A 57,671-nucleotide genomic window follows, 5' to 3' on the forward strand; every position below is an offset into this window, starting at 1 on the left:
AGTTTGGCGCCCAATCCGGTGAGCAAGCCGGTTCCGCCATCGGTATTGGCGGAACCGCCGACGCCCAAGATGATAGTGGTGGCGCCCAGATCGAGCGCTTCACCGATCAGTTGGCCGGTGCCGTGGCAGGTGGCGGTCAGTGGGGCCAGCACCCCACCGGGTAGCAGATCCAGCCCTGATGCGGTGGCTAGCTCTACGACCGCGGTGGCGGTGTCTGGGTTGTAGGCGAATTCCGCGTCAACGTCTTCGCCCGTGGGCCCAAGCACGGTTGCCCGGTGGCGTACAAACCCAGCTGAGACTGCGGCCTGTACGGTGCCTTCGCCACCATCGGCAACCGGTGCTTGGATGGAGCGTACAGCGACTGGGCTGTCAGCGGCGGCAAAGCCGTCAGCAAGTGCCGCGGCCACTTCGGCAGCGGTCAGCGAGCCTTTGAACTTATCCGGGCTGATCAGCACGGTGAGGGGAGGAACAGTCACTGTACGCTCCTTTCTTCTAGTAGTGAGTGATTAGTCCAGCAGCATGAGCGCGGTTGGCGCGTCATCTGCGGAAACGGCGAGGTCTTCGAACTCGTTGACGTTGTCCAGTTCGGTACCCATGGCGATGTTCGTGACACGCTCCAAGATGACCTCGACGACCACTGGGACCTGGTGCTCAGCGGCAATGCCCTGAGCTTCCTTCAGTGCACCTGCGATCTCTTCTGGGTCCTCCACGCGCAGTGCCTTACAGCCGAGGCCTTCAGCAACCTTCACGTGGTCAACGCCGTAACCCTTGGCAGCTGCGGAGACAGCTGGGTCGGTGTTGATGTTTTCGAACGCCAAGGAGACGTGGTAGTCCATCTCGAATGGGCGCTGGGACTGACGGATCAGGCCCAGGTAGGAGTTGTTCACAACAACGTGCACGTATGGCAGGTTGAACTGTGCACCAACGGCCAGCTCTTCAATCATGAACTGGAAGTCGTAGTCACCGGAGAGGGCAACAACGTTCTTCTCAGGCAGTGCACGCTTGACGCCCAAGGCGGCTGGACCGGTCCAACCCAATGGACCAGCCTGACCGGCGTTGATCCAGTGGCGTGGGTTGTAAGTGTGCAGCATCTGCGCACCGGCGATCTGGGACAGACCGATGGTGGTGACGTAGACGGTGTCGCGGTCGAAGACCTTGTTCATTTCCTGGTACACGCGCTGTGGCTTGATCGGCTTGTCCGGGAAGTTGGTCTTGCGCTGCAGCTGACCCTTGCGGGCGGCAGTGGTGCGGGTCCACTCGGAGTAGTCTGGCAGCTTGCCAGCTTCCTTGCGTTCCTTGGCAACCTCAACCAGGACTTCCAAAGCAGCCTTGGCGTCGGAGACCACGCCCAAGTCCGGTGCGAAGACGCGACCGATCTGGGTTGGCTCGATGTCGACGTGGACGAACTTGCGGCCTTCGGTGTACTTCTCGATGGAACCGGTGTGGCGGTTGGCCCAGCGGTTACCGATGCCCAACACGAAGTCGGACTCCAAGAAGTTGGCGTTGCCGTAGCGCTGGTGGGTCTGCAGACCAACCATGCCGGCCATCAGTGGGTGATCATCCGGGATTGCGCCCCAAGCCATCAGGGTTGGGTGAACCGGGACATCCAAGGTCTCGGCCAGTTCGACCAGCAGGTCGGAAGCGTCGGCGTTGATGATACCGCCGCCGGCGACGATGTTCGGCTTGGCAGCTGCGGTCAGCATGTCTAGGACCTTCTCGGCCTGAGCCTTAGTCATGGCTGGCTTGGCAACCGGCAGTGGCTCGTAGGCGTCGATGTCGAAGTCGATCTCGGCCAGCTGCACGTCGATCGGCAGGTCCAGCAGCACTGGGCCTGGGCGGCCGGTGCGCATTTCCTGGAACGCCTTCTGGAAGGCGCCTGGGACCTGAGCTGGTTCCAGAATGGTCATGGCCATCTTGCACAGTGGCTTGGCGATGGACTCGATGTCCACGGCCTGGAAGTCTTCCTTGTGCAGTTTGGACACTGGGGCCTGACCGGTGATGCACAGCATCGGGATCGAGTCAGCCTGGGCAGCGTACAGACCGGTGATCATGTCGGTGCCGGCTGGGCCGGAGGTACCGATGCAGACACCGATGTTGCCGGCTGCGGCACGGGAGTAGCCGTCAGCCATGTGGGAAGCACCTTCAACGTGGCGGGCCAGGGTGTGGTTGATGCCACCGTGCTTCTTCATTGCGGAGTAGAACGGGTTGATCGCGGCACCTGGCAGACCGAAGGCTTCAGTTGCGCCTTCCTTCTCCAGAATCAGCACCGCGGCGTCAACAGCGCGCATTTTTGCCATTGGTATATGTTCCTTTGAAAACGGTTGAGAGAATTTTACTTGTCGCGGCCGGAGAGCTGTTCAACAATCTTCAACAGGCCGGAGTGGTCGAGGCCGCCGTGCCCTTCTGCCACGGTAGCGGCAACGAGCTGGGCTGCAACGGCGCCGAGCGGGAGGATAACCCCGGCTTCGCGTGCAGCGGAGGTAACGATGCCCATGTCCTTGTGGTGCAGTTCCAAACGGAAACCTGGTTCGAAGGAGCGGTCGAGCATCTTCTGACCCTTTTGGTCCAAAACCTTGGAGCCGGCCAAGCCGCCACCGAGGACGTTCAGTGCGGCGTTGGTGTCCACACCGTAGGCTTCAAGGAAGACGATTGCTTCAGCCAGCAGCTGGATGTTGCCAGCAACGATGAGCTGGTTGGCAGCCTTCACGGTCTGACCGGAGCCGGCTGGGCCCACCAGAACGATGGTCTTGCCCATGGCTTCCAGAACTGGCTTCACAGCATCGAAGTCGGCCTGTTCGCCACCGCACATGATGGACAGCACGCCGTCGATGGCGCCTGGCTCGCCACCGGAGACCGGGGCGTCAACTGGGCGGATGCCGGCTTCGACGGCTTCCTTGGACAGTTCAGCGGTCACATCTGGGCGGATAGAGGAGTTGTCAACCCAGTAGGCGCCCTTCTTGGCGTTGGCGAAGACACCGTCTTCACCGCGGACCACACCGGCCACATCTGGGGAGTCCGGGACCATGGTGATGATGACGTCGGCATCCTTCACGGCATCTGCCACGGAGGTTGCACCATTACCGCCGGCTTCGACGAGCTCGTCGATCTTGCCCTGGGAGCGGTTGTAACCGGTGACGTTGAAACCGGCCTTCAGCAGGTTCTTGGCCATCGGCAGGCCCATGATGCCCAAGCCGATGAAAGCTACATTCTTGACTTCGTTAGCCATCTAAGTTCATTCCTTCCAAGATGAGTTCATCAATCAGACCGTGTTCGACGTTGTTCAGTGTCTGGGAGACGGTCAGCGATTCCTCAGTGGTTAAGTTTTCTTCTGTCATGTCCTACTTGGGTGGGACTAAAGGTGCTTAGGCGGAGACGTTGGCCGCGTTGAGCCAGCCAAATGCTTCGTCCTTCGGAGTCTTGTACTCCAGACCGATCACACCGTTGTAGCCCAGCTCGGTGGCGCGGTTCAGCCATTTCTCCAGCGGCAGCTCGCCGGTACCTGGGTAGCTGCGGCCTGGGGCGTCAGCAATCTGGATGTGCGCGAACTCGGCGGCGTGGTTCTCGATGACGGCATCCACGTCGTCACCGTTGACAGCCAAGTGGTAGAAGTCAGCCAGCAGGCCGATGTTGTTGGCGCCAGCTTCCTTGACCTTGGCGATGACAGCCAGAGCGTCGGCAGCGGTCTTCAGCGGGTAGGCTTCGGTGCCGGAGACTGGCTCCAGCAGCACGGTGCCACCAACGCGGGCGACGGAGTTAGCGGCTGCAACCAGGTTCTTGATGGCCAGCTCGTCCTGAGCCTCTGGGGTGTGCTCTGGCTGACGGTTGCCGTACAGCGCGTTGAAGCCCTTGCAACCGGTGGCTTCACCAATGGCGGCCACAACTTCAGCGTTTTCCTTGAATTCGGAGCAGCGGCCCTTCCAAGAAACCAGACCGCGGTCGCCACCTGGCATGTCGCCAGCCTGGAAGTTCAGGCCGGTCAGCTGCACGCCGGCATCCTTGATGGCGTTGACGAAAGCGTCAACATCCTTGTCGGCTGGGACCGACTCAGCGAATGGCCACCAGAACTCGACGTTGTCGAAACCCAATTCCTTCGCAGCGGCTGGGCGCTCGAGCAGGGGAAGTTCGGAAAGCAGGATGGAGCAGTTCAGCGTGTAACGCTTGCGGAACGCATCCGAAGTCAGGGACTGAGTCACGGGACCTCCTAGGTCTTCGCTTTTCACTGTGTGGAAATCTTTTCTTGATCTGTGAAAAGTCTACGGTGTGATAGTTGCCACCGTCAAGCCGTAAATGAAAAATAACTTTCACGATGTGAAAAAGTCTAGCGCGGTGCTGGATCCCGGGCGAACGGCCGGTTGCGGCAACGGAGTTAAGCGTCAGCGTGACTTGCGGGACCTGGACGTGATGCCTATCGCAAGAGAAGAAAAGTACCGATGCGGTTAAAGGTAGAGGGCCGATGAGCACTACCATCCTTGATTGCTGGTAGGCGCTCCCCCTATGTGCGTCTACCAGCGGATGGAACAGGCTCATCGGCCCTTAGTTCCTCTATTTTGCAGGACAACTGCGTTATCCTGTGTCACTTTCAGATCGATAACCGATGATTTTACCCCTGACTTAACCCGGAAGAAAAGCTTATAAGCTAGATGTGACAGACCAACGCCGTTCTGTCAGTACGGCCAAGACATAAGAGGGTGGGTTCATCCGCGATGAAATGCTGGGTGGCCTGTGGCAAGGTCGACGCGAATCTCAGGGCCTACGACCGCTTATTGACCGTTGGGGGCGGCATCCTGCCCTAGCTCGCTTCCATGCGAGCCGGGCTCAGGCGCAACGATTGTTGCTGATCAATGTGCCGCCAGGAGTTGGTAGAGAGCTGTTCGGCGCATCATGGTTGAGCGATTTTCCCGACGGCTACGTTCTTGACCTGTCCAGTTTGGGTCCTCACGATGAGCCAAACATCGAGGCCGTCGAAGCCTACCTTGCCGGCGATGCTAACCGTGGCGTCTGTGTGATCGCTGACGCGACCACGAAACTATCGCAGTGGCGCAGCAGCGCCAACCGTGTCACCGCAGAATTACCGGACCTGCTCCTGGAACAGCAGGAAGCTGAGCAGTTTTACGCCTCGTTGAGGCAATCGACAGCGCAGACAACATTCTCCGAGGCCTGGAATAACGTCGGCGGCTGGCTCTCCGGACTCTTTGCCGCGCACCGCTACGGCGTCGACACCGCCGGCGTGCTCGATGTGATGACGTGGGCGCTGCACAACGCCGATACATATACCGGTACGTTGCGTGATGACCGGCTGGCCGCGTTCCTGACTGACTACAGCGAGAACCTGCTCAAGGTCTACTACTCATCCTTAGTTCTGAACCCGCCGACGCTCGATTCTCTGAGCAAGTCCGGGCTGCTGGTCCACAACGGCAGCTCGTGGGTGATGCCGATCGCGATCCGTCAGGCACTGAAGCAGCACTTCTGGGACAGCGGGGGCGATGAAAGCGAGCTGATCGCCTTTCTGCTGCGTGCCATTGCCCGTACTAAAGATGTCGGTACTGCCCTCGAATACGGTGCTCGGCAAGGGGACTGGGACGCGGTCGGACAATTCTTGGATGAGTACTGGGTCGAGCTTTACACCAAAGAACCCGAAGCGCTGCTGGGCGTGGACGGGCCGTTTCCAGAGAAATTGGTTCAGCGTTTCGGCGACGGAAACCTCTCCCTGCGGATCCTCACCGGGGCCCTAGACGGTAACCCGGAGGCTTGGCGGGTCAATCCGATGCCGCACGATGAGAACCCGACCGTGCGCAGGCTCCGATATCTCGTCTCCCGCAGCCCAGAGCCGGCCACCGCTCAGACCCTGACCATGAATCTGTTGCTACTGACGTACCTGCGGTTCTCGCGCTACTACGCTGAAGCCGTCGTTCAGGCTTAGCGACTCCGCGATCTGACAACTATCAGCAATGATCATGAGCGGCTCAACCCGCTCATGGTGGTCTTCCTCGACCTGCACGTCGGCCTCAGCCTGCTCAAAGGACTGGACCTACCCGGCGCGGAGCTAGCTTTCACGGACAGCTACAACGCGGCCAAGAGCGAAGAGAACCACTTCATCGCGGCCGACGCGGCCGGCAAGCTTGCATTGCTGCTCATGCTTGACGGGCGCTTTACCGACGGGGTGTCTTGGTACAAGAGGTGCTTCGAGCACGCCTACGCAGCGCCGTGGGGTGCGGCGCTCATTCGCCGCTGCGGCAGCCTTGCCAAAGGGTTGTGGCAGCTGCAGCAGTTGAACTATTCAGGGCTCTCCGAGACACTGCGTGAGCTGAAAAGCCACCATCAAGACCTGCTCTGGGAGATCGAACTATATCTGTCCTCAGCGGTCGAAATGTTCTACTACATAGCCCCAAATTCGGTGACCACCGCCCGGCAGGCCCTTGAGCAGAGCGAGTATCAGTTCAGCCCGCTGGGCGAACTGTTCCTCAGCAACACGGTGGAGATGGCCCGGTTCGATCAGGGGCTCACCGGGGAGCTCGAGAGCAGACCAACCCTCACAACCATCTTGTTCGCGCTGCAGATCAACCACCCGGACGCTGCCGCCCGACTCTTGCATCTGATGCCGCAGCAGCATCCGCTGGGCATGTGGAACCGGATGCTGGAGGCCGTCAAAGCCTACCTGCGTGCCGACGACGACATCCCATTGCCCGAACTCGCGGCCCAATACCGACACTTGGGTATCGGCTCGGACTCCCTCTTGGAGGCCCTGCTGGTGAGTCAGTTCCCCGGCAGCCGAGAGGTCTATAAGCATCTAGGTCTGTCCGAGGCCGAATCGAGCCTGCTCACCCAGATCGGTGAGCAGTGGTCCGCGACACTGGAAGAAGCACCCCAGCTGACCCCACGCGAACAAGCCGTGCTGGACCTGCTGCGACAAGGCCTAAGCCGCACCGAGATCGCGGCCAAAACCTTCCGCTCTGAGAATACGGTCAAAGCCCAAATCAGGTCCCTCTACCGCAAACTCGACGCCAGTAACCGCGACCAAGCGTTGCGCCGGGCCCGCATCTTCGGCCTGTAACCGGCCAAGGCGAGCACACAAAAACCGCGATCACCCACACCATGCTTGAGTGATCGCGGTTAGCGCCGGCGGGAAGATTCAGGAGCACCCAACCCGCCGAATTACACGGTGAACCGACCGTGTCTTTGTAACCGGTGAGGGTTAGCCTATTGGTTGTTCCGCTCGTCTTCAGCCTTCTTGGTCTCAATCGGGTTGGAGAGGACCTTGCCCAACAACATCCCATCAAGCTTGGCCAACGAGTATTCCCAGCCCTGAGTCGAGTTCTCCACGTACTCCTCCGGCAACGGCTGCTGGGTGATAGTCATCTTGGTCTCGTTATCCCCGTGCTCGGCTAGCTCAACCCGCAGGTGCACCGGACCGGTTTCAAACGGGGACTCCTCCGACCACTCCAGCAAGCGGCCCTCTTCAATGGCATCCAGCGTCGAGGAGACCTGCGAGGTAATGGTGGGGTTGTCCTTCTGCACGAGGACGAACGAGTTCACCTCGCCCACCCGGGTGTCGATCGAGATGGTCTCCAACGGCACGTGCCACCCCTGCGGTCCAAACCACGTGGTGAAAAGTTCTGGCGTGGTCCAGGCGGCGAAAACCTCCTGCGGTGGGCGAGGGCTGACATGCTCTACTTTGAGTTCGGCCATGATGATCCTCCCAAGATCGATTCAAAATTCAATACGGTCTTCTTTCATCGTAGGGAGAGATACATCACGATGGAAGAGCGTCCTACGCATTGGTCACCGCCAACGCCAAAATAGTGAACGATCGGTCAGTTATTGGGCTTTTCGCCGGTGTTTGTTACGCATTCATGACGCCGGGCGACGACGGTGCCGGCCAACAGCTCACCCAGCGTAGGTGGCCCACAGCCGTTTTTGGGCATGAAAAAACCCGGGACGCGCGACAGTGTGGAGGATGGAAGAGCGCGCATCCCGGGCTTAGTTTTCAACGGAACCGATAGGTTCCTACCCGTTGGCTAAGCGTGTACCGCTTAGAGGGTGATCTGACGGTTGACGTCCTTGTACAGCAGGTAGCGGAAGTTGGACGGGCCACCGGCGTAGCAGGCCTGCGGGCAGAACGCGCGCAAGCTCATGTAGTCGCCGGCCTCAACTTCGACCCAGTCGTCGTTGAGGCGGTAAACGGCCTTGCCCTCGAGGACAAACAGGCCGTGTTCCATTACGTGGGTCTCGGCGAACGGGATGGAGGCACCCGGTTCGAACGTCACGATGTTCACGTGCATGTCGTACGCCAGATCCTCCGGATCCAGCATGCGGGTGGTGCGCCACTTGTTGTCGGTGTCCGGCATGGCGCCCGGCTCAAGGTCCTGCTCGTAGCCGACGACGACCTTCGGGGTGTGACCGGCCAGCGGCTGGTAGCGCTTGCGGATCCAGTGGAACAGCACGTTGCCTTCACCGATGTTCTCGAAGGACCAGTCGGTCCCGGCCGGGGCGTAGGCGAAGCCGCCCTCGCCCAGCTCGTGCGCTTCACCGTCGATGGTCACCTTCGCGGTGCCCTGGGTGATGAACAGGAAGCTCTGGACTTCCGGCTGCGGCTCTGGCTTGTCGGCCTTGCCGCCGGGGCCGACCTCGACCAGGTACTGGGCGAAGGTCTGGGCGCCGCCCGGCACTGGGGAGTTCAGGATCCACAGGCGGGTGTTGCTCCACTCGGGCAGCACCGAGGTGACGATATCCCGCAGCACACCCTTCGGGATGACGGTATACGCTTCGGTGACGATTGCTCGGTCGGTCAACAGATCGGTCTGTGGTGGGTGTCCACCCACGCCGCTGAAGTAGTCCGGAGCAGGATTCTTTGACGTGATAGTCATGTAATCCTCCTAGGGATTGAGATTGGAAGTGTTAGTTAGGCGTTCACTTTGGGCATGTAGCCGGTGCGTGCCAAGTGTGCGAGCTGGTCCAGGCTGACCCCGGCGTTTGCTTCGATTTCTTCGCCCGTGACGGCGCCACAGCTCAGGGCCCGCTGCAGGTAGGCGGCCAACGACTTTGCGGTAGCCGGCTCGTCCATGATCGCGCTGTCCTTCTGGTGGACGTAGTTATCCAAACGGGTGGCGGCAGCGGCAAAGCCCTTGCGGTAGAACGCGAAGGTGGCCAAGAACCGGGTTGGCAGCTGCGCGTAGTGCAGATCCCAGCCCTGGTAGATGCCCCGCTCCAAGTGGCGGGTCACCAGGCGGGCGTGCAACGCCCACGCGGCCCGGACCTGCTCTTCGTCGCCGATCGGCAGGATGTTGGTGGAGCCATCGGAGATGTGCACGCCGGTGCCGGCGATGGCGACCTGCATGACGTCCTTGGCAAAGTCCGCCACGTTGTGCTCCATGGACTGGTAGGCCGCTGCCACTCCGAGGGAGGCGGAGTAATCGTACGTGCCGTAGTGCAGGGAGGTGACACGGCCTTCGCCGGCCTTGATTACGTGGGAGACCTCGAAGGTGCCGTCCTGGGCGATGATGACCTGTGGGGTCTCCACCTGCACCTCGAACTTGATGGTGCCTTCGTCCAACCCGTAGGCCTGCTCGATCTCCTTGGCAGCGGCCACCATGACCTCAACCTGAGCCACCGTGGTGACCTTCGGCAGGGTCAGCACCAGCTCCTGTGGGATCTGGTAGCGGCCGGTAGCCTTCTTGTACTCATCCAGCAGCCCGTACAGGAACAGATCCAAGGTCGCCAGCGCCCGACGGCGGGTGTCCTGCTCAAAGCACTTGAACCGGATCCCAGCAAACGGGGTCGGGGAGACCTTCGGGGACTCCTGCGCGCCGGTCAACCAGGTCTGGGCGATGGCGCGGCCGGCCTTCTCAGCCCACTCGTCTTCCTCGGCGTCGGAGCGGTGCCCAAAACCGTCTTCGAAGTCCAAACGCAGGTCTTCGATCGGTTCGATGTTCAGCTTGGTGACGACGGCGTCGGCCACCTGCTGGCGCAGCTCGGCGTTCAGGCTGGAGCCCAACACGTCATCGGCCAGTCGGCGCATCCCGCCGTGCTTCTCCACCAGTTCCAGGGCCTGCTGACCGTACTGGTACGGCAGGTCCGGGGTGTACCGGTCGGCTGGCACATAAAGGGTGTGGATCGGCTGGCGGACCGGACGATCGCCCGGGTAGTAGGTGGCCAGCAGGTCATCGGTTTCTGCGAGGGCTTGATCGTACTTGGCCAGCAGGTTCTCATTGAGCGTACGCATTAAGCATCGCCCAGCTCGCGAGCAACCACGATGTCGTAGGCCGGCAGGGTCAGGAAGGTGTGGAAGTCCTTGTCCTCGCCGGTGATCATGGTGGACACGATCTTGGCGGCAGGCTCGTAGTACTTCTCGAAGCGCTCGGCGTCGTTAACTTCGCCGCGCAGGCGCTCGACCTCTTCGGCCAGCACCTTCTGCACGTGCTCGGCGGTGATCTTGGTGCCCTCGGCAGTGGTGGCACCGGAGTGGACCTGCTGCCACACTTGGGAGCGGGAGATCTCCGCGGTGGCAGCATCTTCCATCAGGTTGTGGATGGCGACCGCGCCGTTACCGGAGAGCCACACGGCCATGTAGGCCACTGCCACGTACAGGTTCAGGCGCAGACCCTCATCGGTGACGGAGCCTTCAGCGGAGGAGACGTTCAGCAGGTCTGCCGCGGTGACGTTGACGTCCGGGCGCTGCTTGTCCAGCTGGTTTGGCTTGTCCCCGAGGACGGAGTCGAAGACTTCCTGGCAGATCTCCACCAGATCCGGGTGGGCCACCCAGGAACCGTCAAAGCCGTCGTTGGCCTCGCGGGTCTTATCCGCGCGCACCTTCTCGAAGGCGTTCTTGGTGATTTCTGGTTCGCGGCGGTTCGGGATGAACGCGGCCATGCCACCCATGGCGAAAGCGCCACGCTTGTGACAGGTCTGCACCAGCAGTTCGGTGTAGGCGCGCATGAACGGAGCAGTCATGGAGACATCGGCGCGGTCCGGCAGGGCGAAGTCGCCGCCAGCGTCACGGAAGTGCTTGATAATGGAGAACAGGTAGTCCCAGCGGCCGGCGTTCAAGCCAGCGGCGTGGTCGCGCAGTTCGTAGAGGATTTCGTCCATCTGGAACGCGGCCGGGATGGTCTCAATCAGGACGGTGGCGCGCACGATGCCGTGCGGCAGACCCAGTTCCTTCTCGGCGAAGGTGAACACGTCGTCCCAGAGGCGAGCCTCCAGGTAGTGCTCCATCTTCGGCAGGTAGTAGAACGGGCCGTCACCGTTTTCATGCAGGTGAGCGGCGTTGTGGAAGAAGTGCAGACCAAAGTCCAGGAACGCACCGACGCCGTCTTCACCGTTGACGGTGATGTGCTTCTCTGGCAGGTGCCAGCCACGTGGGCGAACCACAACGGTGGCCAGCGGAGCGTCTTCACGCAGTTCGTAGTCCTTGCCATTGTTCGGATCGTGGAAGGACAGGTTCTTGCGGGCCGCGTTGTACAGGTTGGCCTGCGCGGTGATCTGGTTGGCCCAGTTCGGGGCAGCAGCATCTTCCAGGTCAGCCAGCCAGACCTTCGCGCCGGAGTTCAGCGCGTTGATGGCCATCTTGGCTGGGGTGGCCGGACCGGTGATCTCCACGCGGCGGTCGCGCAGTTTCTCCGGAGCCTCGGCAACCTTCCAGTCACCGGCGCGCACATCGGCGGTCTCGGGCAGGAAGTCGATGGTGCCGGCAGCGGCATCCTTCTTGCGGGTTTCCTCGCGGGCAGCCAGCAGCTCGTTGCGGCGGGCAGCGAAGTTGGTGTGCAGCTTCTCCACGAAGGCCAAGGCCTCATCGGTCAGGATCAGCCCGGCAGCTTCCTTGTACTCCGGGGCGTTTGCGGTTGCGGAGGCTGGCAGGTTGTTCAGATCTACCTTGATCTGGAGGGACATGGTGTTTCTCCTTGTCGTCTTGAGGTGGTCGGTTTGGTGTTAGCGCTGCGCGACGTCCGCCACGGCAGTGGCTACGGCCTCGGCAACAGTTGGGTCAAAGACGGATGGGATGATGAAGCCCGGGTTCAGCTGCTCCTCGGAGACGCGGGAGGCGATGGCCTCGGCGGCAGCCAGCAGCATTTCCTGGGTGATGTCGGAGGCGGAAGCATCCAGCAGGCCGCGGAAGAACCCTGGGAAGGCCAACACGTTGTTGATCTGGTTCGGGAAGTCCGAGCGGCCGGTGGCGACGACGGCGGCGTGCTTGGCCGCAGCGATCGGATCCACCTCAGGGACCGGGTTAGCCATAGCGAAGACGATGGCACCGTCGTTCATGGACTCGATGTCGGCCTCGTCCAGCACGTTCGGTGCGGAAACGCCGATGAAGACGTCGGAGCCGACCATGGCTTCCTTCAGGGAGCCGGAGAAGGCCTCTGGGTTGGTGTTCTCGGCCAACCATGCGCGGTGCGGGTCATCGTACTTCTCGCCGCGAACCAGGGCGCCGCCACGGGCAACTGGGATGATGTTCTTGGCGCCGGAAGCAACCAGCAGCTGAATGATCGCGTGGCCGGCCGCACCCACACCGGAGACGACGATGCGGACGTCTTCGATGTTCTTGTTCACCACGCGCAGTGCGTTCTGCAGTGCGGCAACGGTGACGATGGCGGTGCCGTGCTGGTCATCGTGGAAAATTGGAATGTCGAGCTCTTCGCGCAGGCGGTCTTCGATCTCGAAGCAGCGTGGCGCGGCGATATCTTCAAGGTTCACGCCACCGTAGACCGGGGCCAGTGCCTTAACAATGGAGATGATCTCTTCGGTGTCCTGGGTGTCCAGGCAGACCGGCCAAGCATCCACATCGGCGAACTGTTTGAACAGGGCGGCCTTACCTTCCATGACCGGCAGGGCGGCTTCTGGGCCGATGTTGCCCAAGCCCAGCACGGCGGAACCATCGGTGACCACGGCCACGGTGTTACGCTTGACAGTCAGGCGGCGAGCATCATCTTTGTTCTCGGCGATCGCCTGGCAAACACGGGCCACACCTGGGGTGTAGGCGCGGGAGAGGTCGTCACGGTTGCGCAGTGGGACCTTTGGCTCGATGGAGATCTTGCCGCCCAAGTGCATCAGGAAGGTGCGGTCGGAGACCTTCTGGACTTCAACATCGTCCAGTTTCTCCAGTGCTGCTTTGATTTCATCCAAGTGATCGGTGTTCGCGGCGTTGGCGGAGACATCGATGACCATGTGATCGTGGGAAGAGTTCACCACGTCCAGTGCGGTCACCTGAGCGCCGGTCTGTGCGACAGCTGCAGCCAGGTCACTGGTAGCAGTAAAGGTCGCCGGGGCCTGAACGCGAATCGTAATGGAATATCCGGGGCTTGGAGCTACCAAAGCATCCTCCTGAAGAAGTAGTAAGTGGCATGGTCCAAGCCGTTTTGCCTCGTGACATGAACCACGTGAAAGTTTCCGTACTTCGAATAATAGTATCTACGATGTGGAAAAAGCTAGTTAAAACGGCCAAACTTTTCCGAAAGGCGGAAAAGTCCTCCGTTTTTGGGTTACTCTTAGGAACCAGAACCTCTTACCCACACCAAGGATGTTGATGATCCATGAGCGCAACCAAGGGACCGGTCACTAAGTCCGGCGGCGTGCAATCAGTGGAGCGCGCCTTCGATCTGCTGCAGCACATCGCAGATTCTGGCGGCCAAACGACCCTCAGCGAGCTCTCGGAGCAGACTCCGCTGCCACTTCCAACCATTCACCGACTGTTACGTACTTTGTCGATGCTGGGCTACGTGCGCCAGCTGCCGAACCGTCGCTACTCGCTCGGTCCGGGCCTGATTCGCCTGGGCGAGGTCGCTTCCCGCCAGCTCGGCTCCGTCACGATGCCGTACCTGCGCCACTTGGTCTCCGAGCTGGGTGAAACCGCCAACGTCGCGGTGCTCGATGTGGACATGGTCGTCTACATCGCCCAGGTTCCATCGCCGCACTCCATGCGCATGTTCACTGAAGTCGGCCGCCGCGCGCACACCCACGACACCGGTGTGGGTAAAGCCATGCTGGCCACGCTGCCGAACGAGCAGGTTGAATCCATCGTGACCAGTGCCGGCATGCCGACGCCGACCCCGAAGTCGCTCGGCACCTACGAAAGCCTGGTTGAAGACCTAGAAGATATTCGCCAGCGCGGCTACTCCATCGACGAAGAAGAGCAGGAGCTGGGCGTGCGCTGCTTCGCGGTGGCCATCCCGGACGCGCCAACCGAAATGGCGATCTCCGTTTCCGGCCCCACCTCCCGTGTGGACGAGGACTTCGCGCAGCGCGCTGTGCCACTGCTCCTTGAAGCAGCGCGCGGTATTTCCGCCGATCTGGCCGCAGCCGGCAACGCCTAAGCTGCTGTTGTTGGCGAGGCAACCCTAAGAGGTTCACCTAGCCCTGCCAAGAAGTAGTGCGTAATCTGCTCGTCGGATGACAAGGCGCCGAGGCGCTCCGCAGTGAGATGTCCCGGCGCCTTTTGCGTGCCATCTCTACAATTTTTCCGGACTCAACCCCTTTACGGCAGCCCGCCGGGGGAGTACTGTAGTGAAACTCAGTTCTGCAGTTATTGTGAATCACTCATTTTCGTTTCCTGTAGAAAAGTTTCCCAAAACCCTTGACAGCCTAGGCTGACCCCCGCGTATAATTATTTCATCAAGTAAAAAGATGTTTCCACATCGCGGAAACTGAAGATTGAGACTTAGCGAAGGGGGCGGGAAGAGAACCCGCGAGCCGTAACTGAGAGGACACCATGACGAACAAAGAGACTCACACCAACGACCATTCAATTGACTTCTACTGGCCAATCAAGGATGCAGATCCAGACCTGATTGCCGGCCAGTCACAGCCACTGGTGTGCATGGTTCCAGGCCTTCGTTCCGTATTGAAGACCTGCCAGTAAACAACAGGCTTAGATCCAAAGCATTCATAGCAAAGGTCCGGTTCCGCCACCCGCGGGATCGGACCTTTTCTCATGCCCGACACCAATACCTAGTACGATGTGGCCATCGCACCAACACACTTCCCGCATGAGGCCACGTGAAACTCATCAAGCCCATCATCGCCCTGACCGCCGGCGCCCTCTTGCTGGCCGGCTGTGCTTCCCCAGACGTCGACGACGAAACAACCGCCGCGTCCGCCGAGAACCAAAGCCCTGTCGAGAGCATAGACACCGAGAGTCCAACGACTGAGACTCCGACAGAGGAAGAATCCTCACCGAGCCCGTCCGCCACGGCCTCGCCGACGGCGAAACCTTCACCGCTGCCGACCACCAAAGATGAAGTCGATGCCATCCTAGGCTCCGAGCCGCCCACTTACTCGGAACGCGGCACCCTGCCCAAGAAAATCGGACAACCCGGCGCAAAGGGTGAGGAAAACGGGGTCGTCTTCATGTCATTCCGGGTCTCCGACATCGACACCGATGTCACCTGCCAATCCAGTAGCAACAAGCCCGAAAACGGGCGCTTCGTCGCCGTGCACATGGACTTCCAAACCACAAAGGCGATGGCCGATGCAGGGTGGACCGAGCTCTCGCCCTATGACTGGGAGTTCCTCCAAGAAGACGGAACCATGTTCAACGGCTCGGTCTTCACCGAGACAGCACTCACCTGCCTGCCGGATGCAGAGACGTTGCCGGAAAACATTGGCCCCGCTCGCAAGGCCTCTGGAAAAGTCGTCCTCGATGTGACCGAGGATCCCGGCTTCATCGTCTTCGGACGCCAAGAGATCGACAACAACGGCTGGGAATACACCCTCCCGAAGTAACGTCATGATCGTGATGACAGCTGCCTGCACGCGGCAATGAAGTCTAAGATCCTGTTACAAGGGGTTCTCAACGCTCACACGCTCACGTGAGCACCATCAGCACGAAGGAGAAGCGGACATGAAGTCCTTCCGCGTCATCGCACTGTCAGCAGCGACCCTGCTGGCACTCACCGGTTGCTTCGCGCCGCCACAGCCTGTCCAGCCGCAGCCAGCCCCGCCGACTAATCCGGGACCGAGCACCCCCGTCGGGCAGCCCGCGCCGCCATCGCCTTCGGACACTCCTTCACCCAGCGTCTCGGAAACCCCGACGCCGACCCCTACACCGACGCCAACTCCGACTCCTACCCCTACGCCGAAGCCGAGTAAGTCAAAGAAGCCTAAGCCCAAGGCGTACCCGATGCCGAAGCCGTCGCCGCTTCCGACCAAAGTTTCCGAAGTCCGCCGGAACTACAAGCAAACAACCCCGAACTCTCGTGGCGCGTTGCCACGCAATGTGGGCGACTTGGGGGCCGTCGTTAAGACCGGCACTGAGGACACCCTGCTGTTGGTCTTCCGCATCAATCAGATCAAGTCGAATCCAACCTGCGTGTACACCGACTCAAAACCGCGCCACGGCAAACTCGTGGCCATCCACGGCGACTTCAAGGTGTACAAAGCCATCAACGACTCCGCAGGCAGCAAATACGTGACCCCGTGGGCCTGGACTGCACTCAACGCCTCAGGAGAGACCTTCAGCCCCAGCATCGTCACCCCCTCATCGCGGAACTGCCTGCGTGAAAAGGACATGCTGCCGGATCGGCTCGAGGCCGGCGACCAGCTCTCCGGCATGATCGTGCTGGATGTGCCAAAGGATACCACCATGCTGAACTACGGTTCACGGGGTGTCGTCGAAGGCGGTTGGGAATACAAACTCAAGTAAGTAGCCCGAGAAAAGCTTAAAGTCTCTTTTTCTCCACACGACCACTCGGTGTCGTTCACTTTCCACATTCACGTGCGCGAGCCCTGATTGGGCCCGTGTCTGCTTCGTTAGCGTGGTGGACACCTCGCCGAGCTGTTCCCTTTGCTCTCACCCATCCGCAGCTTGGCGGGTGCTGAAGAGGAAGGAGGCGGCGATGACGACGGCACAACCGCACAACGGCCATCACACTCATCCACACCTAGATGACCAGTTGCGCGATTCGCTCACCGCGGTCATCGCCGCCCGGGGCCAACAACCCCAGACCCCAAGGTGGAAGAACGAGCACAACGAGCTGCTACGCCGCTACCTCGCCGCTGCCCACTTCGAGGAGAGCTTCTTCGCCCTGCTGACCTTCGCGCAGCAGGACCGTCCCACACTCACCGCGGCAGAACTCAGTGCCGAGTTTTTCGTGCGCATCGACGAGGGCAAGATCTTACGCCGGGCCAGCGTCGAATACGCGCACGCCCATCGCATCGAACCGCAGCGGGCTAGGCACCTGCTCCTGCTGGCGGTCAATCTGCACCACTTCGGCCAGCAAATCCTGCACCAACTTCGTACCGGCCAGATCAGCGTGACCGCAGCCGAATTGGCCGCCAGCAAACTCAACTCCATCCCTGAACCCAGTCCTAAGAAGCAGCACAACGGAGAACCGTGGGACCCTGGGGCCTACGAGGACGCCCGGCAGAAGGCGCAAGAAGCTAAACGCAAACTCGGTGAGGGCCTTGCCGATCTGGCCGAGGCTACAACCTCCGAGGGCGACTACAAGACCAAAGCAAACCAGCTCCGGGACGAACACCACCCGGAACCCGCTCACATCCGGCACGCCAAAGCTGTCCAGAAGCGCTATGTGCGTACCCGTCCGGCCCCAGATGGGATGGCCCACCTCGAGGCCTACCTGCCGGCAGCCGACGTCATACTCATCGTCCGCACGCTCAAAGCGATTGCGGACCGGCACCGCGCCGAAGGCCTGGCCAAGAACCGTACCGGGCAGCAGCTCTTCGCCGATGTCGCCGTCGATCTGCTCTTGGCCGCTCGTGGACTCGCCGACGCCGGGAGTTCCGACGCAGCCTCCGCCGATCGGAACGGAATCGCCCATCCTGCAGGACCGGAACCACCGGTCTCTTCGGCAAGCCCACACACAGCCCAAGCGGGTTCTGCACGACACAGGCAAACCATCGCCCCGATCCAACCCAAACTGTTTCTCTCGGTCACCTTGGCCGAGTGGATCAACCTTGGCGGCTACCTCAACACTGAACGCATGGGCTACCTGAAACAGCATTACCCGCAGCTCTACAGCCAAGCCGAGCGAAACAGGATCCACTACACCACACCCGTCGCCCAACGAACCCGGAACTACCCCGAGGGCCTGCTTGAATCGGGCGCCCGCGCCCACGCCATCGGGTCCGGTCAACAACTGGACACAGCAGCCTCGGCCCAACTCACGGCACAGGCCGCCATGGTGAGCCTGCTGTTGACCGACCCGGCCACCGGCTACCCGCTCGGCACCGGCAAACGCGTCCACCGGGCCAGTGTCCAAGTGACCGAGCTGGTGACCGTCAGGGATCAAACCTGCCGCTACCCAGGCTGCCAGCAACCTGCCTTGGACTGCGAGCTGGACCATGTTGATGAGTTCTCTTCCGGGGGTCGCACCGGGTATGAAAACACGATCCGGCTCTGCCGCACCCACCACGGTGGCAAGAGTGCCGACTGGTGGAGCGTCATCCCGGCACCCGAGCGCGGCGACGGCGCACTCTGTTTCACCGACCCGGACACCGGTAACAAGCACTACTCCCAACCACCACTGCCACTGGATGAAAAAGCCTGGCGGCAGTACCGCACAGAACTCGATGCCGCGAACCCGCCGCCGTTCTAGCCTGTACCTGCAAAAGATCACATGGGAGATCAAAAGAACCCGTTAAACACCCGGTGGGGACCACAGTCGAAACTGTGATCCCCACCGGGTACGGCGTTTAGGTACTTACGAACCCTCTAGGTTTAGAGGTTCTGCCTTACGCTTTTGGGTCTTGCTCGTCAGTCTTGGCCTCGCGGGCTTCCTGTTGAGCCTCGTATTCGTCCATCGTGACGCAGCCATCCGGATCGTCAACCTTACAGATCATCACAATCTGGGAGGTATCGGTGATCTCACCGGCGTCGATCTTCTGGCGAACTTCGTCAACCTTGGAAGCTGGAACGATTGGAATTTCGTTACCTTCCTTATCAACCAGCTTGCCGTCGACGAAGGTGTCGCCTTCTTCCAGGGCGTGCAGGTTGTCAGGGGAGAGGAAGCGGATCGGACGTGCCGCGAACACGGACTGGTTCTCGGTGTTGCCAACCTTGATCTCGTTGAAGACGATGTTCAAGATCACGGCCATGATGGCTGCGGAGGAAATACCGGATTCGAAGATGGTGCCGAACCAGGCTGGGAAGTTGTCGTACACGGCCGGGATGACCACTGGCAGCATACCGAAGCCGACGGAGACCGCAACGATCACTAGGTTCATGTTGCCTTCGAACTTCACCTTGGCCAAGGAGCGGATACCGGAAGCGGCAACCGTACCGAACAGGACGATACCTGCACCACCCAGAACTGGGGATGGGATGGCCGCAACGATGGCGCCCAGGCCTGGCAGCAGACCCAGAACCAGCATGATCACGCCACCGGCGGTGACCACAAAGCGGGACTTGATGCCGGAGATCGCAACCAGACCAACGTTCTGCGCGAAAGCGGACTGGGTGAAGGAGTTGAACACCGGAGCCAGTGCGGAGGAGAGCATGTCGGCGCGCAGACCGTCAGCAATACGGCGGGAGTCGACTGGGGTGTCGATGATTTCGCCAACAGCAATGATGTCAGCGGTGGTTTCCGTCATGATGTCCAGCACAACGATGGTCATGGACAGGATGGCGGCGATGTCGAAGGTCGGCATGCCGAAGGCGAATGGGGTTGGGATCGCAACTGGTGCGGTGTCAGCCAAGTTCGGCATGGTGACCATGCCCATGAAGGCGGCGACGACGGTGCCGACGACGATACCCAGCAGGATGGACAGGCGGGAGATCGCGGCGGAGCCAACCTTGCTCAGGGCCATGATCAGGACCAGGGTGCCCAGTGCCAACAGGATGTTGGTGAGGGAGCCGTGGCCTTCTTCACCGGCCGGTGGGCCCATGATCCAGCGGCCAGCCACTGGGATGAGGGACAGACCGATACAGGTGATGATGGTACCGGTGACCACAGGTGGGAAGAAGCGAATGACCTTCGCGAAGAACGGTGCGGCCAAGAAGCCCAAGATCGATGCGCCAATGACAGCGCCGAAGACGGTGGACAGGTCCCCGCCGCCGTTGAGGATAGCCAACATGGTGGCTACGCCGGCGAAGGACACACCCTGAACGAGTGGAAGCTTAGCGCCCAGGAACGGTGCGCCCCAGGACTGCAGGATGGTGGCCAGACCACCGATGAACAGACCGGAGGTCACCAGCAGAGCAGTCTGCTCAGGTGCCAGGCCGGCTGCGTTACCGATGATGATAGGGACGGCGATGATGCCGCCGTACATGGTTAGAACGTGCTGGAGACCGAACGCTGCGGCCTTGCCGACAGGGAGGCGCTCGTCCTCAGGGCGAGTTGAGACCTTTGGCTCAACTACTGCTGCCTTGCTCATTGATCCTCTTTCCGCGTCAGCCCCTGCCCACCGTTTTCGGTGGGCTCTTGAGGGGCTAACGGCAGTGATTCGTGGTGCCGACGCATCACATGGTTTGAGAGTTTTTTCGGAGGTGATGAATAATCTGTGTTTTCACTATGTGGAAACTTTTTTTCATCGCTGCATTATGTAACTCACATCACACCACTCTCGTCAAGTGTTAATTGTGATTTAACTTACAGACCGTACTTTTCACGTGCCTGAGCAGGAACCGACGCGTCGATCTTGCCCTCTGCAGCCAACATTTCCAGTGCACGAACCGTCATGGACTCGGCGTCAATGCGGAAGAACCGGCGTGCGGCGGCACGGGTGTCGGAGAAGCCGAAGCCGTCCGCACCCAAGGTCGCCATTGGCGCGTTGATGTACTGGCGCAGCAGATCCGGCTGCGTGGACTCGAAGTCGCTGGTAGCGATGACTGGCGCCGGGTTTTCACCCAACACCTGCGTCACGTACGGCACGCGCTGGGTGGATGGGTCGCGGAAGCGCTCGGCTTCAGCGGCTAAACCGTCGCGGCGCAGCTCGGTCCAGGAGGTCACGGAGTAGACGTTGGCCGCCATATTCCAGTCCTCGGCCAGCTTCTGCTGCGCGTCCAGCGCCCATGGCACGCCAACACCGGAGGAAAGCAGGTTGACCTCTGGGCGGCCTTCTGTGCCCTCCAGCGGGCCAGCCAGCTTGTAGATGCCCTTCAGGATGCCTTCCACGTCCACGTCCTCGCCCTGCGCCGGGTGGCTGATGGGCTCGTTGTAGACGGTCAGGTAGTACATGACGTTGCGTTCTGACTCTGGCCGGTCGTCGTCGCCGTACATCTCTTCTAAGCCCGCACGCATGATGTGCGCGATTTCGTACCCGAATGCCGGGTCATAAATCTTCATGGCCGGGTTGGTGGCGGCGATGACGGTCGAGTGCCCGTCAGCGTGCTGCAGGCCTTCACCGGTCAGGGTGGTGCGGCCGGCGGTCGCGCCGATGATGAACCCGCGGGTCAGCTGGTCAGCTGCGGCCCAGAAGTTATCGCCGGTGCGCTGGAAGCCGAACATTGAGTAGAACACGTAGATCGGCACCATCGGCTCGCCGTGGGTGGCGTAGGAGGTGCCGGCTGCGGTCAGGGCGGCTACGGAGCCGGCCTCGTTGATGCCCGGGTGCAGCAGCTGGCCCTGCGGGGACTCCTTGTAGGCCAGCATGAGTTCGCGGTCTACCGCGGTGTAGTTTTGACCGGCAGGGTTGTAGATCTTGGCGGTCGGGAAGAACGCGTCCATACCGAAGGTGCGGGACTCATCCGGCACGATCGGCACAATGCGGTTACCGAACTTCTTGTCCCGCATCAGGTCCTTCAGCAGCCGGACAAACGCCATGGTGGTGGCGGCCTGCTGCTTGCCGGAGCCCTTCAACGCCTGCGCGTAGACCTTGTCGCCGGGCAGCTCCACCTGGGTGTGCTCGTGCCGGCGTTCGGGCAGGAATCCGCCCAGTTCCTTACGGCGCTGGAGCATGTACTTGATCTCCGGCGCATCTGGGCCCGGGTGGTAGTACGGGGTGTTGTACGGATCAGCTTCAATCTGCTCATCGGTCACCGGAACCTGCAGGCGATCGCGGAATGCCTTCACGTCATCGACGGTCAGCGACTTCATCTGGTGGGTCGCGTTGCGGCCTTCGAAGTTCGGGCCGAGGGCGTAACCCTTGACGGTCTGGGCCAGGATCACGGTTGGCTTACCGCGCATGCCCGCTGGCAGGTTGGTGGCCTTGTGGTAGGCGGCGTAGACCTTGCGGTAGTCGTGGCCACCGCGGCGCAGGTTCCAGATCTCGTCGTCGCTCATGCCCTCAACCATGGCCTTGGTGGCGGGGGAGCGGCCGAAGAAGTGGTTGCGGATGAAGCCGCCGGACTCAGCCTTGTAGGTCTGGTAGTCACCATCGAGGGTTTCGTTCATGATCCGGACCAAGTCGCCGGTCACGTCTTCTTCCAGCAGTGGGTCCCACTGGCGGCCCCACAGCACCTTGATGACGTTCCAGCCGGCGCCGGTGAAGAACGCCTCCAGCTCCTGAACGATCTTGCCGTTACCGCGGACCGGGCCGTCCAAGCGCTGCAGGTTACAGTTCACGACGAAGGTCAGGTTATCCAGGCCCTCGTTGGCGGCCAGCTGCAGGGCGCCACGTGATTCTGGTTCATCCATCTCACCATCGCCCAAAAACGCCCACACGTGTTGCTGCGAGGTGTCCTTGATGCCGCGGTTCTGCAGGTAGCGGTTGAACTGGGCCTGGTAGATCGCGTTCAGCGGGCCGATGCCCATGGACACGGTCGGGAACTGCCAGAATTCTGGCATCAACCGTGGGTGCGGGTAGGAGGACAGCGCGTGGCCTTCCTTGGACTTCTCCTGGCGGAAGCCGTCCAAGTCCTCCTCGGTCAGCCGGCCTTCCATGAAAGCGCGGGCGTACATGCCGGGGGAGGCGTGGCCCTGGAAGAAGACCTGGTCGCCGCCGCCTGGGTGGTCCTTGCCGCGGAAGAAGTGGTTGAACCCGACTTCGTACAGGGTGGAGGCACCAGCGTAGGTGGAGATGTGTCCGCCGACGCCGATCTCCGGGCGCTGTGCCCGGTGCACCAGCATGGCCGCGTTCCAGCGGATCCACGCGCGGTAGCGTTTCTCCAACGCCTCATCGCCCGGGTATTCCGGTTCCCGGTCGGCGGCGATGGTGTTCACGTAATCCGTGGTGGTCACCTTGGGGATCTGCACCGACTGGGATGCGGCGCGGGACCAGATGGTGTCAAAAATCTCGCTGGCGCGCTCGGTGCCGTGGGTGGCGACGAGGCCGTCCCAGGATTCGAGCCATTCCGCGGTCTCTTCAGGATCGCGGTCGAAGCGAGTTTGCGGTTCTAGGATGGACACCGGACGATACTCCTTTAGTGTGAAGGTAACTAACCAACCCCGTAGATATGAGGTCAATTATGAGAGTTGCGCTGATTACTGGTGCGGGCAGCGGGATCGGCCGCGCCGTTGCCCATCAGCTGCTGGCGGATGGCTGGACCGTGGTCCTGACCGGCCGCCGGGGGCAGGCTTTGGAACAAACCTTGGCGTCCGCGCCGACTGGTGCGGTAGCCACATCCGCCACCGCCACCGCTGTTGAGCACAGCAGTGTGGTGGCCGCGGATCTGACGACCGAACAGGGGATCGAAGCCGTCTTCGCGCACATCAAGGACCGTTACGGTCGGCTGGACCTGTTGTTCAACAACGCCGGCAGCTTTGGGCCGACGGCGCGCATCGATGAGTACCCGGTGGCGGAGTTCGACGCGGTGCTGGATGTGAACATCAAGGCCGCGTTCCGCTGCGCTCAAGAGGCGTTCGCGCTGATGTCTGCGCAGGAGCCTGCTGGCGGGCGGATCATCAACAACGGGTCCATCTCCGCGCAGATCCCACGCCCCCATTCGGTGGGGTATGCGGTCTCCAAGCACGCGATGACTGGTTTGACGAAAGCTATTGAATTAGATGGTCGGCCGTTGGGTATTACGGCCACCCAGATTGATATTGGGAACGCTGCGACCGAACTGCTGGCTGATACCGGTTCCACCACCGGTGCGCTCCAGGCCGATGGCCGGAAGGTGGTGGAGCCGATGTTCGACGTCGCCCACGCCGCAAAGCTCATCGCGGCGGTGGCCAACGCGGACGCCTCGGTCACCATCAATCACCTGACGGTCACGGCCCAAGGCATGCCATATGCGGGCCGGGGTTAACCTGACCCGCCGCTGAACGACCAGCCGTAGAAATGGTCTAGATATGCGGAAAAAGCTGGCCACGAACCCAAGAGCACGTGGCCAGCTTTTTACCGTTAATAGCTAAGTGTTAGCGTTCACCAGCCAGCCTTAGATGAAGGCTGCGATACCAACCCAAGCTTCTTCTTCAGAAGCGGCACCTTCGCGAGCGATGGTGGCTTCGATCAGACCGTATGGGCGATCTGCTGCGTAGAAGACCTCGTTCGGGTTCTCCAGGCCGCAGAAGGACAGGTCGGAGACGAAGTGGTGCTTGTTCGGGCAGGAGAACTTAATCTCATCGATCTCTGGCACTGCGGAGATGACGGCTTCACCGATCTGGTAAAGGGTCTGCTGCAGCGATGGGGAGTGACCTTCGGTGAAGGTGGTCAGGATGATTTCCTTCACCTTGTTGTAGGTCGCATCGAAGTCGATGTCGGTGGTGTTGTAGCGCCAGCGGGTAGCGATGTCGGTCGCCAAGATGCGATCGTCAGTCTCTTCCAGCGTGGTGTACTTATCCTTCGGGTAACCCTTGAACCCGGAGCCGGTGGACTTCATGACGGTCAGGTCGTAGAAGCCGGAGATCACGGTGTTCTTGTCGCCTTCGCGGACCAGCACAGCGGTGCGGATCTCTGGGGCGGCGCGGTAGAAGGTGTGATCGTGATCGTTAATGCGGGCCCAGCCGTATTCTTCGGCTGCCCAGCGGCCACCGGTCACCCAGTCAAAGTTCTTGGTGAAGTGGTCACCGAGGTTCAGCAGGAAGTTCTCTGGGGACTTCACGCCGTGTTCCTTGGCGAAGGCGAAGACGGTGTTCTTCTGGGTGTCGGTTGGGACGACGTGAGCGTTGTCGCCATCGGTGTGAGCGGCTTCGAAGTCGCCACGGAGCTGAGAGGTGACGTTCAGGTCGCGAATCTCGTGACGATCGGTGTCACGGTAGACGCGCACAACGCGGTTTTCAGCCTTACCGAACTGGTTCTTGGTCAGTACAACTTTGCTCTTAGTTTCCACGCTCATTGCGTTTCTCCTTTTCTGGGATCCTTTTTGTCCTTGCGGTTGCCGTCAATCGAAGATGATCGCGCGACTCCTGGGTCAGCTTCCGCGGTAGGTGGAGTAAGCGAACGGGCTCAGCAGCAGCGGGATGTGGTAGTGCTCTTGGCCGGCTTCAACCGTGAACTCGATGGTTGCACGTGGGTAGAAGCTTGCCTTCTGCTGGCCAGCGAAGTAATCGCCTACGCCAAAGGTGATCCGGTATTCTCCGGCTTCCAGGGTCTGTGGGCCCAGTTCGGGCACGCGGCCATCCTCGTTGGTGACCGCACGGGCGATTTCCTCGCCCTTGGCATCTGCCAGTACAACTTCTACACCGGTGGCAGGCTTGCCAATGGTGGAGTCCAATACGTGGGCAGTGATAAAGCTCTTGTGGCTCATGAGAAAAGTCCTTCTAGTCGTACGACGGCGATTTGGCGGAGCTGGTCAGCGCATTCTGCTGACTCTTCCTCGGCAGTGTTGTTCATGCGGCGCTCAAGTTCGGACAGCACTTCTTCTTTGCTGCGGCCAGCGGCACGAATCAAGAAGACCTGATCGAACTTCTCCTCGTAGGCGGCGTTGCCCTTGGCGAGCTTCTCGGCGGTGTCACCGCTGAGGTCGCCGAGGCCGGACTGCTCGGCACGGGAGAGTGTAGCTTCTTTGTGTTCACCCTCGGCGCGTTCGCCGATGCGTGGGTGGTGGGAAAGCGCCTGGTCAACTTCGGCGGGAGTGAGTGGGTTGGCGGCACGGTTGGCGGCGGCGACCAGATCGTCCATCGAGTTGAATGGACGGGCGGCGGCCAGCTCGGCGCACCAGCGCTCGATGTCGAGGCATGGCTTCAATGCGGCGATGGCGTCTGCCTCGCTGGCTGCATTAAAGTCGGAGAGCTGCACTTGTCGATCCTTTGTTTCTAAGTTTCATATGGTGGAATATGTTTTCCACTTACATACAAGTGAACTGTCTCACAGCGGAAATGTCAACCCCCAAATGTTCACATTCTGGAAACTTTGGGACTCTTTCTCTCAAAACCCTTGAAATCATGGTGGAGTCGCTGGTGAAAAATTTTCCGCACAGCTGGCCTACTCGATGTTCATTAAGGGCTAGTGGCTGTTCTGTTTATCTTTTCAAGCGTTCTCCCGCTGTGCTAGGGACTCTCGCAAGCGACTCGGCGCGCTTGCTGGCGGGGGTAATGGTTTAGCGCTCGGCGGATTGGAGGGCCTGCCCGGTTGACCCGCACCCAAGAGCGTTAAAGAGTGGAAGTATGACTTTGCGCAATAAAAACATCGTGATCCTCACCTCTGACCTCTTCGAAGAGTCCGAGGTCCTCTACCCGCAGATCCGACTCAAGGGCGAAGGCGCTGACGTGAAAGTCCTTAGCCCCACCGGCGACAGTGTCAAAGGCAAGAACGGTTTCGCTGCCCTTCCCGTCGATGGGGCCATCAAGGATGTGTCCATTGAAGATGTCGACGCCGTCGTGGTTCCGGGCGGCTTCGCCCCGGATAAGGTCCGCCAAGACGAGGCCGCCATCGAGCTGGTCAAGGCCGCCGATGCGGCGGGCAAGCCGGTGGCGTTCATTTGCCACGGCCTCTGGGTCGGCGTGACCGCCGACATCCTGCAGGGCCGCACCGCAACCGCCGTCGGCGTCATCCGTCCAGAGGTCGAAGGCGCCGGTGCGACCTGGTCTGATGATCACGTGGTGGTGGACAAGAACTTGGTCACCGCCCAGATCCCACGGGACCTTGAGGAGTGGATGAAGAAGTTCATTGACGTCGCCAAGGCCTAGCGCTTAGCGAGGTTCGATTCCATAGTTTTTCGCCGGACAGGAGACGTGCGGGTTACGCGATTATGAACGAAGTGCTTCATAACTGCGGATAAAACCCCACATCTGTCCGGCGAAACTTCTGTGATGCCGGTTACTGGGTTACGCTCAAGTCATGGTTGCATTCTTTCTGCTGATCGGGATCCTGCTGCTGGTTTTCGGGATCGGCTTCGCCTACTTGACGGGGCCATGGGCCTTCGTCGTCCTCGGGGTCATCGTCGTCGGATTGCTCGGGGTGCTGATCTACGACCTCACGCAGCGCAAACACGCGATTCTGCGGAACTATCCGATCATCGGGCACATCCGCTACATGCTGGAATCGATTCGGCCGGAGATGCAGCAGTACTTCATTGAGCGCAACTACGACGGCCGGCCGTTTGACCGGGACACCCGGTCGATGGTGTACGCCCGCGCCAAGGGCCAGGACGACCACAAGGCGTTCGGTACCGAGCGGGACATTCGAGCGCTCGGCTACGAGTACTTCCTGCAGTCTGCCGCGCCGGTCGCGCCACCGGAGAACCCGCCGAAGGTCACCATCGGTGGCCCGGATTGTCGCCAACCGTACAAGATTTCCCTGCTCAACATCTCTTCCATGAGCTTCGGCGCCCTGTCCGACAATGCGGTGCTTGCGATGAACAAGGGTGCCGCGATGGGCGGTTTCGTGCACGAGACCGGCGAGGGTGGCATTACCAAGTACCACTTGGAATACGGGGCGGACCTGTTCTGGGAGATCGGCTCGGGCTACTTTGGCTGCCGCAATGACGATGGCACCTTCAGCCCGGAACGTTTTGCCGAGAAGGCCCAGTGGCCGCAGGTCAAGGGCATCCTGATCAAGGTTTCTCAGGGTGCCAAACCGGGACTGGGTGGCGTGCTGCCCGGCGCCAAGGTGACCCCGGCGATCGCCGAGGCGCGTGAGGTGCCGGTGGGGGAGGACTGCATTTCCCCGGCCTCGCACTCCGCCTTCACTACCCCGCGCGAGCTGATGGAATTCGTGGCCCAGCTGCGCGAGCTGTCCAACGGTAAACCGGTCGGCTACAAGTTCTGTGTTGGCTCCCGCGTGGATGTGCTGGCCATGTGTAAGGCCATGCTGGAAACCGGCATCACACCGGACTTCATCATCATCGATGGCGCCGAGGGTGGCACCGGTGCGGCCCCGCTGGAGTACGAAGACACCGTGGGCGCCCCGCTGACCGAAGGGCTGATGGTGGTGCACAACGCGCTAGTGGGTGCCGGACTGCGCTCGCGGATCAAACTGGGGGTCGCCGGCAAGATCGCCCTCGGCTCCGACATCGTCAAACGGCTGATTCAGGGCGCGGATTTCGCCATGAGCGCCCGCGCGATGATGATGGCCACCGGCTGTATCCAAGCCCAGAAGTGCCACACCAACGAATGCCCGGTGGGTGTTGCGACCCAGAACCCGCGCCTGGTGCGTGCCCTCGACGTCGAGGACAAGGGCAACCGGGTGTACAACTACCACAAGCTCACGGTCAAGGAAGCGGTGCAGCTGATGGCCTCCATGGGGGTGGATGACACCCGCAAGTTGAACCCGCGGATGCTGCGCCGTCGAGTCGATCATCTCGGTACCCGCTCGTACGCGTCCATGTTTGCGTGGTTGCGTCCGGGACAGCTGCTCGAGGACCCACCGAAGACGTGGGCCTTGGACTGGCGGGACGCCTCCGCGGACGCGTTCGGGCTGGCAGATCTTGATCCGTTCCCGCACCTGCGCGAATACGAGAACGCTTCCGGCAGCAGCAAGAACAGCCATGCGGTGCACCCGATGTATTACCCGGAGCGCGACGACGAGCAGGACTCCGTGAAGACCGAAGCCAAAGCCTCCGACGCCCCGCGCCCGGAGGGCCAGCCCGGCTAAACCATGGCTGCCGCGTCCGGACCACGGCTACAGCCCAACTGAAGCACGGCATCAATATTGCTGAGCTGCGCGCTGCCATCCGGCCGCGCCGCCGAGGTGAGCTGGCCGCTAGGATAGGGCTATGACTTCTGCCCCACTGCGGCAACCGCCGAAAACTCTCATGGTGGTGCTGCTGCTCACCATGGGCGTGGGCCCGTTGTTGAACTACGGACTCTCGGCGACCTCGGATGAGCTGCTGCGCCGGTTCTCCATCACCGAAAGCCAATTCGGCCTGCTGGCCACCACCTTGTTCGTCTCCGCGACCATCGTGTCCATGCTGCTGGGCAAACTGGCCGACGTGCTCAGCATCCGCCACCAGTTGATCCTGAACTTTGGGGGCACCGGGGTGGCCATGCTGTTGGCCGGTTTCGCCAACGAGTACTGGATCCTGTTGATCGCGATGGCGTTGGCCGGGCCGATGCAGGTGATCGCCAACCCGACCACCAACCGGGTGATCTACGAACTTGTCCCGGTGGGACAGCGCCCGTCCTGGATCGGGGTGAAGCAGTCCGGCGTGCAGCTGACGCAGCTGATGGCGGGACTGTACTTCCCGGCCGTGACCCTGTGGTTGGGCTGGCCCGTGGCCGCAGTTGGCGCGGCCGTGTTCATCTTCGCCAGCCTGTGGTGGTCGATCACCCAGTTGCCACCGGAGGACCCCACCGACTGGGCCAAAGTGCGCCGCGCCTTACTCTTCGGCCGCAGCGGGGTCAACTCTCGGGCGGTCGAACGGCTGCCGCTGGGAGTCTGGATTCTGGCCGTTGTGGCCATGTTCGGCGGCGTCGGGATGCAAGCCACCAACCTGTACCTTCCGCTATATACGGTGCGGGAACTGGATTTCTCCCTCGTTCTCGGGGGTTTGAGCGCCGGTATTGCGGGCATCATCGGGGTCATGAGCCGCATCTACTGGGGCCGGCTTCTCAGCCGCGGCAAGCCTGCCTCCACCCTGATCATGCTGACCACCGGCGGCGGCATCCTGGGTATCGCCTCCCTCATGCTGGCCGGGGACTTCGGCCAAGTCTGGCTGCTGTGGCTGGGCGTGGCCCTGTACGGCCTGACGGTGCTGGGCACCAACGTGATCGTGAACGCGGCGACACTGTCCATGGTGGACGCCTCCCGCGTCGGCGCGGCCTCCGGCATCACCACGATGGGGATGTACGCCGGTTTCGCCATCGGGCCGTTGCTGGCCGGGCTGCTGCTGGAAGCCACCGGAAACTTCCACGCCTCCTGGCTCAGCGTCATCGCGGCCTACGCCATCTGTTTTGGACTGGCGGTCACCCTCTACGTGCACCTGCGCCGGCAGCGACCAAACGCAGCGGCCCGCTCGGACTCGTGAGCGCCGCTTCGTGAATACCGGAACTCCCCAGAAAACTGAGCCCACCGGCCCGCGGACCAGCTGGAACTGGCTGTGGCTGCTGTGCCTAGTAGCCCTGTTTAACCAGGTGGTCATGAACATGGCCCGCCCGGTGACCAGCTACAAACTGATCGCGCTGGGCTTCGATGAGGCCACCATCGGGTTGATTGCCGCCGCCTACGCCACCGTGCCGTTGTTTGTGGCGCTGCCGCTGGGCCGGTGGATCGACCGGGCCGGGAACATCCGCGTGTTGGTGTCGGCCGGTATGGTGATCATGGCCGGCGGCATGGCCCTGCTGGGTGCCAGCGAGCAGTTGGTCTTTCTGGCGCTCGCGTTCACCACGCTCGGGTTGGGGCAGTTGGTTTTCACCATCGCCGGTCAGGCCGCGGTAGCCCGGTACACCCCGGCGTCGAAACTGGATGCCGGTTTCGGCTGGTTCACGGCCGCGTTCTCTGGCGGGCAGCTGTTGGGGCCCCTCGTCGCCGGTGCGGTGTTGGGCGCGGAACAAAATCTACCCCGGGATGTGCTGCTGCAGCGGGCGGACCAAGCACTATGGCTGGCGCTGATCTTGTCCGTCATCGCGGTTCCGCTGGTCTTTCTGCCGGTGCGTTGGGTGCTTCCGCGCAGCTCCACCTCGGCGGGTAAGGCGGCCAGCGAGGCGAAGGCGACCCTGCTGGGTGTCGTGCGGTTGCCGGCGGTGGGTTCGCACTTGTTCGCCGCCCTGACGTTGCTGGCCATCTTGGATATTTTGACGGCCTTCTTGCCGCTGGTGGGCGAGCACTTCGGGGTGTCCCCGCAGTGGATCGGTGTGCTGCTGGCCCTGCGCGGGGCGGCTTCCATCACCTCCCGGTTCTTGCTGCCGACTTTGAGCCGGCACTTCCGGCGCGAACACCTGATTGTGGCGAGCCTGCTGATCTCCTCGGTGGCAATATCGGCCTCGGCCATGCTGGTCCAGCACAAGGTTCTGGCCGCGGCGCTGATGATCATCGGTGGATTCTTCCTCGGGCTCGGCCAGCCCATCACCATGACCCTGATAACCCAAACCGTGCCCAGCAACTGGCGCTCGACCGCGTTGGCGGTCCGGCTCCTGGGAAACCGTGCCGGTCAAGTGGTGGTCCCGCTGCTGGCCGGACTGGTCGCCGGACCTGCGGGTCCGGCCGGAGCCGTCCTCTTGGCGTGCGGGTTGCTGGCCGCCTCGGGCATTGAAAAAACGGTTCGGCTCTCCGCCACCGGTAAAGGTAAGCAGAGCGCCGAACCGCCTCAGTGAGACAGCAGCCTCATTCGGACTGCGTCTTCGAATCGTTTTCCTCCAGCCACGCGACCGTCTCCTCGTCCTCGAGTTCCTCAGAAGAGATGTCGTCGTAGAGGTAGTTGTGCTTGCGCAGCGGATCAATCTGGTTCATGGACTCCGGGGAGTCCGAGGAACCTTCATAGGGGGTGCCATCACGCCCGTCTTCCGGGTCGGTCAGGTCTTCGTTGAGCTCGTCATCGAGCTGGTAGTCCGCATCCTCTGGTTGCGTGCTCATGCTGCTCACCTCCTCCCACTGCGCTCGTCGCGGCGGTTATTCGGGACGGCCCTCCGGGACCGCCGTCTTGGCCGGGTCATCCTCGGCCAAGTGGGCGATCACCGCGTCGATGCGTTCCATGACGGAATCCTCAAGGTGCACACCGACGGCCTTAACGTTCTCCCGCACTTGTTCGGGCCGGGAGGCACCCACGATGGCCGAAGCCACATTCTGGTTCTGCAGCACCCAAGCCAAAGCCAGCTGGGACATAGTCAGTCCCTGCTCCTCGGCAATCGGGCGCAGTTTCTGTACCCCGGTCAGGATTTCTTCCTTCATGAACCCGCGCATCATCTGCGCGCCGCCACCCTTTTCATCGGTGGCGCGGGAGCCGGCCGGAAGTTCGGCACCGGGCAGGTACTTGCCGGAGAGGACGCCCTGGGCCATCGGGGACCAGACAATCTGGCTGATGCCCAGATCCTCTGCGGCGGGGATGACCTCGCCCTCGATGACGCGCCACAACATGGAGTATTGCGGCTGGTTGGAGATCAGCTGGATGCCCAGATCTTTGGCGAGGGCGTGGCCGGCCCGCAATTGCTCGGCGTTCCACTCGGAGACACCGATGTAGAGGGCCTTGCCAGCGCGGACTACATCCGCGAAAGCCTGCATGGTTTCTTCCAACGGCGTTTCCACGTCAAAACGGTGCGCCTGATAGAGGTCAACGTAGTCGGTTCCCAAGCGGGTCAGGGAGCCGTTGATCGACTCCATGATGTGCTTGCGGGAGAGCCCGGAATCATTATGACCGCGCGGGCCGGTAGGGAAGTACACCTTGGTGAAGATCTCCAAGGATTCCCGGCGCTGCCCGGCCAGTGCTTCGCCCAAAACGACTTCAGCTTTGGTGTTGGCGTAGACATCGGCGGTGTCGAAGGTACTGATACCTTCCTCAAGGGCCGCCTGGACGCAGGCGATGGCCGTCTCATTCTCAATCTGGGAAGCGTGCGTGAGCCAGTTGCCGTAGGTCAACGCGGAGATTTTCAAACCGGAGTTACCAAGGTATCTAAATTCCATACCTCCCACACTATTGCGCCCCGTGGGACATGACTAGCCCCTGCCGGAGGGAAACCGAGTCCGCCCGGCAGGGGCTGTCGTCACTGTGTTTGGGATTGTGTAGTGGGTTTAGGTTGTGGGTCTCGGCTGTGGTTCTAGCCCGCATTCGGGTTGTCGGCGGCACGGGGTGCGCCGATGCCCGGGTCGATCTGGAACGGTCCGTCGGCGGAAGGGCGGACGTCGAAGTCGAAGATCGCCGTCGGGATGTAGACGGTGGAACACGAGTTCGGGATGTCCACGACGCCGGAGAGCCGGCCCTCAATTGGGGCTGCGCCCAGCAGCAGGTAGGCCTGTTCCGGGGAGTACCCGAACTTGGTCAGGTATTCGATGGCGTGCAGGCAGGCCCGCTGGTAGGACAGGTGTGAGTCCAGGTAGCGCTGTTCGCCGTCGAGCGTCACGGATGTTCCGGAGAACGCGAGCCACTCGGAGTACTGCGGGTCGACCCGGCCCGGCATGAAGATGGCGTTTTCTGCCACCCCATAGGTCTCCATGCCGCCCTTGATCAGGTCCACGTGCAGGTCAATGAACCCGCCCATCTCAATGCCGCCGCAGAACGTGATCTCACCATCGCCCTGGGAGAAGTGCAGGTCACCGACGGAGAAGTTGGCGCCATCGACGTACACGGGGTAGAAGATGCGGGTGCCCTTGGACAGATTCTTGATGTCCTGGTTACCGCCGTTCTCCCGGGGCGGGGCAGTGCGTCCGGCTTCGGAGCCGACACGTTGCCACTGATCCTTGGGCAGTGAACCCAAGACGGCGTGGTCTGCCTCCGGTGGCAGGGCCAGCGGCGGGACCCGGTGCGGGTCGGTCGCAATGAGGTCGCCTTCGCGCTTGTTCCACTTGGCCAGCAGTTCCGCCGATGGGGCGGTGCCGATGATGCCGGGGTGGATGATGCCTTCGAAGGAGACGTGCGGGATGTGCCGGCTGGTGGCGGTTTGGCCGCGGAATTCCCACACCGCCTTGTACGCGTCTGGGAATTGGTCCACGAGGAAGGAGCCGCCGTTGTGCTTGGAGAACACCCCGGTGTAGCCCCAGCCTTGGCCGGCAAGCGGGCCTTCTTCTTGCGGGATGGGACCGACGTCGAGAATGTCCAAGACGAGCAGGTCCCCGGGTTGGGCGCCTTCGACCCGGAAGGGTCCGGACAGCGTGTGCACCGTCAGCAGTGGCGCGTTGAGGATGTCTTCGGCGGAGTCGTCGTTCTTGATGGCGCCGTCGAACCATTCGCGGCAGTCGACCCGGAAATCATCTCCGGGTTTGACGGTGGCGACCGGTGGGATTTCCGGGTGCCAACGGTTGTGACCCAGTTTTTCGTGTTCGGTGAATTTCTTGTTGGAGTCGAGGGCGTAAATGACCTCTGGCATCGAGTTGCTCCTATGGTTTAGGGAGTTTTTGATGCAGGGGGTTGGTGGTTACCGGCTGCGGCCCTGACCGCGGTTTGGCCGGTAAGCCGGTCACGACGTCGGGTTCATGAGCGCTGCGTTTGGTGCTGTCCAGAAGCTGGTAGGCGCTGGAGTTAGTCTGTGCCAGTCGAACGCCGGTGATGATCCGTCTGGCGGGTTGAGTGCAATCCGGGCAGTCAACCGCCGCGGGCACCTCCGCCATGGAAAAGTGGGCATCGAACTGGTCCCCGGCGGGGCACTTAAATGTATACAGCGGCACGGTAAAGCCTCGCATCAAACCGAAGGTGACAAGCCCACTAATGATGTGAGCTAGGTCTCAGTGACCTTGTGGCTCTCACCATACGAGATGGGGCGCGGACCCGCAAGGGTTGTTTTTCTACGGTCGGTGAAGTACTGGGCGGCGCTGCGATTATTCCTTTTCTGGGATGATTGCCCCGAGTTTTTCCAGTTGGCGTCGGTCACGCTTGGTGGGGCGACCGGCTCCGCGCTCGCGGCGCGCGACCGGTGTGAACAGATGGGCGGGCTTGGGTGGAGACAGGTCCTCGTACGCGTTGACGGCGACTGGCGCCCCAACGCGTTTGGTCAGTAATTCTTTGACCTTGAAGATGCGGCTGTAGCCGGGATAGCGAACCGTCACGACATCGCCGACCTTGAGTTTCGTTCCGGGCTTGGTTGGGTCCTGGTTGAGTCGCACGTGACCGCCTTTTACGGCAGCGGTGGCCGCTGAACGCGTTTTGAATACGCGCACGGACCAGAGCCAAACATCAACGCGACTCATAACTCCCAGCTTTCTCCCAGCCCACCTCGATGGTTCTCCAATAGTGGTTTCCTATATTTATAAATACCTCATCAAGGTGCGAGTGATGATAGTGAAGATGGCCCCGGACGGTTGAGCACCCCCTCAGCTCCCGCCGGGGCCTCTCTCTGTCTTGAGGATCTTTTTTTGGGCCGGTTAGTTCGGCATTCACTTGATCGGTTTTAAGCCTTGACCGGTTTTAAGCGTAGCAAGGTGACGACGTCGATACTCTCGGCAAGAACATTCGCAATGCGGTGGTTTCCTCAGCTGCCGCTCAGGTTTTACCGGTGGTTTTTTGAAACTCGGTTTCTAGAGTGGGTCCCACCTCATCAAGGTGCGAGTGATGAATAGTGAATCGGGTCCCGACGGTTGAGCCTGCCCCCCTCTGGGCTCCCGTCGGGGTCTTTTTCTGTCCGCAGGAGGTCTCTGCAAAGGGGGAGCGGCCAAGTCAAGAAGAGGTAAGAAACCTCGTCGTCGAATGCTGTGAAGAGACACTCAGGATTCTCCCAGCTGGCGCCCCTTGTTCTCCGAAGTTCGGTTCGTATAGTAGTAACTACCTCATCAAGGTGCGAGTGATGATAGTGAACAAGGCCCCGGTAGGTTGAGCGCCCCTCAGCTCCCGCCGGGGCCTTGGTCTATCTTCAGGGTCTATGAACGGCTCTCAGGTTTTCTGCCATCCTCACAGTTCTTTTCTTTCGCGGTTGAAGCACCTTGATTCCTTAGCGTTGCGCGGTTTCCGCTACTGGGGTCAGTTTGGCCTTACTTACTATTTTTCTGTGGAAAATGAGACTAGCGTGGAAGCGTATGCAAGCTTTCCGTAGTCAACGACAGAAGGAGAACAGCTATGCAGATGCCCGAAAAACTCCAAGACGCTTTCAACGATCAGGTGACCCTCGAATTCCAAGCCAACATGGTGTACCGCCAGCTGGCCATAGACATGGATGATCGGGACCTGACCGGTTTCGCCAAATGGTTCCGCGCCCAAGCCGATGAAGAGATCGTGCACGCGAACAAGTTCATCGACCACATGTTGGACCGGGACATCCGCCCGAAGCTGCTCACCGTCGAGTTGGACGCGACCAGCGAAGGGCTGACCCCACTTGAGGCGTTCAAGGCTGCGCTGGACCACGAGAAGAAAGTCTCGGAGGCCATCCGCAACCTGTACCGGTTGGCGCACGAGGAGCAGGACTTCGACTCCTACCCGCTGCTGAACTGGTTCATCGAAGAGCAGCTGGAAGAGGAAGCCACCGTTGACGAGGTGATCTCCCAGCTGAAGCTCGTCGAGAACGACGGTTCCGGCCTGCTGCGTCTTGACGCCGATCTGGGCGGCCGCACCTCGGCCGGCACCGAAAACCCAGAGGGTTAAGATACGAAAAAGCCGGTACCCCATCGCGTTGATGATGCGGGTACCGGCTTTTTGCTGCCTAGCGGAAGGTGCTACTTCGCGTCGGTGTCTTTGACGTAGTACAGGCGCTTGTTGACGAACTCGTCCATGCCCAGCGGGCCAAGCTCGCGACCGAAGCCGGAACGCTTAATCCCACCGAAAGGTAGTTCCGCGCCGGAGGGGTTGGACGCGTTGATGGCGACCATACCGGCCTGGATCTTCTCGGCGAAGGCGCGGGCCTGCTCCTCATCGGTGGAGTAGACGGAGGCGCCCAGACCGAAGTCGGTGTCATTGGCCAACGCGAGCGCCTCCTCTTCGGAGTCCACCTTGTAGACCATCATGACCGGGCCGAAGAGCTCTTCCTTGTACGCATCCATCTCCGGCGTGATCCCGGTGAGGATGGTGGGTTCCAGCCAGGCGCCGGGCCGGTCCACCCGGTTGCCGCCGGCTTCCAGCACCGCGCCCTGGGAGACGGCGGTGTCCACCTGCTTCTTGAGCCGTTGCGCCGCCTCCTCGGAGGAGAGCGGATAGTATTCGCCGCGCTGCGGATTGGTCGGATCGCCCGGGGCGACGGTGCCGGTCAGGTTCTTCAGCTCGGCGACGAAGTCGTCGTAGATCTCGCTCATGACGATCATGCGCTTGTTCGAGGTGCAGGTCTGCCCGGTGTTCGCCAGCCGGGTGCGGAAGGCGGCCTTGGCGGAGGCGGCCACATCGTCGGACTTGAGCACCACATAGGGGTCGGAGCCACCCAGTTCCAGCACAACCTTCTTCAGGTTCTTGCCGGCGGTCTCCGCGACGGCGGCACCAGCGCGCTCGGAGCCGGTCAGGGAGACACCTTGGACGCGCTTGTCCGCGATGATCTCTGCGATCTGATCGTGATCGGCGAAGACGTTGTTGTACACACCGGTCGGCAGGCCGGCGTCGGCGAACAGCTGCACTAGCGCCAGTGCGACGCGCGGGCAGGACTCGGCGTGCTTGAGCACGATGGTGTTGCCGAGCATGAAGTTCGGGGCGGCGAAGCGGGCCACCTGGTAAACCGGGAAGTTCCACGGCATGATGCCCAACAGCACACCGATGGGGCGTTTCTGGATCATGGCTTCGGCGCCGGAGACGTCCTTGATGGGTTGGTCAGCGGCCAGGGCCGGGCCCTCGGTGGCGTAGTACTTGAAGATGGAAGACGAGTAGAGGATCTCACCCTTGGCCTCGCGGGTGCTCTTGCCCATGTCTTGGCTGACGAGGACGGCGAGGTCATCGGCGCGTTCGGAGAGCAGCTCCGCGATCTTGGCGACGACGGGGGCGCGGTCCTCGATGGGCAACGCACGCCACTTTTCGTAGGCGGTCTGGGCCTCGGCGAGGATCTGTTCGACTTCGGCGTGGGTATGCAGGTCGAATTCTTCGTTGAGTTCGCCAGTGGCGGGGTTGATGGACTTGTAGCCTTTGTGGCTCATAATCACTCCTTGATGGGGCCGCGTTAGGTGGCTAGTGCTCGGATGCTCGATGCGGGCCCTTGCGTCTCACTATAGGGCCCGACACTCGGGTGCGGCAGGTCGTTATGCTGAGTGCTCAAAGTTTGACGCGAGAAAAGCATCAGGCGGGGCCGGTCTGCACGTGTGCATGACCAACCCCGACTGCCCCCTTACGGTACGTGTAGTACCGGTCTAGAAAACTGTCCTAGAAAGCCCGGGTGGAAGTGGCCTATTTGGGCACGATGCCGGCATAGTCGGTTTGGTAGCCGGCGGTCGGTGCGTGCGGGATGTCTTCCCAGCGCTCCGGATCCGTGGCCGCAATGGTGCCGTCCATCAGCCCGGTGAACAGGGCGAGGGCGGCATGTTCGTTCTGTTTGATGAGCTTGCCGCGGGCCTTCTGGCCGATGGAACCGGGGCTGGTGTTGCCGCTGGTCTCAAGGAACACGGCCGGATGCGAATGCCCTTCCGGGTTCAGTCCGTTGTGGTTCAGCCCCAACATCATCGCGGAGACGACGCCGCCCTTGATGTCGATCTCAAGGTTGTTACCCACTTGGTAGCGGTCCACGTTGGTGTACCCGTACTTGCTCAGGGCATCGTAGACGTGCACCATCGACTGCCGGGTCAGGGTGTCGTAGCTGCCCCCAGACAGGCCGGGCAGGGTTGGTCCGCCCGGAGCCAAGGAGACGCCCAAGGACATGGAGACCGGGTCATTGGTGTCATGCTGGCGCTTCAGGCCTTGGTGGTGGATGTCGAGGGCGAACATCGGGTCCACTTCGGTCCAGTACTGGTACCAGGCGCTGGATTCCTTGGCGGTGAAACCGTTGGTGGCCCAATCGCGGTTCAGGTCTACGCGTCGATTGTCTGCGTCCCGGGTTGTGTGCCGGATGTTGTCGTCGGCGCCGTCGGGGTTGTACATCGGGATGAAGTGGAACGTGTAGTGATCCCGCAGCGCCTGATACTGCTTGGAACCGTTCCTGCCCAAGGACTTGAGCAGGTTCAGGGTTGCGTCGGTGCCGAATGGTTCGTTGCCGTGGATGCGGGCCTGCACCCAGATGTGGTTTTCGCCGGTGCCGACCGTGGCGACGTAGAGGTCTTGGCCGCGCTCGGAGGTGGCGTTGGGGATACCCAGCTCACGCAAGGTGCTGACCTTGACGTTGTGGCGGCTGGAACGCTCAATCTTTTTCAGTTCCTTGACGGTGTCCGCGGAGAACTTAATGGCGGAGAGGGAACCATTGCCTTCCGGCGACGGGAAGGTCGCGTCCGCAACAGCTGGGGTGGCGCCGAAGGTGAGGCCCAAACCAAGGGCCGCCACCCCCAGAGCCTTGCAAAGACGCGGTCGATTCGAGCGGTGGGGTGGGGTGTTGGTGGGCAAAACGGTGCTCTCCTGCAGTCATCTGGACAGCCGGAGCAGGGGCTCCAACTGAAACGGTCTGTGGCCATCTTAGTGTGATGTGGGCCACTTGACTAGAGTGGGGTTCTGCACATCATTGGCCGCGGATGAGGCTCGTCCGTTACGGTGGAACGCATGGGGAAAACCAAGCTGCCTCCGTTTCATTGGATCCACGTGGTGCCTATTGTTGTGGCGCTCATCGGCGGAATCTTCATCGGGATGAACCTGCCGCGGGCAGACGCGCCGGCGGAGGCTGAATCGACTCAACAAGCCGAACAGGAGCCGCAGGCTCCGGAAGCACGAGCTGCCCAAGAGCAGACAGAACTGCCGGATTTGGCGCGCAAACTTGAAAATGATCCAACGGCGATTGGCGATGCCGATGCCCCCGTGGTGATTGCGGTCTACTCCGATTACATGTGCCGGTTCTGCGTGAAGTGGGCCAATGAGACGCTGCCGGTGTTGGAGCGCGAATACATCGACCAAGGCAAGGTCCGGTTGGAATACCGCGACCTGAACTTCTTTGGTGAAGGCTCCCAGCAGGCAGCACTTGGCGCCTACGCGGCGGGGCTGCAGGGCAAGTTCAAGGAATTCTCCGATTACGTTTTTGAGCCGGGCACGGTGCGTCCGGCTAACGAGCTGACGGCCGAGGCGCTCGTCGAGGTCGCCGGTGATCTGGGCATGGACGCCGAGCAGTTTGAAAAGGACATGGCTTCAGAGAAGGTGGCCAAGGCTGTTGCCGAGCAGCAGGAAGAAGCCACCATGTTGGGGATCACCTCAACTCCTGCCTTTGTGGTGAACAAGCGCCCGATCTTGGGCGCCCAGCCCACCGAGGTGTTCACCAAGACCATTGAAGCCGAGCTCGAGTCCCTGAACGAATAGCAACGACAACCACTCTTGAGGTGAGTCAAGCATGGACGCAGGCTACTTTGTAGCCCTGATTGGCGGGATGCTGAGCATCTTCTCGCCGTGTTCGGCCCTGCTCTTGCCAAGTTTTTTCGCCTACACGGCGACCTCCCGGGGCAAACTCTCCCTGATGGGCACGGCCTTCTTCGTCGGCCTCTTAGTCACCATGGTCCCCTTGGGGATGGGGGTGGCCTGGGTGGGCAACGCCTTGCCGTTGACGCAGCAAGAAATGATGCGGGCCTCCGGGTGGCTCATCATCGTCCTCGGTCTGGTGCAGATCTTCGGCGGGGGTTTCGATCTCGGCCGGTTCCTGCCGTGGCGGGATAAAGCCCAGACGCATCAGGCCGGGCCCATGGTGGGTTCGTTCCTGCTGGGCACGGTCTCCGGTGTGGCAGGTTTCTGTACCGGTCCGATCCTGGGTGCCATTCTGACCTTCGTGATGAACAGTTCATCGGTGTGGGCCGGTGCCGCGATGATGGCGGTCTACAGCTTGGGTCTGATGCTGCCGGTGCTGGTGTTGGCCGCTTTCTGGCGGAAGCTCTCCCCAACGTTCTTGGCCAAGCTGCGCGGTAAAACGTTCTCGGTCGGCAAACTGCAGCTGAACACGGCAGCCCTGATTATCGGGCTCGTCTTCGTCAGTGTGGGCGTGCTGATGGTGCTCACCGATGGGTTCCTGACCGCGCCGGAGCTGATCTCCACGGCATCGATCCAGAGCATCTGGACGTGGGCCAGTGGGGTTGAATCAGCCTTGCCGGGCTGGTTGATGCCGACGGTGTTGACGCTGGCGGCGCTCGCGGTCTGGTTCTGGTTCACTGCGCGGTACTCCAAGGCAGATGACGATGAGGCGGACGCGGACGATGACGCCCAAGACAGTGTTGCCGCCGACCACCGCTCGTGAGCCGGACAGAACGGGCTCGTGGTGGTTAGATGGAAGATATGAGCGTCATCAAAATCAATGCCATTACCGTCCCTGCTGATTCCGGCGATGAACTCGCCAAGCGCTTCGCCGCCCGCGGCGACGCCATTAAAGACACCCCCGGTTTTGAAGGCTACGAGCTATTGCAGCCCACCGACGGTCGCAACGTCTGGCTGGTTATCACCCGCTGGGAGTCAGATGAAGCTTTTGAGGCGTGGAAAGCCTCCCGTGAGTTTGCCAAGTCCCATGCCGAGGGCAAGGATAAGGCCGCCGAGGAGAAACCGGCACAGAAACCGGTGGGCACCGGTGCCGAGCTGTGGGAATACACCGTGGCCGTGAGCGTCTAAGCTCGCGTAAGGGCAAACTGGTGGACATCGATATATGTCTCCACCATATGAAATATTAAGCACTTGTGGGGCCCTCGGCTGGGTAAACGGTCGGGGGCTGCCTGCTATCTGATTAACTGTTGAATACACCTGTCAACTCGCACTAACAGGAGAATTCAATATGTCAGACAACCAGGCGTCTGAAACGAAGCGAATGCCCGCGCACCTGAAGTCGTTGCGCGCGGACCCAGATTCGGGCCGAGAAATTGACTTCCAATCCCCGGGTGAACGCGCCCCGGCGGTCGAGCCGAAGTTCAACCGGCGCCGCTGGATCGGCCTCACCCTGGGCATCGTGCTAGCCATCGTGGTCTACCTGATCATGCCCGCCGACGTGCCGCACAACGCCAAGCTGACTGCGGCGACGGCCGTGCTGATGGGTGCATGGTGGATGACCGAGGCGATCCCGCTGCCCGGTACGGCGCTGATGCCGCTGATCATCTTCCCGACCCTCGGCGAGGAGATCGAGATCAAAGACGTTGGTGCCGCGTACGGTAACGACGTCATCTTCCTGTTCATGGGCGGGTTCTTGTTGGCCCTAGCGATGCAACGCTGGAACCTGCACCGGCGCATTGCGCTTCTGGTGGTCCGGGCGATGGGCCCGAAGCCGGGCGGGATGATCGCCGGGTTCATGATTGCCACCGGCTTTTTGTCCATGTGGGTGTCCAACACCGCGACCGCGGTGATGATGCTGCCGATCGGTATCTCCGTGTTGATTCTGGTGGCGAAGCTGACTGCCGGTAAGGATCCAGCTCAGTTGGAGGCAGCTGAGGCGGCAGCTTCTGCCGCAACCGAGGCGGACCCGGAAACCGAAGCAGACCCGGTTGACGGTGACACCAAGACCGACGCAGTGCAGGCCATCACGAAGACCAACTTTGGTACCGCACTGATGCTCGGTATCGCCTACGCCGCCTCCGTCGGCTCCCTGGGTACCCTGATCGGTACACCACCGAACACCTTGCTGGCCGGCTACATGCGGGAAAGCCACAACGTGGAGATCGGCTTCGGCGAATGGATGCTGGTGGGTGTTCCGCTGGCGGTTCTGATGACTTTTGCCGTGTGGTTCCTGCTGACCAAGGTGCTCTTCAAACCGGAAATCAAGGAGATTCCTGGTGGCCGCGAACTGATGAACGAGGAGCTGGAGAAGCTCGGCCCGATGTCCACCGGTGAGAAGATGGTTGGTGCCATCTTCGTCCTCGCCGCCCTGTCTTGGGTGTTCATCCCTGTCTTCTGGAAGGGCCTGATCTCCGACGCCGGCATCGCCATGGCGGTCGGTTTCTTGCTCTTCGTTCTGCCTGCCGGTGCGAACCGTGGTGTTCGCCTGCTTGACTGGGCCACCGCGGTGAAACTGCCGTGGGGTGTGCTGCTGCTCTTCGGTGGCGGTCTGGCGCTGTCCGCCCAGTTCAGCGGTTCCGGGCTAACCGAGTGGATCGGCGAATCCGTCTCTGGGACGATAGCCAGCGCCATGAGGCCAGTTACGAGGATGTAAACGGTCAGGAAGATAAATACGGACTGGAACCCGAAATTCTGAGTCAAGAAACCGCCAACAGTCGGTCCGAGGATTCCAGAGACACCAACACCAGCGCCAATGCCGCCAATTGCCAGTGGTACCCACTTCTTCGGCAACAGGTCGCGGATGAGGCCATAGGTCAAGACTAGGCCGACCATGCCAAATGCCTGGAGCGCTCGGCCACCTAGGAATAGCCCATAGTTCGGTGCAATAGCACAGAGCGAGGTCCCGATCGCCATGATGCCAAGGCCGACCAGAAGGATGCGTTTCTTGCCGTAGACGTCACCGAGCTTTCCAAGAATAGGCAAGATCATGGCGCCTGCGATGAGTAAAGCCGTGAAGGTGAGGCCGGGGTGGGTAGTTTGATAATGCGCGCCGATGCTTGGCAAGGCAGGGCTCACCATGTTGAACTCGAAAGAGGCGACCTCGCTGACTAGGATGAGCGAGATAACGATGAGCAGCGAAGATTTTCCACTTCTTGATTCGGGATCAACCTTCGGCTGGGATGGAACTAGCAAGGCTTTCATAGCGCTCCTGACATGTTTGGGGATATAGACTTTGGTCTCAATCTTGTTTTGGGGTCAGCAGTAGAACCCTGCTTGGGCCAGATCATCTAGATTTTTGACGCTCGGGCAGTTGAGCCGCGTCTGAATTGCGAGTGATTACTTTCGGCTGGGTGCCGATGTGACGAGGAATTCACCGTCAAAAATCCTTTGGCTGCCTCTTGGTGTTAGGGTCAGGCATTGCTTTATGGATATTCACGGCTGCAGAGGCGTCCGACATTGACACTTCTCCATTTCTCTCGTTTCGATACTGAAACCGGAAAGCTGTAAGCGCGGCGAATTCTTTGCCTTGGCTAGCTACTTCTAGCTGGCGTGCGCTTACGAGATGAGACAGTAACCAGCTGTTAGTGATTTGGGCAACACTTTCCGCTCAAGGAGGCATTCTTGGCGTCAGGATTCGCTATGCTCGATGAGCCAAGTGGATATCTAAAAGCGTTTATGGTAATTGCTTTGAAAAATCCGCGGCGTGTCGCGGGTCACGGGGCGGCGATGAGTCTCAGTGGGGGCGCTTGGTGGTGGAGTGCATGACGGTGTGGTGAATTGTGACGCCGGCCCCGAAGGCCTCGGCTCGCGATATACGAGTGAGCTTAGTGGGTATATGTTTTCGGTATGTCAGGTGGATCTGATGAGGGTGGCGATGTTTTCGATGGAGCTGGTTAAGGGCGATTCGCAAGTTCGAAGATCGAAGGTCGCCGGCTCTAGGGACCCTATTTACTGATTGAAATACTCAATATTTTTGATTGCAATAGGGTTAGTGGGTGCAAATGGTGGAGAGGTTTGTGCCGGAAGCTCATTCACCGAAAAATCTGGCGTTAGAGTGTTCACATGAATTCTTCCCCTCGACAGCGCCCGCAGGATGGGCCGCAGTCGGAGCCGCGCACCAGTCTCTTGGTTGCTTTGGTCGTGACCATGGGCGTGGGTCCGGTGCTCATCCACGGGCTTTCAACTACCTCTGATTACCTCTTGCCTCGGTTGGGCATTACGGAAAGTCAGTTCGGGTTGTTGTCTACGACAATGTTTGTGTCTGCCGCACTCGTAGCCATGTTGCTGGGCAGGCTGGCGGATGTCGTGAGTGTGCGCCACCAGCTGATCTTTACGTTCGGCGGTATTGCTTTGGCGTTGACGATCGCGGCCTTCACCACGGAATACTGGTTTTTGTTCATCGCGATGATCATTGCTGGCCCGGTTCAGGTGATTGCCAACCCCACAACCAATAGGGTCATCTCGCAGGTCGTTCCGCGGGCTAAACGAGGTTCGTGGATCGGCGCCAAACAATCTGGGGTGCAAGCGACCCAGCTTTTTGCTGGCATTTATTTCCCAGTGATAACTTTGTGGCTGGGGTGGCGGGGCGCATTTTTGGGTGCTGCCGGCGTGGTTCTCGTCTTGCTATGGACTTCACTGCGTGCGTTGCCGCCGGAGCCGCCCACCAACTGGGCCAAGGTACGGCAGATCTTTTCCATGCGCCGCGGCTCCCAGGTGGAGGCCAAGAACATCGACCGGCTCCCCGCCGCAGTCTGGGTACTGGCGGCAATTTCCTTCTGCGGCGGCATCGGCATGCAGATCACTAACATCTACCTGCCGCTGTATACGGTCCGCGAACTTGATTTCAGTCTCGTTCTGGGCGGTATTGCAGCCGGTTCCGCAGGCTTGGTGGGCGTGCTAAGCCGTGTCTGGTGGGGACATCTCATGGGGAAGGGACACTCGGCGGCGAAATTGTTGATGTGGTTGGTGACCGGCGGAATTCTTGGGGTGGTGGCCATTATGTTGGCCTCACCAATGCAGGAACCTATCTTGCTCTGGATTGGGGTGCTGCTGTTTGGCCTGACCATCACCGGAATCAACGTGATCGTCAATACGGCGACCATGATTATTACTGCTCCGGAACGCATCGGCACCGCTACGGGGATCACTACCTTGGGTATGTACGCGGGTTTTGCCGTTGGGCCGATTCTGAGCGGCACGCTGCTGGAGCAGACGGGAACCTTCTTGGTCACCTGGATTGCCGTCACCGTCGTCTACGTGATCTGTTTTGGCTTGGCTATCGTGCTGAAATATGCCCCGGGAAATCCTCGAAATGAAGCCCGCCAGGCAGCCTGAGAGCGCCAAATTGTACCTCACTGTTGCTCTGTCTTGCGACGGATGTTGTGACCTGCCCCATAAATAAAAAGTATGGTCTTTTAGGTGAGAAATATCGCGAAAATAGTTTCACATCGACAGGTCTCTTCTCGGTAATCCGCTGTTTATCGGCTTTGACGAGGCAGGCATAAGTGTGGATGGAAAGTCTGAATTTCCTTGTGTTTTCAAGGAATTGTGAGCTGGGTCAAGTGCCTTGTGGAATGAGTCGTGGCGAGCTATCTGGAACAGCTGAAAAGTGGTTCGGTTGCCTCTCAGAATTCTTGTGATTAGTGTCACTAAATGATTTGGCAAAGAAAAAAATTATTGCTTTTCACATCGAGCAAAACCCGTTTCTTCGTGCTGACATAGGGATAGCCATGACTCAATCACCATCTTCACCAACACAGACCATGGAAGATTTGCTGCGTACTCGCCACGAGCTCACCCAGCGTGCAAGCAAGCTGGTGCCGCTGCTGCGGGAGAAAGCCGCTCAGGCTGAGAAGGAGCGCCGAGTTCCTCAGACGGTCATCGATTCTCTTGAAGACGCTGGCCTGTTCCGGATCTGTGCGCCACTGAAGCGCGGTGGCTACCAAGCTGACATCCGTACTTACATGGATGTCAACAGCGAAATCGCTCGAGGCTGTGGTTCCACATCTTGGGTCACCTTCATCAGCAACATGATTTCTTGGATGATCCGCTTCTTCCCAGAAGAGGTCCAGGACGAAGTGTACGCAAAGGGGCCAGACACCCGCTTCATTGCACCGCTGGCACCAACCTCGACCGCCGAGCGTGTTGAGGGTGGCTACAAGGTCAATGGCCGTTGGGCCTTCTCCTCCGGCAGTCTGCACGCCGATTGGGCCTTCGCTGCAGCGCCACTTCCGCAAGAAGACGGGAGCGTTGAAGGCGGTGTGGTGCTGTTCCAAATGACCGATGCCACCGTTGAAGACACTTGGTTCGCCGCAGGGATGAAAGCGTCCGGCAGTAACACCGTCGTGGTTGAGGGCCTGTTCGTCCCACAATGTCATACCATGAAGCTCTCCGAGCTGATGGGCCGGAACGCGCTGGGCGATACCGGGCGTGGCCCAACCTATGGTCAGGCATGGGCAGTCTCCGCAACCATCGCGGTGGCCGCTCCAATCATCGGCTTGGCCAAAGCCGCACTGGAGCTGACGCAGGAGCGTCTGAACAGCGGCGGCAAACGAATCTCCTACAGCGAAGTTGTCGATGCCCGCCACAACTCCGCCATGCAGATGCAGATGTCGGAAGCTGCAACACTGATCTTGATTGGGGAAAAGACCATCAAGGGAGGGTGCGACCACATCGTCAACAGCGCTGCAGCAGAGGTAGAAATCCCGGTCATCAACCGAGTTCGACTGCGTGCAGAACTGGGCGTGGCCATCCGCCACCCGCGGGACGCTGTTGATCTGCTGTTGAGCGTCCAGGGCGCCAGCGCGTTTATGGACGGTAACCCGCTTCAGCGGATCTGGGGCGACCTAGAGGTCGGCAGCCGGCATGGCATGCTGAGCCCAGAGGTTCCTGCCGAAATCTACGGCCGGTTGCTCTTCGATGAGGAAGACGCCGTCCAGCAGTCTGCATTTATCTAAATCATGACCGATAAGCTTTTGGGGTCCGTGTTCTTAGGAACACAGACCCCAAAAGCTTTTCGCGTTTAATCTCTACTGCGAAATTCGTCATGGCTTATATGGGCACAAGTATGCGAACGTGACTGGGAGTCACCAATGGATTTCAGGCAAATTGAGTATTTCCGGACAGTTGTTGCCCACGGATCTCTTTCTGGGGCGGCCAAACACCTTGAGATGACACAACCGCCGCTGAGCTCGGCTATTGCCAAGCTGGAGGAGGAGCTTGGGGTAAAACTGCTCAAGCGGACCTCCAAGGGAGTAACGCCGACTCAGGCCGGCCTTGTGTTCCTTGAAACCGGTGGGCGTCTGCTGAATGAGCGGGAGCGCTTGAAACAGAATCTCAACCTCATGGGCAAGGGCATGGTGGGCGAACTACGCATTGGTGCGGAATCGATGGGGATTAACGAGCTCATCGCCCAGGTGACAGGCAAATTCACTCGGGAATTCCCTGAGGTGCGCGTCAACTTGTTCGACATTCGCCCGGACGAAATGCTGCAAAGCCTCGAAGACGGCCGACTAGACATCGCCTGTGTCCCCTTCGACCCGTCGACGTTCACCAGTTACGTCAAGGAGTCGTTCGAGTGGATCACGACCCTGCGAATCGACCTGAAGATCGCCGTCCCCGCGATGCGGGCAAGGGAAGACCACCCCGATGGTCGGGGCTGGGGCCGTTGGATCGTTCCGCAACCGATTCAGGTTTTCCCCGGAATTCCCGAAGTGGTCCTAGGTGCGGTGGGGGAGGAACTAGGGTTCCGAGCCCTTTACGTGTCATCGCCGCAGACAACGATCCCCTTTGTCGCGGCTGGCCTAGGTGTCGCTCTTGTCACTGAGAAAATGGCGGCCGGGGTCCAAGGCGTGGAGACCATCGAGGCACCCGAATGGGCCAAGCCCATGCGCTGCACGTTGCTTTGGCGCAAAGGAATCGAGCTGACACCGTTGATGAAACGCTGGTTGGAAGTCTCTTCTGAAGTCGCCGAACGAACGATGAAACTGGGTTCGAATAGCAGCTATCGCTATTAGAAGATCAGTTCTAGAAAAGTCTGAAAATTTGGCCAGACTGGGCTCTCTATACATTAAATATATGGACCTTCGCGGTTTTAGCTTTGGGTAAAACCGTGCCTAAATGTCACATTATCTCGATATGTGAGACTCCTTAGTGTTTGTGGTGGCTCAAGGAATCACTTGTTTCATCTGCGCCAAGGTCGCTCTTTCGTTGATTTCTTCATTGTTTTTGAGGGTTGGAAATTCCTGACTGATCGTTCATTTTGAGGTCTTCGGGGAGTTTTTAGCGACTCTGCGCGCACGCTGTGTTGTTTGGATCACATCTGAAGCCTATTGTTGTCAGCGTACTCCGCACCGGAGCGATCAAATCGAAGTTTTGACAGCGGTGCAGGGTCGCGATTCCTCAGTGAACTGGGAGGGCGATCTCAAGAAAGATGCGAAGGCAGTGTCTTTCTCGCGGAGAGTTTTCCGGGTCCAGAAGCAGAAATTTTCAATGAAGGACCAACGCGGAGTTTGCGGGGAGACGAAGCGTTAACAGGCATTTTTAACAGGTTGTGTCGCGAAGAGATTCCTAGCTGGGTTGGCTGTGTGGTCTCCTGCGAAATCTATTTAGTAAGGAAAGAAGTTGTCTTCTCTAGAAACGAAGAAGGTCGGTTCCATTGACTCGTCTTTGGCTGCTGCTGCCGAGGACCACTCGCTGGTTTCCGTTCCACAAGAAGATCGTAAGTCGGGTTTTGTCCTGGCAATTAGCCCACTGAGCGTGGCTACGGCGCTTGTCATTTTTGGTCTGACCGGCTTCTCGGTCTTTCTGGCCGGCTTCAAGGTTGGGCTGCTGGCAGGCGTGATTGTCGGTACCGTTGGTTTCCTCGTGAGTCGTGGTGTCGGCATGCTGGCTTTCAAAACGGGTATGTCCAGCACCCTGAACTCCCGTTTCTTTGGATTGGGTTTCAAGGGTTCATCCATCGCATCTGCCATCGTGGCGTTCTTGATTCTGGGTTTCCTAGCCGTTGAGTCGGCCCTCCTTTACGAGGGCACCATTTTGATGATGAATCTGGAAGACACCTGGCCGACTCGAATCATCATTTACGGTTTGATGACGGCAGCATGGATCTTGTTGGCGATTTTCGGCCTCAAGTTCACCATTCGCACTTCCGGCATCATGATTGTGGCGACCCTGCTCATCGCTCTTTACTTGCTGTACCAGATCTACTTCGTTCAGGGTGCCAGCGTGCAGGACGTTGTGAATTTTGAGGGTGTAGTGCCCGGTGGAACGTGGCCCCGCCTCGAAGCTGCCCTAGGCGTTGTTGGCGCTCTCGGTGGTTCCATTGCGCTGAACTCCAGCGACTTTGCCCGCTACTGCCGGACGAAGAAAGACGTCACGATCTTGGCCGTGGCTGGCCCGATCATGATGAACGTGATCATGACCGTTCTGGGCTCCTTGATCGTGATTGGTGGTATGCCAGCAGTTGGGGAATACCTGATGGCGCGAAACTCTGGCCTGTCCCCACAGGAAGCCTCTGAAATGGCCAGCGGTTACATCATGGATAACACCGGTGCATTCTTCGTGATCTTCGCCGGTTGGCTTGGCTTCCTGACTATCTACGCCGCGCAGGCCAAGGCGCAGGCCATCAATGCCTACATTGGCTCGCTGTCTCTGGTGAACCTGTTGGAAGTCCTCTTCCGCTGGAAGCCGGGCCGTGCCTGGATGGTTGTCGCCGGTAACGGTATCGCGCTGCTGATGATCATCCTCGGTATCGCAGGCAACTTCTCCCAGTACTTGGCTTACCTAGGCTGCCTGACCTTTAGCTTGGCGGGCATCATGATCGCCGATTACTACATCGTTCGGAAGCGTCAATTTGATGGCGTTCACGAAACCGTTGAGAACTGGAACATGGCGGGTATCGCGACCCTCGTGATTGCCGCGGCAATTGGTGCCACCTTGATGGTTACCGGGATTGTGCCGCTTGGCTTCTACATCTCCTTGGTGTTGTCGCTGATCCTCTACCCGGTCTTGCGGAAGGCGATGCCGAAGGGGACTGGTACTTCCTTCGCTGGCGCTGAGGACGTGGCACACGAAGCTGTCTAAGGTCCGGCCTATGGTCGATAAAATAATCAATAGCTAGTGATAACGAGGCATAGATCAAGGGACTGCTCTTGGTCTGCGCCTCGTTACAGTGCTGACAGGGCTAGGGCAGAGGAGCTCTAGCTGCGTTAGGACGCGTGCTGATCCTGTCTGCATCGCGAGTGAAGGCAGGCGGGGAAACTTCTAAGGGGAATCATGGATTTTCGCCAGATTGAATACTTTATTGCAGTGATTGAGCAAGGCTCAGTATCTGGGGCGGCCAAAAACCTGAAGATGACACAGCCGCCGCTAAGCGCCGCGATCTCCAAGCTTGAGCAAGACCTTGGGGTCAAGCTGCTGAAGAGGACCTCTCGGGGTGTCATCCCGACCCAAGCGGGCATGTTCTTCTTCGAGCGCGCAACACGACTGCTGAACGAACGAAATCGGTTGAAGGAAGACGTCAACCTCATCGGGGAGGGTTTGGTGGGTGAAATCCGTGTTGGGGTTGAGCCCATGGTGGTCATTGAACTGATCGGCCAGGTGATGGCTGAATTCATCAGGTCTTCGCCTAATGTTCGGGTCACGCTTGAGGATCAGCACCCGACGTCGATGATCGCTTCGTTGGAAGCAGGAAAAATCGACCTAGCATGCGTCCCCTTCGGTCAAGAGAGCTTCGCCAAAATTATCTCCGAGTCATACCACGTTGTGACGGCGCTGAGCATTGACTTGAAAATCGTGGTGCCACCTTCCCGCGCTGATGAGGTGCACGAAGGCGGCAAAGGCTGGGGTCGATGGATTTTGCCCTATCCGATACCGGCATTCCGTGGCATGCCCGAGGCGGTTGAAAGCAACCTTAAGGATGATCCGACGTTCCGCAGCATCTATGTGTCGACGCCGCAAACTGCGATACCACTCGTGGCCGCCGGTATCGGGGTAGCTCCTGTGACAGAACGGATGGCTCGGGGGATACCGGATGTTGCGGTCATCGATCCTCCAGAGTGGCTGGAACCGATGCGCTGCAGCGTGCTCTGGCGTAAGGGCGCAGAGCTGACGCCGTTGATGAATCGTTGGTTGGAAGCAACGGCGCTGGTCTCGGAGAAGCGCTGGGGCCTACACAAGTAACCAATGTTCTAATTTTCAAAATAATAGGAGTTTTTGACTAGTCTCCTTGGCGCTCTTGGCGCGCAGGGAGATTTTTTCATGCTCTCGACAGTGTTTGCGGCCTCCCGCTATACCAAAAAGATATATCCGGCAAAACGGGACCGTATGGTTGATTTTTTGAAAAGTTTCTTGAATATCTCAGAGTGTGAGACGGCTTTTTGTGGCTCACAAGGGAAACTTTTGCTCCTCTGGGAGCTCCCCTTGATGCGGCTGCTTCGTTGGAATATCGCGGTTTTTAGTTGCCTGAGTCACAGTGTGTTCGCGCTAACAATTTGAGCCAATCTGGAGTCGGAGCTCACATTTGATTGACGTTGGGTGGGCGCCGTGTTGCCCGACTCACATTGTGTGATTAGTGTCATTGACCATGAACGAGGCCCCGGCAGCGAGAAGCGAAATTGCGAGGGGTTTTCGGCCTCACGAAAGATTTCTATTTTAGAACACAAAATTGTGTTTTGTCCCAGTCGGTTTGGATCGGCCAAACGAAAACAATTGGAGCAATGATGGCTGAAACAGCATCAGAAAAGAAATACAACAAGGACTACATCCCGTTCACGGGTGAAGAGTACCTGGAAAGCCTGCGCGATGACCGCGAGGTCTGGATCTACGGTGAGCGTGTCGATGACATCACCGAGCACCCGGCATTCCGTAACTCTGCCCGCATGATTGCCCGGATGTACGATGCTCTGCACGATCCAGAGACCAAGGATATCCTGACTACTGACACCGAGTGGGGTGGCTTCACCCACCGCTTCTACCGCGCACCTTCCACTCTTGAAGAGCAGGTGGCACAGCGCGACGCGATCGCCGAATGGCAGAAGATTGCTTGGGGCTGGATGGGCCGCTCCCCAGACTACAAGGGCTGCTTCCTGGGCACCCTGGGCGCAAACGCCGAGTTCTACCGCGGTTACGAAGACAATGCCCGCGCCTGGTACCGCAAGGCACAGGAGCGCACCCTGTACATCAACCACGCGATCATGAACCCACCGGTTGACCGCAACTTGGGTGCTGAAGCTGGTAAGGACGTCTTCGTTCGCGTCACCAAGGAAACCGACGGGGGCATCTATGTTACCGGCGCCAAGGTGGTCGCTACCGGTTCAGCTCTCACCCACTACACCTTCATCGGCCACGTTGGTCCGGTTGCGATGAAAGATCCGGCCTACTCCCCAGTGTTCATCATGCCGACGAACGCTAAGGGCGTGAAGCTGATCTGCCGTACCTCCAACGAGTACCGCGCCGGCGTTCTGGGTAGCCCATTCGATTACCCGCTCTCCAGTCGTCTGGATGAAAACGACGCCATCCTAGTGATGGACAACGTCTTCATCCCATGGGAAGACGTCTTCATCTACAACGACCTGGAGCAGGCCGCTCGCTACAACATCCACTCCGGCTACCTGGAGCGCGCTTCCATGCACGGTTGCACCCGCTTCGCCGTGAAGATGGACTTCCTCGTCGGCATGCTCTCCAAAGCTCTGAAGGTCACCGGTGCCAACGAATTCCATGGTGTGAAGTCCCAGCTCGGTGAAGTCATCGCTTGGCGCAACACCTTCTGGGCACTGTCTGACGCAATGGCCAAGAGCGCAGTGGAGTGGAAGGGCGGCATGATCCAGCCTGACTCCCAGCACGCTGGCGCCTACCGCGTGATGAACCAGCTGGCGATGCCGAAGATCAAGAACATCATCGAGCAGGTTGTGGCTTCCGGTCTGATCTACCTGAACTCCCACGCCGATGACTTCAACACCCCAGAGATGCGCAAGTACCTGGATCTGTACGCTCGCGGCTCCAACGGCATCGACTCGGTCGAGCGCGTGAAGGTCATGAAGATGCTCTGGGACGCCATCGGTACCGAATTCGGTGCACGTCACGAGCTGTACGAAATCAACTACATCGGTAGCAACGACGTCACCCGCCAGACCAACCTGTTCTCCGCCATGGGTAACGGCACCCTCGAATACTGCGAGAACTTCGCGCAGTCGGCGATGGACGAGTACGACCTGGACGGCTGGACCGTTGATGACCTGTTCAACCCAGACGACATCAGCGTTCTGAACAAGAAGTAAGCAACCACGGAAGAAGACTGGAGGAGTCATGGCAACAGCAATCGATGCTGCACAGGTTACCTATGAGGCACCTGATCTGGAACTGGCGGAAAAATTCCTCACTGACTTTGGGATGGTCAAGGCCCCCGGCAGTGACGAGAACACCCTCTACATGCGAGGAATCGGCACCCAGCACCACATCCACGTGACCCGCAAGGCAGACAAGCAGCGCTTTGTCGGAGCCGTCATCGAGGTTGCAACCAGCGAAGACCTTGACGAGCTGGCCGCAATGGAAGGCTCATCTGCGGTTCAGGAAGCAACCGAACCAGGCGGCGGCTACGAGGTTGTCATGTACACCCCAGACAACGTCGAGATCAAGGCGATCTGGGGCAGGGAGAAAGTTGAGCCGATCGAGGACCGCGCACCGTTCAAAATGAACACGGTCTCCGAGAAGCGCCGCATCAACGAAGCAGTGCGTCAGCCTGTTGCACCGGCCACCATCACCCGCTTGGGACACTTTGTCCTGCACGTGCGGGATCACGATGCAACGGTGAAATGGTTCTTTGACCGGTTCAACTTCCTGCCCTCGGATTACTTTGTTCCACCGGGAACCGATGGTGACCCATACGGAACCTTCATCCGGTTGGACCTAGGCGAGGAACTGGTTGACCACCACTTCATGCTCATCCTGCAGTCCGACTGGGTCGGTATCCACCACAGCTCGTTCGAGGTCACCGATGTTGATGCGGTCATGGCCTCCCACGACTACCTACTCCAGCAGGGCCACAAGCTAGATGTGGGCGTGGGCCGGCACATGCTCGGTAGCCAGATCTTTGACTACTGGAAAGATCCGTTCGGCTTCCGCATCGAGCACTACACCGATGGTGACACCGTCAACCACCTGCACAAACCTTCCAAGTTCAACGGCACGGCCTCGGACACCACGCAGTGGGGTTCGCGTCCGCCACTGGAGTTCTTCGAGTAAACAATGAATCCCGAGATTCGCGAAAAACTAGAAAAAGTAGGCACCGCCAACGTTGCCAACGTCCTGCTCAAACGCGGCTTCAAGAACGTGATGATGCACGGCATCTTGCCGCTGTCGGAGGACCAAGAGCAGCTGGTGGGCCCGGCCTACACGCTCCGGTTTATTCCAGCCCGGGAAGATCTGGACTCCATGGCGAACTACGCCAAGTCGGAGAATAAGCACCGTCGCGCGATCGAGGAATGCCCGGAAGGGTCAGTGCTGGTCATTGACGCTTTCGGGAACCTCGAAGCCTCCTCCATGGGAGACATGATGGCTACCCGGCTGCGCTACCGCGGCGTGGCCGGGGTCGTCACCGATGGCGGCTACCGGGACTCGGTGTCCATCAAGACCACCGGCCTACCGTGCTTCCAGAAGCGCAACGCGCCACCAGCTACGCCCATCAAACTGCACCCGTTGGAACTCAACGAACCCATCGGGTGCGGGGGCGTGGCGGTCTACCCGGGAGACATCATCGTTGGCGACAGCGATGGCGTTGTGGTGATCCCGCAACACCTAGTCGAGGAAGTCGCCGCCGAGGCGTACCACGCGGTGCAGTTCGAAGAATTTGTCGAAATGAAAATCAAAGCCGGCCGCTCCATCATGGGGCTGTTCCCGGAGACTCCGGAGAGTCGTCAAGAGTACGACGCCTGGGTCGCTGCCGGTCGGCCGCAAGAAGCTTAGAGAGACGTGCAAGAAATGCCACCTTTGAACCCAGAAACACTTGAGCTGCTGATTCACCAGACCGAGCTCAAGGACGAGGAATGGATCGACTACCCGGAATACGGGTTCCGCCAGTACTTCCTGTACAAGAACCCGGAAACGGGCGCCTCCATCGCGCTGCTTGACTATGACAAGGGCGGCAACATCCCAGTCAAGCACACGCACGCCTCTAACCAGTTCATGTACTGCTTGGAAGGCGACTACGAGTACACCGACACCGGTCTGCGACTGAAGCCAGGCTCCTTCTACATGAACCCGAAGGACCACCCACACGGGCCAACCTTGGCTCATGAGAAGAGTCTTCTGATCGAGATCTACGACGGTCCGCACTACTACGAGACCCCGGAATACCACACCGAGGAAACCATCGGCGATTTCCTCGCTAAAGAAGACTAAGCCCCTCAGCTTAAGACAAAGAATTTAGGAGCAAAAAAGTGTCTGTGTTTGATACAGAGAAAGTCCTCGCCCGCTTCGGCCTGGACAAGGTCCACTCCGGGACCTACTCGGACGCCCACGGCTGGGCTTCCACCGAAGGCCGCGACCTGATTGACGCAGTCTGCCCAGCTGACGGTCTCGTGGTTGGCCACATCGCTTCCTCGACCTCCGAGGACTACGAACAGCTCATCACCGAGGCTGTCGAGGTGCAGAAGCGCTGGCGCAGCGTGCCACCACCACGTCGTGGTGAGTTCGTCCGCCGCATCGGTCAGCTCATCGAAGAAAACATCGATGATCTGGCAGGTCTGGTGTGTCTGGACACCGGTAAGTCCATCATGGAAGCCAAGAGCGAGCTGAAGGAAAGCTACGACATGGCTTATCTGGCTGCCGGCCAGTCCCGCATGCTCTACGGCTTCACCCAGCAGTCTCAGCGCCCTGATCACCGCATGTACGACCAGTGGCTGCCGATCGGCGTGGTTGGCATCATTAGCGCCTACAACTTCCCAGCAGCTGTCTGGGCCCAGAACGGTTTCCTCTCCGCTATCGCCGGTAACACCGTCATCTGGAAGCCAAGCCCGAAGGTCCCATTGACCGCGATCGGCGTCCAGAAGATCGTCAACCAGGCCGTGGAAGAGATGCCGGACTGCAAGGGCGTCTTCTCCCTGTTCATCCCAGAGGACAACGCTGTGGCACAGGAAATGGTTGCCGACACCCGCGTTGCCATGATTTCCTTCACCGGCTCCACCGGTGTTGGCGAGATGGTTGCCGACGTGGTGGGTTCCACCCTGGGCCGCCGCTACCAGCTGGAATGCTCCGGTAACAACGGCGTGATCGTGGACGAGACCGCTGACCTGAAGCTGGCCGCCCGCGCCATCACCTTCGGTGTTGTCGGTACCACCGGTCAGCGCTGCACCAGCACCCGCCGCATCATCGCTCACGAGGCCATCGCCGATCAGCTGTTGGATCTGCTACGCGAATCCTTCGACCAGATCAAGATCGGGGACCCACGCGATGAAGACACCGTGGTTGGTCCGCTGATCGACGAAGCGGCTGTGGAACTGTACAAGAAGAACCTGATCAAGGCCGAGGAAGACGGCGCCAAGATCGCCTACGGCGGCAAAGTGATCGACCGTCCGGGCCTCTACGTTGAGCCGGCCATCGTCGTCAACGTTGATCCGAAGTCTGAGATTGCTCAGGAAGAGGTCTTCGCTCCGATCGTCTCCCTGATCACCTACAAGACTCTGGAAGAGGCAATCCAGATCCACAACGATGTTTCGCAGGGCCTAGCCTCCGGCATGCACAGCACCGACCTGACCAACATCGAAACCTTCCTGTCTGCTCGTGGCTCCGACTGCGGCATCGTACGTATCAACATGGGCACCACCGGTGCCGATGTGGGTGCTGCCTTCGGTGGCGAAAAAGAAACCGGTGGTGGACGCACCGCAGGTTCCGATGCATGGAAGCTGTTCATGCGTCGTCAAAGCGTCAACGTCAACTGGGGCGGAACTAGCGCCTGGGACAACCGAATCAACCTCTAAAGGAAGCAATGAAAAAGCAACGTTTTTACTCGGATCAGGTCGGCGAACCAGCAGAGGGCATGTGGTCCAACTGCCTGCGCATCGATGATCAGATCTTCATCTCCGGTCTGACCGCTCGCGGTCTGGACGGCCAGAGCATCGAAGGCGATAACGAATACGATCAGTCGGTTTACATCTTCCAGAAGATCAAGAACCTGGTCGAATCTGCAGGCGCTCAGATGGACGATATCGTGAAGATGACCATCTTTGTGACCAACATGGAAAACAACTCCCAGGTTTGGAAGGCCCGTAAGGAATTCTTCACCGGCGACTTCCCAACCTGCTCCCTCGTTGAGGTAGCTGCTCTGGCCAAGCCAGAGATCCTCGTCGAGATCGAAGCCATCGCCATCGCAGGTTGCAGCGCCGAGTAAGGCCCACCTGCA

General features: G+C 59.9%; 49 protein-coding genes and 1 pseudogene (1 of these 50 running past the window's edge). 28 read left to right on the forward strand and 22 right to left on the reverse strand.

Going from position 1 to position 57,671, the window contains the following annotated elements:
• From ACFFFR_RS10840 to ACFFFR_RS10855, 4 genes are all read right to left on the reverse strand, one after another.
• On the reverse strand, window positions 1-476 hold the 5' portion of the coding sequence (locus tag ACFFFR_RS10840; protein WP_377460365.1) for a glycerate kinase. Its footprint begins 685 nt before the window's first position; only the first 476 of its 1,161 coding nucleotides appear in the window; its start codon is at window positions 474-476; its stop codon lies off the left edge, out of view.
• Between the two features lie 30 nt (window positions 477-506).
• Window positions 507-2,297, reverse strand: a complete 1,791-nt coding sequence (gene gcl / locus ACFFFR_RS10845) for a glyoxylate carboligase (RefSeq protein WP_377460367.1) — start codon at window positions 2,295-2,297, stop codon at window positions 507-509.
• 35 nt (window positions 2,298-2,332) lie between these two features.
• Window positions 2,333-3,226, reverse strand: coding sequence for a 2-hydroxy-3-oxopropionate reductase (locus tag ACFFFR_RS10850; RefSeq protein ID WP_377460369.1), 894 nt, complete (start codon window positions 3,224-3,226; stop codon window positions 2,333-2,335).
• Between the two features lie 136 nt (window positions 3,227-3,362).
• Entirely contained in the window at window positions 3,363-4,193 is an 831-nt protein-coding gene (locus tag ACFFFR_RS10855) for a hydroxypyruvate isomerase family protein (protein WP_377460371.1), read from the reverse strand.
• A 692-nt stretch (window positions 4,194-4,885) separates the two neighbouring features.
• On the opposite strand from ACFFFR_RS10855, the gene ACFFFR_RS10860 reads away from it, so the two are divergent.
• Together ACFFFR_RS10860 and ACFFFR_RS10865 are read left to right on the forward strand one after the other, a co-directional pair.
• Complete coding sequence (locus tag ACFFFR_RS10860; RefSeq protein ID WP_377460373.1) at window positions 4,886-5,920, forward strand: hypothetical protein; 1,035 nt, start codon at window positions 4,886-4,888, stop codon at window positions 5,918-5,920.
• Between the two features lie 54 nt (window positions 5,921-5,974).
• Window positions 5,975-7,051: a helix-turn-helix transcriptional regulator gene (locus ACFFFR_RS10865; protein ID WP_377460374.1), complete on the forward strand. Its 1,077-nt coding sequence runs from the start codon at window positions 5,975-5,977 to the stop codon at window positions 7,049-7,051.
• A 146-nt stretch (window positions 7,052-7,197) separates the two neighbouring features.
• On the opposite strand, the gene ACFFFR_RS10870 is transcribed toward ACFFFR_RS10865, so the two are convergent.
• From ACFFFR_RS10870 to ACFFFR_RS10890, 5 genes are all read right to left on the reverse strand, one after another.
• Window positions 7,198-7,686 (reverse strand): SRPBCC family protein, encoded by a 489-nt coding sequence (locus tag ACFFFR_RS10870; RefSeq protein ID WP_377460376.1) that lies wholly within the window; start codon window positions 7,684-7,686, stop codon window positions 7,198-7,200.
• Between the two features lie 344 nt (window positions 7,687-8,030).
• Complete coding sequence (locus tag ACFFFR_RS10875; RefSeq protein ID WP_377460378.1) at window positions 8,031-8,864, reverse strand: bifunctional allantoicase/(S)-ureidoglycine aminohydrolase; 834 nt, start codon at window positions 8,862-8,864, stop codon at window positions 8,031-8,033.
• Window positions 8,865-8,899: 35 nt separating this feature from the next.
• The gene (locus ACFFFR_RS10880) at window positions 8,900-10,219 is read right to left on the reverse strand and encodes a DUF6986 family protein (RefSeq protein WP_377460380.1); all 1,320 of its coding nucleotides are present in this window, start codon (window positions 10,217-10,219) and stop codon (window positions 8,900-8,902) included.
• Window positions 10,219-11,886: a malate synthase A gene (aceB, locus tag ACFFFR_RS10885; protein ID WP_377460381.1), complete on the reverse strand. Its 1,668-nt coding sequence runs from the start codon at window positions 11,884-11,886 to the stop codon at window positions 10,219-10,221. The genes ACFFFR_RS10880 and aceB overlap by 1 nt, the downstream gene beginning before the upstream one ends.
• Window positions 11,887-11,925: 39 nt before the next feature.
• Complete coding sequence (locus ACFFFR_RS10890) at window positions 11,926-13,308, reverse strand: NAD-dependent malic enzyme (RefSeq protein WP_377460383.1); 1,383 nt, start codon at window positions 13,306-13,308, stop codon at window positions 11,926-11,928.
• A gap of 218 nt (window positions 13,309-13,526) precedes the next feature.
• On the opposite strand from ACFFFR_RS10890, the gene ACFFFR_RS10895 reads away from it, so the two are divergent.
• From ACFFFR_RS10895 to ACFFFR_RS10915, 5 genes are all read left to right on the forward strand, one after another.
• Complete coding sequence (locus ACFFFR_RS10895) at window positions 13,527-14,306, forward strand: IclR family transcriptional regulator (protein WP_377460384.1); 780 nt, start codon at window positions 13,527-13,529, stop codon at window positions 14,304-14,306.
• Between the two features lie 395 nt (window positions 14,307-14,701).
• Entirely contained in the window at window positions 14,702-14,851 is a 150-nt protein-coding gene (locus ACFFFR_RS10900; RefSeq protein WP_377460386.1) for a hypothetical protein, read from the forward strand.
• A 137-nt stretch (window positions 14,852-14,988) separates the two neighbouring features.
• Window positions 14,989-15,714 (forward strand): hypothetical protein, encoded by a 726-nt coding sequence (locus ACFFFR_RS10905; protein WP_377460388.1) that lies wholly within the window; start codon window positions 14,989-14,991, stop codon window positions 15,712-15,714.
• Between the two features lie 118 nt (window positions 15,715-15,832).
• Window positions 15,833-16,633, forward strand: a complete 801-nt coding sequence (locus tag ACFFFR_RS10910) for a hypothetical protein (RefSeq protein ID WP_377460390.1) — start codon at window positions 15,833-15,835, stop codon at window positions 16,631-16,633.
• 193 nt (window positions 16,634-16,826) lie between these two features.
• Window positions 16,827-18,545, forward strand: a complete 1,719-nt coding sequence (locus ACFFFR_RS10915; RefSeq protein WP_377460391.1) for an HNH endonuclease signature motif containing protein — start codon at window positions 16,827-16,829, stop codon at window positions 18,543-18,545.
• Window positions 18,546-18,681: 136 nt separating this feature from the next.
• On the opposite strand, the gene ACFFFR_RS10920 is transcribed toward ACFFFR_RS10915, so the two are convergent.
• Both ACFFFR_RS10920 and aceE read right to left on the reverse strand, forming a co-directional pair.
• Window positions 18,682-20,322, reverse strand: a complete 1,641-nt coding sequence (locus ACFFFR_RS10920) for a nucleobase:cation symporter-2 family protein (protein ID WP_377460393.1) — start codon at window positions 20,320-20,322, stop codon at window positions 18,682-18,684.
• 215 nt (window positions 20,323-20,537) lie between these two features.
• Window positions 20,538-23,234 carry a pyruvate dehydrogenase (acetyl-transferring), homodimeric type gene (gene aceE, locus ACFFFR_RS10925; RefSeq protein WP_377460395.1) on the reverse strand — a complete coding sequence of 899 codons (2,697 nt, stop codon included), beginning with the start codon at window positions 23,232-23,234 and terminating at the stop codon, window positions 20,538-20,540.
• A gap of 59 nt (window positions 23,235-23,293) precedes the next feature.
• Between aceE and ACFFFR_RS10930 the strand changes: the two genes are divergently transcribed.
• Window positions 23,294-24,076, forward strand: a complete 783-nt coding sequence (locus ACFFFR_RS10930) for an SDR family oxidoreductase (RefSeq protein WP_377460397.1) — start codon at window positions 23,294-23,296, stop codon at window positions 24,074-24,076.
• 129 nt (window positions 24,077-24,205) lie between these two features.
• Here the strand turns inward: ACFFFR_RS10930 and pucL are convergent, their stop codons facing one another.
• From pucL to uraD, 3 genes are all read right to left on the reverse strand, one after another.
• Entirely contained in the window at window positions 24,206-25,105 is a 900-nt protein-coding gene (pucL, locus tag ACFFFR_RS10935) for a factor-independent urate hydroxylase (protein WP_377460399.1), read from the reverse strand.
• 75 nt (window positions 25,106-25,180) lie between these two features.
• Complete coding sequence (gene uraH, locus ACFFFR_RS10940; protein WP_377460401.1) at window positions 25,181-25,516, reverse strand: hydroxyisourate hydrolase; 336 nt, start codon at window positions 25,514-25,516, stop codon at window positions 25,181-25,183.
• Window positions 25,513-26,007: a 2-oxo-4-hydroxy-4-carboxy-5-ureidoimidazoline decarboxylase gene (gene uraD / locus ACFFFR_RS10945; protein ID WP_377460403.1), complete on the reverse strand. Its 495-nt coding sequence runs from the start codon at window positions 26,005-26,007 to the stop codon at window positions 25,513-25,515. Before uraD ends, uraH begins: the two co-directional genes overlap by 4 nt.
• A gap of 368 nt (window positions 26,008-26,375) precedes the next feature.
• Between uraD and ACFFFR_RS10950 the strand changes: the two genes are divergently transcribed.
• The 4 genes from ACFFFR_RS10950 (at window position 26,376) to ACFFFR_RS10965 (ending at window position 31,460) form a co-directional block, all read left to right on the forward strand.
• Window positions 26,376-26,897: a type 1 glutamine amidotransferase domain-containing protein gene (locus ACFFFR_RS10950; RefSeq protein ID WP_377460405.1), complete on the forward strand. Its 522-nt coding sequence runs from the start codon at window positions 26,376-26,378 to the stop codon at window positions 26,895-26,897.
• Window positions 26,898-27,048: 151 nt separating this feature from the next.
• Window positions 27,049-28,803, forward strand: a complete 1,755-nt coding sequence (locus tag ACFFFR_RS10955) for an FMN-binding glutamate synthase family protein (protein ID WP_377460407.1) — start codon at window positions 27,049-27,051, stop codon at window positions 28,801-28,803.
• Window positions 28,804-28,924: 121 nt separating this feature from the next.
• Complete coding sequence (locus ACFFFR_RS10960; RefSeq protein ID WP_377460409.1) at window positions 28,925-30,175, forward strand: MFS transporter; 1,251 nt, start codon at window positions 28,925-28,927, stop codon at window positions 30,173-30,175.
• Between the two features lie 10 nt (window positions 30,176-30,185).
• On the forward strand, window positions 30,186-31,460 hold the full coding sequence (locus ACFFFR_RS10965) for an MFS transporter (RefSeq protein ID WP_377460411.1): 1,275 nt from the start codon (window positions 30,186-30,188) through the stop codon (window positions 31,458-31,460).
• Window positions 31,461-31,470: 10 nt separating this feature from the next.
• Here ACFFFR_RS10965 and ACFFFR_RS10970 read toward each other — a convergent pair whose 3' ends face one another.
• From ACFFFR_RS10970 to ACFFFR_RS10990, 5 genes are all read right to left on the reverse strand, one after another.
• A complete protein-coding gene (locus tag ACFFFR_RS10970; protein WP_377460412.1) occupies window positions 31,471-31,719 on the reverse strand; it encodes a hypothetical protein in 249 nt (82 codons plus the stop codon).
• A gap of 36 nt (window positions 31,720-31,755) precedes the next feature.
• Window positions 31,756-32,763, reverse strand: coding sequence for an aldo/keto reductase family protein (locus tag ACFFFR_RS10975; protein WP_377460414.1), 1,008 nt, complete (start codon window positions 32,761-32,763; stop codon window positions 31,756-31,758).
• Window positions 32,764-32,897: 134 nt separating this feature from the next.
• Window positions 32,898-34,163 (reverse strand): formamidase, encoded by a 1,266-nt coding sequence (fmdA, locus tag ACFFFR_RS10980; RefSeq protein ID WP_377460415.1) that lies wholly within the window; start codon window positions 34,161-34,163, stop codon window positions 32,898-32,900.
• Between the two features lie 10 nt (window positions 34,164-34,173).
• Entirely contained in the window at window positions 34,174-34,476 is a 303-nt protein-coding gene (locus ACFFFR_RS10985; protein WP_377460417.1) for a zinc ribbon domain-containing protein, read from the reverse strand.
• A gap of 135 nt (window positions 34,477-34,611) precedes the next feature.
• Complete coding sequence (locus ACFFFR_RS10990; protein ID WP_377460419.1) at window positions 34,612-34,980, reverse strand: Hsp15 family ribosome-associated heat shock protein; 369 nt, start codon at window positions 34,978-34,980, stop codon at window positions 34,612-34,614.
• A gap of 862 nt (window positions 34,981-35,842) precedes the next feature.
• On the opposite strand from ACFFFR_RS10990, the gene ACFFFR_RS10995 reads away from it, so the two are divergent.
• The gene (locus ACFFFR_RS10995; protein ID WP_377460421.1) at window positions 35,843-36,364 is read left to right on the forward strand and encodes a ferritin; all 522 of its coding nucleotides are present in this window, start codon (window positions 35,843-35,845) and stop codon (window positions 36,362-36,364) included.
• 71 nt (window positions 36,365-36,435) lie between these two features.
• On the opposite strand, the gene ACFFFR_RS11000 is transcribed toward ACFFFR_RS10995, so the two are convergent.
• Together ACFFFR_RS11000 and ACFFFR_RS11005 are read right to left on the reverse strand one after the other, a co-directional pair.
• Window positions 36,436-37,830: an NAD-dependent succinate-semialdehyde dehydrogenase gene (locus tag ACFFFR_RS11000; protein WP_377460423.1), complete on the reverse strand. Its 1,395-nt coding sequence runs from the start codon at window positions 37,828-37,830 to the stop codon at window positions 36,436-36,438.
• A 247-nt stretch (window positions 37,831-38,077) separates the two neighbouring features.
• A complete protein-coding gene (locus ACFFFR_RS11005) occupies window positions 38,078-39,220 on the reverse strand; it encodes a M14 family zinc carboxypeptidase (protein ID WP_377460424.1) in 1,143 nt (380 codons plus the stop codon).
• Window positions 39,221-39,373: 153 nt separating this feature from the next.
• On the opposite strand from ACFFFR_RS11005, the gene ACFFFR_RS11010 reads away from it, so the two are divergent.
• The 4 genes from ACFFFR_RS11010 to ACFFFR_RS11025 all read left to right on the forward strand — a co-directional run bounded on the left by ACFFFR_RS11010 (window position 39,374) and on the right by ACFFFR_RS11025 (window position 42,929).
• Window positions 39,374-40,117 carry a DsbA family protein gene (locus ACFFFR_RS11010; RefSeq protein ID WP_377460426.1) on the forward strand — a complete coding sequence of 248 codons (744 nt, stop codon included), beginning with the start codon at window positions 39,374-39,376 and terminating at the stop codon, window positions 40,115-40,117.
• Between the two features lie 31 nt (window positions 40,118-40,148).
• Window positions 40,149-41,039, forward strand: coding sequence for a cytochrome c biogenesis CcdA family protein (locus ACFFFR_RS11015; protein ID WP_377460427.1), 891 nt, complete (start codon window positions 40,149-40,151; stop codon window positions 41,037-41,039).
• A 38-nt stretch (window positions 41,040-41,077) separates the two neighbouring features.
• Entirely contained in the window at window positions 41,078-41,404 is a 327-nt protein-coding gene (locus ACFFFR_RS11020) for an antibiotic biosynthesis monooxygenase family protein (protein ID WP_377460429.1), read from the forward strand.
• A gap of 160 nt (window positions 41,405-41,564) precedes the next feature.
• The gene (locus ACFFFR_RS11025; RefSeq protein ID WP_377460431.1) at window positions 41,565-42,929 is read left to right on the forward strand and encodes an SLC13 family permease; all 1,365 of its coding nucleotides are present in this window, start codon (window positions 41,565-41,567) and stop codon (window positions 42,927-42,929) included.
• Here ACFFFR_RS11025 and ACFFFR_RS11030 read toward each other — a convergent pair.
• Window positions 42,887-43,477: pseudogene (locus tag ACFFFR_RS11030) on the reverse strand (MFS transporter); the annotation flags it as partial. The gene ACFFFR_RS11025 and the pseudogene ACFFFR_RS11030 overlap by 43 nt on opposite strands.
• An 861-nt stretch (window positions 43,478-44,338) precedes the next feature.
• Between ACFFFR_RS11030 and ACFFFR_RS11035 the strand changes: the two are divergent.
• The 11 genes from ACFFFR_RS11035 to ACFFFR_RS11085 all read left to right on the forward strand — a co-directional run bounded on the left by ACFFFR_RS11035 (window position 44,339) and on the right by ACFFFR_RS11085 (window position 57,659).
• A complete protein-coding gene (locus ACFFFR_RS11035) occupies window positions 44,339-45,610 on the forward strand; it encodes an MFS transporter (protein WP_377460433.1) in 1,272 nt (423 codons plus the stop codon).
• Window positions 45,611-46,005: 395 nt separating this feature from the next.
• A complete protein-coding gene (locus tag ACFFFR_RS11040) occupies window positions 46,006-47,232 on the forward strand; it encodes an acyl-CoA dehydrogenase family protein (RefSeq protein ID WP_377460435.1) in 1,227 nt (408 codons plus the stop codon).
• Between the two features lie 135 nt (window positions 47,233-47,367).
• Window positions 47,368-48,291, forward strand: a complete 924-nt coding sequence (locus ACFFFR_RS11045) for a LysR family transcriptional regulator (protein WP_377460437.1) — start codon at window positions 47,368-47,370, stop codon at window positions 48,289-48,291.
• Window positions 48,292-48,898: 607 nt separating this feature from the next.
• Window positions 48,899-50,359 (forward strand): purine-cytosine permease family protein, encoded by a 1,461-nt coding sequence (locus ACFFFR_RS11050; protein ID WP_377460438.1) that lies wholly within the window; start codon window positions 48,899-48,901, stop codon window positions 50,357-50,359.
• Between the two features lie 192 nt (window positions 50,360-50,551).
• On the forward strand, window positions 50,552-51,457 hold the full coding sequence (locus tag ACFFFR_RS11055; RefSeq protein ID WP_377460440.1) for a LysR family transcriptional regulator: 906 nt from the start codon (window positions 50,552-50,554) through the stop codon (window positions 51,455-51,457).
• Window positions 51,458-51,996: 539 nt separating this feature from the next.
• Window positions 51,997-53,553, forward strand: a complete 1,557-nt coding sequence (locus ACFFFR_RS11060; protein WP_377460442.1) for a 4-hydroxyphenylacetate 3-hydroxylase N-terminal domain-containing protein — start codon at window positions 51,997-51,999, stop codon at window positions 53,551-53,553.
• Window positions 53,554-53,581: 28 nt separating this feature from the next.
• On the forward strand, window positions 53,582-54,517 hold the full coding sequence (locus tag ACFFFR_RS11065) for a VOC family protein (RefSeq protein WP_377460444.1): 936 nt from the start codon (window positions 53,582-53,584) through the stop codon (window positions 54,515-54,517).
• A 3-nt stretch (window positions 54,518-54,520) separates the two neighbouring features.
• Complete coding sequence (locus ACFFFR_RS11070; protein ID WP_377460446.1) at window positions 54,521-55,237, forward strand: ribonuclease activity regulator RraA; 717 nt, start codon at window positions 54,521-54,523, stop codon at window positions 55,235-55,237.
• Between the two features lie 15 nt (window positions 55,238-55,252).
• Window positions 55,253-55,672, forward strand: coding sequence for a cupin domain-containing protein (locus ACFFFR_RS11075; RefSeq protein WP_377460448.1), 420 nt, complete (start codon window positions 55,253-55,255; stop codon window positions 55,670-55,672).
• Between the two features lie 38 nt (window positions 55,673-55,710).
• Window positions 55,711-57,249, forward strand: a complete 1,539-nt coding sequence (locus tag ACFFFR_RS11080) for an aldehyde dehydrogenase family protein (RefSeq protein WP_377460450.1) — start codon at window positions 55,711-55,713, stop codon at window positions 57,247-57,249.
• 8 nt (window positions 57,250-57,257) lie between these two features.
• Entirely contained in the window at window positions 57,258-57,659 is a 402-nt protein-coding gene (locus ACFFFR_RS11085; protein WP_377460452.1) for a RidA family protein, read from the forward strand.
• Window positions 57,660-57,671: the final 12 nt, after the last annotated feature.

The organism is Micrococcoides hystricis (assembly GCF_042434215.1).
Taxonomy (GTDB): domain Bacteria; phylum Actinomycetota; class Actinomycetes; order Actinomycetales; family Micrococcaceae; genus Micrococcoides; species Micrococcoides hystricis.

What these genes read in the sequence shown, in the direction of transcription:
- gcl (WP_377460367.1), bottom strand. Translation starts at nt 2,297, where the DNA reads ATGGCAAAAATGCGCGCTGTTGACGCCGCGGTGCTGATTCTGGAGAAG.
- ACFFFR_RS10850 (WP_377460369.1), bottom strand. Translation starts at nt 3,226, where the DNA reads ATGGCTAACGAAGTCAAGAATGTAGCTTTCATCGGCTTGGGCATCATG.
- ACFFFR_RS10865 (WP_377460374.1), top strand. Translation starts at nt 5,975, where the DNA reads ATGGTGGTCTTCCTCGACCTGCACGTCGGCCTCAGCCTGCTCAAAGGA.
- ACFFFR_RS10870 (WP_377460376.1), bottom strand. Translation starts at nt 7,686, where the DNA reads ATGGCCGAACTCAAAGTAGAGCATGTCAGCCCTCGCCCACCGCAGGAG.
- ACFFFR_RS10875 (WP_377460378.1), bottom strand. Translation starts at nt 8,864, where the DNA reads ATGACTATCACGTCAAAGAATCCTGCTCCGGACTACTTCAGCGGCGTG.
- ACFFFR_RS10880 (WP_377460380.1), bottom strand. Translation starts at nt 10,219, where the DNA reads ATGCGTACGCTCAATGAGAACCTGCTGGCCAAGTACGATCAAGCCCTC.
- aceB (WP_377460381.1), bottom strand. Translation starts at nt 11,886, where the DNA reads ATGTCCCTCCAGATCAAGGTAGATCTGAACAACCTGCCAGCCTCCGCA.
- ACFFFR_RS10895 (WP_377460384.1), top strand. Translation starts at nt 13,527, where the DNA reads ATGAGCGCAACCAAGGGACCGGTCACTAAGTCCGGCGGCGTGCAATCA.
- ACFFFR_RS10900 (WP_377460386.1), top strand. Translation starts at nt 14,702, where the DNA reads ATGACGAACAAAGAGACTCACACCAACGACCATTCAATTGACTTCTAC.
- ACFFFR_RS10910 (WP_377460390.1), top strand. Translation starts at nt 15,833, where the DNA reads ATGAAGTCCTTCCGCGTCATCGCACTGTCAGCAGCGACCCTGCTGGCA.
- ACFFFR_RS10915 (WP_377460391.1), top strand. Translation starts at nt 16,827, where the DNA reads ATGACGACGGCACAACCGCACAACGGCCATCACACTCATCCACACCTA.
- ACFFFR_RS10920 (WP_377460393.1), bottom strand. Translation starts at nt 20,322, where the DNA reads ATGAGCAAGGCAGCAGTAGTTGAGCCAAAGGTCTCAACTCGCCCTGAG.
- ACFFFR_RS10930 (WP_377460397.1), top strand. Translation starts at nt 23,294, where the DNA reads ATGAGAGTTGCGCTGATTACTGGTGCGGGCAGCGGGATCGGCCGCGCC.
- pucL (WP_377460399.1), bottom strand. Translation starts at nt 25,105, where the DNA reads ATGAGCGTGGAAACTAAGAGCAAAGTTGTACTGACCAAGAACCAGTTC.
- uraH (WP_377460401.1), bottom strand. Translation starts at nt 25,516, where the DNA reads ATGAGCCACAAGAGCTTTATCACTGCCCACGTATTGGACTCCACCATT.
- ACFFFR_RS10950 (WP_377460405.1), top strand. Translation starts at nt 26,376, where the DNA reads ATGACTTTGCGCAATAAAAACATCGTGATCCTCACCTCTGACCTCTTC.
- ACFFFR_RS10955 (WP_377460407.1), top strand. Translation starts at nt 27,049, where the DNA reads ATGGTTGCATTCTTTCTGCTGATCGGGATCCTGCTGCTGGTTTTCGGG.
- ACFFFR_RS10960 (WP_377460409.1), top strand. Translation starts at nt 28,925, where the DNA reads ATGACTTCTGCCCCACTGCGGCAACCGCCGAAAACTCTCATGGTGGTG.
- ACFFFR_RS10970 (WP_377460412.1), bottom strand. Translation starts at nt 31,719, where the DNA reads ATGAGCACGCAACCAGAGGATGCGGACTACCAGCTCGATGACGAGCTC.
- ACFFFR_RS10975 (WP_377460414.1), bottom strand. Translation starts at nt 32,763, where the DNA reads ATGGAATTTAGATACCTTGGTAACTCCGGTTTGAAAATCTCCGCGTTG.
- fmdA (WP_377460415.1), bottom strand. Translation starts at nt 34,163, where the DNA reads ATGCCAGAGGTCATTTACGCCCTCGACTCCAACAAGAAATTCACCGAA.
- ACFFFR_RS10985 (WP_377460417.1), bottom strand. Translation starts at nt 34,476, where the DNA reads ATGCGAGGCTTTACCGTGCCGCTGTATACATTTAAGTGCCCCGCCGGG.
- ACFFFR_RS10990 (WP_377460419.1), bottom strand. Translation starts at nt 34,980, where the DNA reads ATGAGTCGCGTTGATGTTTGGCTCTGGTCCGTGCGCGTATTCAAAACG.
- ACFFFR_RS10995 (WP_377460421.1), top strand. Translation starts at nt 35,843, where the DNA reads ATGCAGATGCCCGAAAAACTCCAAGACGCTTTCAACGATCAGGTGACC.
- ACFFFR_RS11000 (WP_377460423.1), bottom strand. Translation starts at nt 37,830, where the DNA reads ATGAGCCACAAAGGCTACAAGTCCATCAACCCCGCCACTGGCGAACTC.
- ACFFFR_RS11010 (WP_377460426.1), top strand. Translation starts at nt 39,374, where the DNA reads ATGGGGAAAACCAAGCTGCCTCCGTTTCATTGGATCCACGTGGTGCCT.
- ACFFFR_RS11015 (WP_377460427.1), top strand. Translation starts at nt 40,149, where the DNA reads ATGGACGCAGGCTACTTTGTAGCCCTGATTGGCGGGATGCTGAGCATC.
- ACFFFR_RS11020 (WP_377460429.1), top strand. Translation starts at nt 41,078, where the DNA reads ATGAGCGTCATCAAAATCAATGCCATTACCGTCCCTGCTGATTCCGGC.
- ACFFFR_RS11025 (WP_377460431.1), top strand. Translation starts at nt 41,565, where the DNA reads ATGTCAGACAACCAGGCGTCTGAAACGAAGCGAATGCCCGCGCACCTG.
- ACFFFR_RS11035 (WP_377460433.1), top strand. Translation starts at nt 44,339, where the DNA reads ATGAATTCTTCCCCTCGACAGCGCCCGCAGGATGGGCCGCAGTCGGAG.
- ACFFFR_RS11040 (WP_377460435.1), top strand. Translation starts at nt 46,006, where the DNA reads ATGACTCAATCACCATCTTCACCAACACAGACCATGGAAGATTTGCTG.
- ACFFFR_RS11045 (WP_377460437.1), top strand. Translation starts at nt 47,368, where the DNA reads ATGGATTTCAGGCAAATTGAGTATTTCCGGACAGTTGTTGCCCACGGA.
- ACFFFR_RS11055 (WP_377460440.1), top strand. Translation starts at nt 50,552, where the DNA reads ATGGATTTTCGCCAGATTGAATACTTTATTGCAGTGATTGAGCAAGGC.
- ACFFFR_RS11060 (WP_377460442.1), top strand. Translation starts at nt 51,997, where the DNA reads ATGGCTGAAACAGCATCAGAAAAGAAATACAACAAGGACTACATCCCG.
- ACFFFR_RS11065 (WP_377460444.1), top strand. Translation starts at nt 53,582, where the DNA reads ATGGCAACAGCAATCGATGCTGCACAGGTTACCTATGAGGCACCTGAT.
- ACFFFR_RS11070 (WP_377460446.1), top strand. Translation starts at nt 54,521, where the DNA reads ATGAATCCCGAGATTCGCGAAAAACTAGAAAAAGTAGGCACCGCCAAC.
- ACFFFR_RS11075 (WP_377460448.1), top strand. Translation starts at nt 55,253, where the DNA reads ATGCCACCTTTGAACCCAGAAACACTTGAGCTGCTGATTCACCAGACC.
- ACFFFR_RS11085 (WP_377460452.1), top strand. Translation starts at nt 57,258, where the DNA reads ATGAAAAAGCAACGTTTTTACTCGGATCAGGTCGGCGAACCAGCAGAG.